The organism is Archangium violaceum (assembly GCF_016887565.1).
Taxonomy (GTDB): domain Bacteria; phylum Myxococcota; class Myxococcia; order Myxococcales; family Myxococcaceae; genus Archangium; species Archangium violaceum_B.
The window spans coordinates 13,154,779-13,210,954 of sequence record NZ_CP069396.1; the positions used below are offsets into that span (position 1 = coordinate 13,154,779).

General features: G+C 69.0%; 49 protein-coding genes and 1 pseudogene (2 of these 50 running past the window's edge). 23 read left to right on the forward strand and 27 right to left on the reverse strand.

All coding sequences use genetic code 11. From position 1 onward, the window contains the following. From JRI60_RS52550 to JRI60_RS52585, 8 genes are all read right to left on the reverse strand, one after another. Positions 1 to 1,066 carry the 5' portion of a glycosyl hydrolase family 18 protein gene (locus JRI60_RS52550; protein ID WP_204223697.1) on the reverse strand. The gene continues 350 nt to the left of window position 1, outside the view, so only the first 1,066 of its 1,416 coding nucleotides appear in the window; it begins with the start codon at positions 1,064 to 1,066; the stop codon falls past the left edge of the window. Between the two features lie 172 nt (positions 1,067 to 1,238). Next, positions 1,239 to 3,080, reverse strand: a complete 1,842-nt coding sequence (locus JRI60_RS52555) for a MopE-related protein (RefSeq protein WP_204223698.1) — start codon at positions 3,078 to 3,080, stop codon at positions 1,239 to 1,241. Then, positions 3,080 to 3,892 carry a hypothetical protein gene (locus JRI60_RS52560; RefSeq protein ID WP_204223699.1) on the reverse strand — a complete coding sequence of 271 codons (813 nt, stop codon included), beginning with the start codon at positions 3,890 to 3,892 and terminating at the stop codon, positions 3,080 to 3,082. Before JRI60_RS52560 ends, JRI60_RS52555 begins: the two co-directional genes overlap by 1 nt. Positions 3,893 to 3,974: 82 nt before the next feature. Beyond that, on the reverse strand, positions 3,975 to 5,360 hold the full coding sequence (locus JRI60_RS52565) for a sensor histidine kinase (RefSeq protein ID WP_239470248.1): 1,386 nt from the start codon (positions 5,358 to 5,360) through the stop codon (positions 3,975 to 3,977). An 11-nt stretch (positions 5,361 to 5,371) separates the two neighbouring features. Then, positions 5,372 to 6,094, reverse strand: coding sequence for a class I SAM-dependent methyltransferase (locus JRI60_RS52570; RefSeq protein WP_204223700.1), 723 nt, complete (start codon positions 6,092 to 6,094; stop codon positions 5,372 to 5,374). Positions 6,095 to 6,210: 116 nt separating this feature from the next. Beyond that, complete coding sequence (locus tag JRI60_RS52575) at positions 6,211 to 7,779, reverse strand: sensor histidine kinase (protein ID WP_204223701.1); 1,569 nt, start codon at positions 7,777 to 7,779, stop codon at positions 6,211 to 6,213. Between the two features lie 130 nt (positions 7,780 to 7,909). Beyond that, positions 7,910 to 8,128 carry a hypothetical protein gene (locus JRI60_RS52580; protein ID WP_204223702.1) on the reverse strand — a complete coding sequence of 73 codons (219 nt, stop codon included), beginning with the start codon at positions 8,126 to 8,128 and terminating at the stop codon, positions 7,910 to 7,912. A gap of 308 nt (positions 8,129 to 8,436) precedes the next feature. Continuing rightward, positions 8,437 to 9,258 carry a hypothetical protein gene (locus JRI60_RS52585; RefSeq protein WP_204223703.1) on the reverse strand — a complete coding sequence of 274 codons (822 nt, stop codon included), beginning with the start codon at positions 9,256 to 9,258 and terminating at the stop codon, positions 8,437 to 8,439. A gap of 205 nt (positions 9,259 to 9,463) precedes the next feature. Here JRI60_RS52585 and JRI60_RS52590 point away from each other — a divergent pair, with 205 nt between their 5' ends. Continuing rightward, complete coding sequence (locus JRI60_RS52590) at positions 9,464 to 9,976, forward strand: secretin and TonB N-terminal domain-containing protein (RefSeq protein ID WP_204223704.1); 513 nt, start codon at positions 9,464 to 9,466, stop codon at positions 9,974 to 9,976. Here JRI60_RS52590 and JRI60_RS52595 read toward each other — a convergent pair. The 5 genes from JRI60_RS52595 to dnaA form a co-directional block, all read right to left on the reverse strand. Then, the gene (locus JRI60_RS52595; protein ID WP_204223705.1) at positions 9,945 to 10,583 is read right to left on the reverse strand and encodes a hypothetical protein; all 639 of its coding nucleotides are present in this window, start codon (positions 10,581 to 10,583) and stop codon (positions 9,945 to 9,947) included. The genes JRI60_RS52590 and JRI60_RS52595 overlap by 32 nt on opposite strands. Next, entirely contained in the window at positions 10,580 to 11,458 is an 879-nt protein-coding gene (locus tag JRI60_RS52600) for an alpha/beta fold hydrolase (RefSeq protein WP_204223706.1), read from the reverse strand. Before JRI60_RS52600 ends, JRI60_RS52595 begins: the two co-directional genes overlap by 4 nt. Before the next feature lie 159 nt (positions 11,459 to 11,617). Continuing rightward, positions 11,618 to 12,244: an NAD(P)-dependent oxidoreductase gene (locus tag JRI60_RS52605; protein WP_204223707.1), complete on the reverse strand. Its 627-nt coding sequence runs from the start codon at positions 12,242 to 12,244 to the stop codon at positions 11,618 to 11,620. A 148-nt stretch (positions 12,245 to 12,392) separates the two neighbouring features. Continuing rightward, entirely contained in the window at positions 12,393 to 12,803 is a 411-nt protein-coding gene (locus JRI60_RS52610) for a hypothetical protein (protein WP_204223708.1), read from the reverse strand. Between the two features lie 180 nt (positions 12,804 to 12,983). After that, the gene (dnaA, locus tag JRI60_RS52615) at positions 12,984 to 14,339 is read right to left on the reverse strand and encodes a chromosomal replication initiator protein DnaA (protein WP_204223709.1); all 1,356 of its coding nucleotides are present in this window, start codon (positions 14,337 to 14,339) and stop codon (positions 12,984 to 12,986) included. A 372-nt stretch (positions 14,340 to 14,711) separates the two neighbouring features. Here dnaA and rpmH point away from each other — a divergent pair, with 372 nt between their 5' ends. The 8 genes from rpmH to JRI60_RS52655 all read left to right on the forward strand — a co-directional run bounded on the left by rpmH (position 14,712) and on the right by JRI60_RS52655 (position 20,632). After that, a complete protein-coding gene (gene rpmH, locus JRI60_RS52620; RefSeq protein WP_002621386.1) occupies positions 14,712 to 14,864 on the forward strand; it encodes a 50S ribosomal protein L34 in 153 nt (50 codons plus the stop codon). A gap of 13 nt (positions 14,865 to 14,877) precedes the next feature. Further along, on the forward strand, positions 14,878 to 15,279 hold the full coding sequence (gene rnpA, locus JRI60_RS52625; RefSeq protein WP_204229486.1) for a ribonuclease P protein component: 402 nt from the start codon (positions 14,878 to 14,880) through the stop codon (positions 15,277 to 15,279). Then, entirely contained in the window at positions 15,276 to 15,494 is a 219-nt protein-coding gene (gene yidD, locus JRI60_RS52630) for a membrane protein insertion efficiency factor YidD (RefSeq protein WP_204223710.1), read from the forward strand. Before rnpA ends, yidD begins: the two co-directional genes overlap by 4 nt. Positions 15,495 to 15,507: 13 nt before the next feature. After that, positions 15,508 to 17,358 carry a membrane protein insertase YidC gene (gene yidC / locus JRI60_RS52635; protein ID WP_204223711.1) on the forward strand — a complete coding sequence of 617 codons (1,851 nt, stop codon included), beginning with the start codon at positions 15,508 to 15,510 and terminating at the stop codon, positions 17,356 to 17,358. Further along, positions 17,355 to 18,152, forward strand: coding sequence for a hypothetical protein (locus tag JRI60_RS52640; protein ID WP_204223712.1), 798 nt, complete (start codon positions 17,355 to 17,357; stop codon positions 18,150 to 18,152). Before yidC ends, JRI60_RS52640 begins: the two co-directional genes overlap by 4 nt. Positions 18,153 to 18,186: 34 nt before the next feature. After that, positions 18,187 to 18,417 (forward strand): hypothetical protein, encoded by a 231-nt coding sequence (locus JRI60_RS52645; protein WP_204223713.1) that lies wholly within the window; start codon positions 18,187 to 18,189, stop codon positions 18,415 to 18,417. Between the two features lie 102 nt (positions 18,418 to 18,519). Further along, entirely contained in the window at positions 18,520 to 19,953 is a 1,434-nt protein-coding gene (locus tag JRI60_RS52650; protein WP_204223714.1) for a tRNA modification GTPase, read from the forward strand. A 94-nt stretch (positions 19,954 to 20,047) separates the two neighbouring features. Next, on the forward strand, positions 20,048 to 20,632 hold the full coding sequence (locus JRI60_RS52655; RefSeq protein WP_204229487.1) for a Uma2 family endonuclease: 585 nt from the start codon (positions 20,048 to 20,050) through the stop codon (positions 20,630 to 20,632). Here the strand turns inward: JRI60_RS52655 and JRI60_RS54930 are convergent. Next, on the reverse strand, positions 20,597 to 21,718 hold the full coding sequence (locus tag JRI60_RS54930) for a general secretion pathway protein GspE (RefSeq protein WP_204223715.1): 1,122 nt from the start codon (positions 21,716 to 21,718) through the stop codon (positions 20,597 to 20,599). The two genes, JRI60_RS52655 and JRI60_RS54930, sit on opposite strands and share 36 nt — an antisense overlap. Positions 21,719 to 22,087: 369 nt before the next feature. On the opposite strand from JRI60_RS54930, the gene JRI60_RS52665 reads away from it, so the two are divergent. The 3 genes from JRI60_RS52665 (at position 22,088) to JRI60_RS52675 (ending at position 24,626) form a co-directional block, all read left to right on the forward strand. Further along, entirely contained in the window at positions 22,088 to 23,143 is a 1,056-nt protein-coding gene (locus JRI60_RS52665) for a hypothetical protein (protein WP_204223716.1), read from the forward strand. A 218-nt stretch (positions 23,144 to 23,361) separates the two neighbouring features. Then, positions 23,362 to 23,964 (forward strand): short chain dehydrogenase, encoded by a 603-nt coding sequence (locus JRI60_RS52670; RefSeq protein WP_204223717.1) that lies wholly within the window; start codon positions 23,362 to 23,364, stop codon positions 23,962 to 23,964. A gap of 128 nt (positions 23,965 to 24,092) precedes the next feature. Further along, positions 24,093 to 24,626, forward strand: a complete 534-nt coding sequence (locus JRI60_RS52675) for a GNAT family N-acetyltransferase (RefSeq protein ID WP_204223718.1) — start codon at positions 24,093 to 24,095, stop codon at positions 24,624 to 24,626. Positions 24,627 to 24,636: 10 nt separating this feature from the next. Here the strand turns inward: JRI60_RS52675 and JRI60_RS52680 are convergent, their stop codons facing one another. From JRI60_RS52680 to JRI60_RS52690, 3 genes are read right to left on the reverse strand one after another with little or no spacing between them, the layout of a single operon-like run. Then, complete coding sequence (locus JRI60_RS52680; RefSeq protein ID WP_204223719.1) at positions 24,637 to 25,026, reverse strand: hypothetical protein; 390 nt, start codon at positions 25,024 to 25,026, stop codon at positions 24,637 to 24,639. A 29-nt stretch (positions 25,027 to 25,055) separates the two neighbouring features. Next, positions 25,056 to 25,298 (reverse strand): hypothetical protein, encoded by a 243-nt coding sequence (locus tag JRI60_RS52685; RefSeq protein WP_204223720.1) that lies wholly within the window; start codon positions 25,296 to 25,298, stop codon positions 25,056 to 25,058. Positions 25,299 to 25,335: 37 nt separating this feature from the next. After that, complete coding sequence (locus JRI60_RS52690) at positions 25,336 to 27,006, reverse strand: hypothetical protein (RefSeq protein WP_204223721.1); 1,671 nt, start codon at positions 27,004 to 27,006, stop codon at positions 25,336 to 25,338. 226 nt (positions 27,007 to 27,232) lie between these two features. On the opposite strand from JRI60_RS52690, the gene JRI60_RS52695 reads away from it, so the two are divergent. Further along, on the forward strand, positions 27,233 to 27,982 hold the full coding sequence (locus JRI60_RS52695) for a hypothetical protein (RefSeq protein ID WP_204223722.1): 750 nt from the start codon (positions 27,233 to 27,235) through the stop codon (positions 27,980 to 27,982). Positions 27,983 to 28,030: 48 nt separating this feature from the next. Here the strand turns inward: JRI60_RS52695 and JRI60_RS52700 are convergent, their stop codons facing one another. Beyond that, positions 28,031 to 30,667 carry a hypothetical protein gene (locus tag JRI60_RS52700; protein WP_204223723.1) on the reverse strand — a complete coding sequence of 879 codons (2,637 nt, stop codon included), beginning with the start codon at positions 30,665 to 30,667 and terminating at the stop codon, positions 28,031 to 28,033. A 12-nt stretch (positions 30,668 to 30,679) separates the two neighbouring features. Further along, entirely contained in the window at positions 30,680 to 34,072 is a 3,393-nt protein-coding gene (locus JRI60_RS52705) for a hypothetical protein (protein WP_204223724.1), read from the reverse strand. A gap of 243 nt (positions 34,073 to 34,315) precedes the next feature. Between JRI60_RS52705 and JRI60_RS52710 the strand changes: the two genes are divergently transcribed. After that, positions 34,316 to 34,963: a peptidoglycan-binding domain-containing protein gene (locus JRI60_RS52710; protein WP_239470249.1), complete on the forward strand. Its 648-nt coding sequence runs from the start codon at positions 34,316 to 34,318 to the stop codon at positions 34,961 to 34,963. A gap of 133 nt (positions 34,964 to 35,096) precedes the next feature. Here JRI60_RS52710 and sppA read toward each other — a convergent pair whose 3' ends face one another. Then, complete coding sequence (gene sppA / locus JRI60_RS52715; RefSeq protein ID WP_204223725.1) at positions 35,097 to 36,890, reverse strand: signal peptide peptidase SppA; 1,794 nt, start codon at positions 36,888 to 36,890, stop codon at positions 35,097 to 35,099. A 334-nt stretch (positions 36,891 to 37,224) separates the two neighbouring features. On the opposite strand from sppA, the gene JRI60_RS52720 reads away from it, so the two are divergent. Beyond that, positions 37,225 to 38,181, forward strand: a complete 957-nt coding sequence (locus JRI60_RS52720; RefSeq protein ID WP_204223726.1) for an alpha/beta fold hydrolase — start codon at positions 37,225 to 37,227, stop codon at positions 38,179 to 38,181. A 10-nt stretch (positions 38,182 to 38,191) separates the two neighbouring features. On the opposite strand, the gene JRI60_RS52725 is transcribed toward JRI60_RS52720, so the two are convergent. Next, the gene (locus tag JRI60_RS52725) at positions 38,192 to 38,755 is read right to left on the reverse strand and encodes an imm11 family protein (protein WP_204223727.1); all 564 of its coding nucleotides are present in this window, start codon (positions 38,753 to 38,755) and stop codon (positions 38,192 to 38,194) included. Positions 38,756 to 38,767: 12 nt separating this feature from the next. Continuing rightward, entirely contained in the window at positions 38,768 to 40,084 is a 1,317-nt protein-coding gene (locus tag JRI60_RS52730) for an AHH domain-containing protein (protein WP_204223728.1), read from the reverse strand. A 303-nt stretch (positions 40,085 to 40,387) separates the two neighbouring features. Between JRI60_RS52730 and JRI60_RS52735 the strand changes: the two genes are divergently transcribed. Continuing rightward, positions 40,388 to 43,198: a M16 family metallopeptidase gene (locus JRI60_RS52735; protein ID WP_204223729.1), complete on the forward strand. Its 2,811-nt coding sequence runs from the start codon at positions 40,388 to 40,390 to the stop codon at positions 43,196 to 43,198. A gap of 88 nt (positions 43,199 to 43,286) precedes the next feature. Here the strand turns inward: JRI60_RS52735 and JRI60_RS52740 are convergent, their stop codons facing one another. Together JRI60_RS52740 and JRI60_RS52745 are read right to left on the reverse strand one after the other, a co-directional pair. Next, positions 43,287 to 43,865 (reverse strand): class I SAM-dependent methyltransferase, encoded by a 579-nt coding sequence (locus JRI60_RS52740; RefSeq protein ID WP_204223730.1) that lies wholly within the window; start codon positions 43,863 to 43,865, stop codon positions 43,287 to 43,289. A 57-nt stretch (positions 43,866 to 43,922) separates the two neighbouring features. Then, positions 43,923 to 45,269, reverse strand: coding sequence for an IscS subfamily cysteine desulfurase (locus JRI60_RS52745; protein WP_204223731.1), 1,347 nt, complete (start codon positions 45,267 to 45,269; stop codon positions 43,923 to 43,925). Positions 45,270 to 45,440: 171 nt separating this feature from the next. Between JRI60_RS52745 and JRI60_RS52750 the strand changes: the two genes are divergently transcribed. The 4 genes from JRI60_RS52750 to JRI60_RS52765 all read left to right on the forward strand — a co-directional run bounded on the left by JRI60_RS52750 (position 45,441) and on the right by JRI60_RS52765 (position 49,000). Beyond that, positions 45,441 to 46,205 (forward strand): sulfite exporter TauE/SafE family protein, encoded by a 765-nt coding sequence (locus JRI60_RS52750; RefSeq protein WP_204223732.1) that lies wholly within the window; start codon positions 45,441 to 45,443, stop codon positions 46,203 to 46,205. A 349-nt stretch (positions 46,206 to 46,554) separates the two neighbouring features. After that, positions 46,555 to 47,574 (forward strand): hypothetical protein, encoded by a 1,020-nt coding sequence (locus JRI60_RS52755; protein WP_204223733.1) that lies wholly within the window; start codon positions 46,555 to 46,557, stop codon positions 47,572 to 47,574. Between the two features lie 10 nt (positions 47,575 to 47,584). After that, positions 47,585 to 48,586, forward strand: a complete 1,002-nt coding sequence (locus JRI60_RS52760) for an NAD(P)H-dependent glycerol-3-phosphate dehydrogenase (RefSeq protein WP_204223734.1) — start codon at positions 47,585 to 47,587, stop codon at positions 48,584 to 48,586. Positions 48,587 to 48,616: 30 nt separating this feature from the next. Continuing rightward, a complete protein-coding gene (locus JRI60_RS52765) occupies positions 48,617 to 49,000 on the forward strand; it encodes an HIT family protein (RefSeq protein WP_204223735.1) in 384 nt (127 codons plus the stop codon). Between the two features lie 6 nt (positions 49,001 to 49,006). Here the strand turns inward: JRI60_RS52765 and JRI60_RS52770 are convergent, their stop codons facing one another. The 3 genes and pseudogenes from JRI60_RS52770 to JRI60_RS52780 all read right to left on the reverse strand — a co-directional run bounded on the left by JRI60_RS52770 (position 49,007) and on the right by JRI60_RS52780 (position 52,033). After that, a complete protein-coding gene (locus JRI60_RS52770) occupies positions 49,007 to 49,567 on the reverse strand; it encodes a Uma2 family endonuclease (RefSeq protein WP_204229489.1) in 561 nt (186 codons plus the stop codon). A gap of 470 nt (positions 49,568 to 50,037) precedes the next feature. Next, positions 50,038 to 51,108 (reverse strand): annotated as a pseudogene (locus tag JRI60_RS52775) (serine/threonine protein kinase); the annotation flags it as partial. A 322-nt stretch (positions 51,109 to 51,430) separates the two neighbouring features. Further along, entirely contained in the window at positions 51,431 to 52,033 is a 603-nt protein-coding gene (locus JRI60_RS52780; protein WP_239470251.1) for a Uma2 family endonuclease, read from the reverse strand. A 416-nt stretch (positions 52,034 to 52,449) separates the two neighbouring features. Between JRI60_RS52780 and JRI60_RS52785 the strand changes: the two genes are divergently transcribed. The 3 genes from JRI60_RS52785 to JRI60_RS52795 form a co-directional block, all read left to right on the forward strand. Then, a complete protein-coding gene (locus JRI60_RS52785; RefSeq protein WP_204223738.1) occupies positions 52,450 to 53,289 on the forward strand; it encodes a DUF2381 family protein in 840 nt (279 codons plus the stop codon). Beyond that, on the forward strand, positions 53,286 to 55,091 hold the full coding sequence (locus tag JRI60_RS52790) for a serine/threonine protein kinase (RefSeq protein WP_204223739.1): 1,806 nt from the start codon (positions 53,286 to 53,288) through the stop codon (positions 55,089 to 55,091). The genes JRI60_RS52785 and JRI60_RS52790 overlap by 4 nt, the downstream gene beginning before the upstream one ends. Positions 55,092 to 55,407: 316 nt before the next feature. Continuing rightward, positions 55,408 to 56,176, forward strand: partial view of a tetratricopeptide repeat protein gene (locus JRI60_RS52795; RefSeq protein ID WP_204223740.1) — the 5' portion only. The gene runs 170 nt beyond the window's last position; the window shows 769 of its 939 coding nt (coding positions 1–769); it begins with the start codon at positions 55,408 to 55,410; the stop codon falls past the right edge of the window.

The following is a 56,176-nucleotide window of genomic DNA, read 5'->3' on the forward strand; positions in this document are numbered from 1 at the left end:
CGCCATCCGCGGTGCTCGGGCCGGCGATGTCCACGCACTTGCCCGAGGCCTTGTTGACGATGCGGTACGTGTTGCTTCCGGTGCCGCCGCTGGCCACCTGCGCGATGGCGTTGAGCAGCGAGGTGGAGCCCGAGGTGTCCTGGGACAGCTCCCAGATCATCACGCCGCCGCCCTGCTGCATGGCGAGCCGGGTCTTCGACTGGATGGTGGCGATGCCGTTGTAATAGACGTCGCCGACGTTGTCCTTGTAGGGGGCCTGCGGGTCGCGCGCGACGAGCTCGTTGTAGCCGACGTAGGACGACGGCGAGCGGCCGTAGAAGGGCACGCCGAGCACCGTCTTGTCCTTGGGCAGACCGCGACCGAGCCAGTAGTTCATCGACTGGACGGCGTAGTCATACGTCGAGTGGGGCTGGCCCCCGTCGTAGGCCATGAGGTTGAGGAAGTCGACGTCGGCGAAGGTCGCGGTGGGGACGCCGCCGCCCGTGTAGCCGTTGGCCACGACGGCCGCGGTGAGCAGCTTGCCGCGGCTGTGGAGCGCGGTGGACAGCTCGCGCATCAGCAGGCCGTAGTTGGTGGCCGAGGTCCCCGGATCCGGGTACTCCCAGTCGATGTCGGCGCCGTCCAGCCCCGCCGCCGTCACGAAGTTCACCACGTTGTTGACGAAGGTCGTCCGCGTGCCCGCGTTGGCCGCCAGCTTCTCGAAGCCCGAGTCATCTCCATTGTTCCAACCGCCAATCGAGATGAGCACCTTCACGCCGCGCGAGTGCGCCGTCTGGACCAGCGACTTCAGCCGGGCGTCCCCGCTGCTCGGCCCCGTGAGGCCGCCCTGCGCCGTGGGCAGGACGAAGGCGTAGTTGATGTGCGTGAGCTTGTCGTACGGGAGGGTGTTGATGTCGCCCGCCCACGTGGGGACGTAGCCGATCACCTTCGTCGCGAGCGCTCGCTCCTCGACCTTCGCCGTGGGCTCCTCGGAGGCAACGTCGGGCTCTCCGGAGCAGCCCGCCAGGGTGGAGAGAAACGCGGCTCCAAACGCCAGGGTCCTGAACTGGAATGCGTTACGCGGCACGGGTGACTCCTCTGGGGTTCTCCCCGGAGGGCGGCCACTGTGGGCGACCGCTCCCGGGATTGGACCTCATGAGGCTTCACCTGCTCGGATCGGGTCAAGGAATTGCTGGATTCCTGGATAAATATGGGGAACGTACTATTCCCGAGTCATGAGAATCGTGAGCCGCCTGGGCCTATTCCGGGAAGTGCACCACGCGGCCGTCGTCGCCCACGGCCCAGATGTCGCCCGGCGAGCTGAGCGCGATGTCTCGGAGGGGCCTGTTCACGGTGGTTGCGGTGAACCACGTGCCCGCCGCGTTCAACCGGCGGATGGAGCCGTTGGTACTCGCATCGGTGACGTAGATGGAGGAGGGGTCCAGCACCACGACGCTGGAGAAGGGGGCGGTGGTGTTATCCGGTGGCGGGCTCACTCGGGTCCAATTCGTGGCTCCGTCCCACTTCATCACCAGACCATTGTCTCCCACGGAGTAGGCGAGTCTGGAATCGCCCATCCACACGGCGCGCAGGACTCCGGTGAAACCGGAGGCTCCATTCAGGGTATGACGTACCACCGAGCCCTGGTTGCCACTGCCGGGATAGCTGGCGATGTAGGGCGCCGAATTGGCTTCACTCTGGCCTCCGACGGCGAGCAACTGCGTAGGGGCCAATCCGTGGATGCCAAAGTAGGTTGAAGTCTCGTTGTAACGCTCTTCCGGTTGGTAGCCAGGCGTCCACGCGTACATCCGTCCCAGGCTGCCCACGATGTAGACCTGGGAATTGGGTGAGTTGAACTCGACCATGCCAGTGAGGCTGTCGCCTGATGTCGTGGTTGTTTGATTGGAGCAGGCGTTGATGCCGTCATACTCGGCCAGACGCCCGCCCTCACCGGCCAGCAACACATGGCCGTTGGGGCGTACCCAGGCGGCGCGCCAGTCGTAGTTACCGCAAGCTCCATCGAGACTCTTGAAAGGTTGGCCTGCCGCGGTGCGGACCGCGAGTGCACCATTGTCTCCCGCGACCCACACTGGCAACCCGCCCGAGCCGATCGCCACCGTCTTCCACTGATGGGAAGTGCCGATGAGGGCGCCGTCCGCGACCACATTCCATCCCTTGCCCCCGCAGACGTTGCCCTCGTCCCGCTGCGTGTCGCAGTTGTTGTCCCGATCGTCACAGCTCTCGGCGATGCCACGCCGGTTGTACTTGTCCTGATCGGCGCAGTCGTCCGTGTTGGCGATGGCTCCCGTGGGCGGTGTCGCGCCAGGGCACACCTGGACCGGGGTGGATTTGTCGTCGCCCGCGCCATCCCCGTCCACATCTGGGTAATAGAGCATCGGGGCCGGAGCGTTGTTGCAACTCAGCCCGGTGTGACTGGCATTGCAGGCGTACTGTCCGCCGGGACAGGGGTCGCTGCATGCGGCGCCCTTGGCCTCGAAGCCTTCGTCCACCTTGCCATCGCAGTCATCGTCCACCTCGTCGCACCGCGCCTCGGAGACATCGTTGCGCGGGTAGACCGCGGGGTTCGAGTCATTGCAGTCCGTGGCGGTCTCTACGTAGCGGGTGGTGCTCGTGTCCGCGGGCCTGGTGCAACTCAGCAGCGGCGCGGTATCCGGGTCGCCGAAGCCGTCGCGATCCCGGTCGTAGTACCAAGGGCTGCCCACTCCCTGGTCGCTGGTGCCGTCGCAATCGTTGTCTCGTCCGTCGCACAGCTCGCTGGCGCCGGGTTTGATGCTCGTGTCACTGTCGTTGCAGTCTCCACTCTGGGAGGCATAACCGTCCGGCATGCTGCCGCAGAAGATGACGTAGGCCGCGTTCAGTCCGGCGTATCCATCACTGTCCTCATCCCGGTACCCCACGGTGGTCACGGAGTCACCGCAGGGGCTCGTGACGCAGGCCTGCTGGATGCACAGATACCCTTTGTCGCAGGGGTGCTCCGTGTTGCACTCGCGAGCCTTGTCCTTCAGCAAGTCCTCCAGGCTCGGCACCGTGCAACCCGCGAGGAGCCACAGCACTCCCATGCATCCCATCAGGCGGCTCATCACTGAGTCTCCTTCGCGGTCGAGGGCGCGCTGTCCTTCGGTGACAGCACCCAGGTGACGACTGCTCCCACGGCGGCCAGCCCCGCCGTGCCGAACAGCACGTTGGCCACGTTCGCGCTGCTCCGGGCATCCTCCCAGTGCGAGCGTGTCACATCCTGGAAGGGGGTGTTCTGCGCCTCGTTCACGCTGGAGCGCGACTGGAGACCGAACACCGTCCCCACCCCGAGCGCCGCTACCCCCACTCCCGCCAGCACCATGGATGTCGCGGGCATCCGCATGCGCGAAGGTTCCGCCACGCCGGCTACATACGGAGGGGGAGTCGCGGGGGCGGGTGCATTCAGGTCGGGCGTCGTGGCCTGCTGCTCGGGCCGGTCCTTGTTGGCGATGACTGGTGGTTTCGGCTCCTTGGGGGAGGGGGGCGGAGCGCGGCCCAGCTCCTTGTTCACGCGGGCCCTCATCTCCTCGAAGTCACGCTCGACCTTGGGCGAGACCGCGAGCGGCAGCTTCGCCTCCGGATCGAGCAGCAGCCCTGTCTTGAAGGCCGTCTGGGATTGCTCCCTCTTTCCCATGTCCGCGAGGATGATTCCCTCGTGCAACGCGATGGCCACGTCCTGCTTCATGTCTCGGGCCAATCCCTTGGCTCGCTGGAGCTGCTCCATCGCCCGCTCGTACTCCAGGCTCTCGTAGAGCCTCACCGCGGCAGTGAGATAGCGGTTGAAGGCATCCTGCGCGTGCGCGGCCCTCGGGGCGGCTGTCACGGCCAGGATGCACAGAGCGAGCACCAGTCGCACATGAAGCGGGGATCGCGGCATGGCGCGCGATGGTAGGTGCGGGATGTAGGTCTGTCCACACGGACCTGGATTGACTCAGTTGTCGTGAAGACAACCCCAGGGGTCAGATACCCTCACCCCGTCCCTCTCCCAGAGGGAGAGGGGTGGTGGTTGTCGTGGGCGCATGCACCGGCAATTCCAGACACAGCCGTGCGCCTCCCTCGGGGCGGTTCTCCGCTCTCAGTGTTCCCCCGAAGCGCTCCACCAGCTCTCGTGAGATCGACAGGCCCAGTCCTGTTCCCTTCTCCGGGCCCTTCGTCGTGAAGAAGGTGTCGAACACCCTCGGCAAGACCTCGGGTGGAATCCCTGGCCCATTGTCCTCCACCATCAGCGTCACCCTCCCCCCCTCCGCCACTCCCCTCACCGTCACCTCTCCCCCCTGCACCTTCGCCTCCTCCAGCGCGTCCCCCGCGTTCACCAGCAGGTTCAACAGCACCTGCGCCAGTCTCCTCCTCGTGGCGAACACCTCCGGCAGCTCCGCCGGTACCTCTACCTTCAGCTTCGCCACGTGCTTGAGCCTCACCCCCGCCAGCCTCGCCGCGTCCGTCACTACGTCCGCCAGCGCGCACTCGCTCGGCTCCTCCTGATCCATCCTCGAGAAGCCCTTCAGGTCCGACACAATCTGACGGATTCGCTCCACCCCCGTGCGCGTCTCGTCCATCACTTCCTGCAACTCCTGCCGCGTCTCGTCCGGCAACTGCTGCGCCAGCACCTCCGTGCGCAGGAAGTCCAGGTTGGAGCGCACGAAAGCCAGCGGGTTGTTGATTTCGTGCATCACGCTCGCCGCCAGCCGCCCCACCGTCGCCAGCTTCTCCGTCTGTGCCCGGTGGCGATCGGCCACCGCCAGCTTCTCCAGTGACTCGCGCCGCGCTCGCTCCAGCCGGGCCTCGCTCTCGGCCGCCTGCGCCTTGCGCAACTGCCCCGAGGCGTACGTCGCGAAGAACGTGGACGAGCCCACCATGCACGCCCACCCCAGCGCGTGCGGCACGCTGTCGCGCGTCGCCAGCATCAGGCCCAGCACCCCCAGCGTGCTGGTGATTCCACCGCCAATGGCCGGCCCCGCATGCCGTGGATGCACGAGCGCCATCATCAGCGGCACCGTCGGCACCAGGTTGATGTACGGGCTCCGCGCCTGCCCCGTGAAGTAGACGAGGCTCAGGAAGAACCCGCTCGTCAGCACGCTGTTGAGCGTGGCCACCGCCGGATACCAGCGCTCGTCCAGCTTCCGCACCGCCCAGCCGTAGGCCAACAACTCCGCGCACCAGGCCACCCGCGTCAGCAGCGTCTCGAGGCTCGGCTGCCCCAGGATGAGCACGTCCATGCCGTACAGCAGCAGCGTGCCCGCCGCGAACACCAGGCTCTTTCTCAGCCGTTGTGCCTTCTCCGTGCTCGCGGCTTGCTCGGGGGTCGGGGTCTCGATGGGGCGAACAGAGGGCAGAGGCAGCTGCACGGGGTATTTCCTCAGCGCCGGGTGGCGATCACCACGCGAAACCCGTACCGCTCATACGGTTCGGGCAGCGCTTCCGGGCGCACGTCCACGGTGAACCCGTGGGTCTCCAGCAGCTCGCGGGCGCGCGGCAGCAGGAAGGTCAGGTAGTACATGACGAAGGGCGGCCTCCAGAGCGCGTTGCGCACCCGCATGGCCGCGTTGAAGGCCCGCGCCACCCAGTACCCGGGGCGCAGCCTCGAGGGCTCCTCCCCCGTGACGAACACGAAGCGGCCTCCCGGTTTCAGCGCCCGGTGGATTCCCGCCACCAGCCGCGGCTCGTCCTCCTCCAGCACGTGTCCGAAGGCGCCGTAGCTCGTCACCAGGTCGAACTCCTCCCGCCACCCCATCTCCAATGCGTCGCCCCGCACCAGCTCCACCCGCGCTTCTCCCGGCGCTTGCGCCAGCAGCCGCCCCGCCTCGTCCAGCATCCCCTGGCTCAGGTCCAACCCCACCACCCGCTCGCGGCACAGCGGCCTCAGGTAGCGCATCGCCGCCCCCGTCCCGCAGCACACGTCCAGCGCGCTCCCCACGCTCCCCGGCTTGCCCGCCACCTCCAGGCTCGCCTTCAGCAGCGCGTCCGGTGTGCGGAACGGCGTGTACTCGAACTTGGGCGCCAGCAGGTCATACCCGCGCTCCACCGAGCTCAGGCCCTGCTGAAGGAGCTCCATGAGGCTCGGTCCCTTGGGGTGGAACATGCGGCCCCCTGGTCTACCCCAGGTCGTCCCGTCGGAGCGATCTATGTCCGCCAGGAGTGTAGAAATTCTGCGGGGGCGGATAATTCGGGGTGTCTGGAGCGTGCGGCAGCGGACTTTCAGCGGGCGCGGGGCAGCTCGAAGAAGAAGGTGATGCCCGGGCGGCCCGCGTGGTCCTGCACGCCCAGGGAGCCGCCGTGGCGCGCGATGATTTCGCGCGAGATGTAGAGGCCCAGGCCCAGGCCGGGCTGGTGCACGGAGGAGGACAGCCGGTTGAAGCGCTGGAAGAGCTGGGCCTGCTCCTCGGGGGAAATCCCCGGGCCCTCGTCGGAGACGGAGACGCGGAAGGTGCTGTCCCAGGAGGCCAGCAGCACGGCCACGCGGGCCTCGGGCGGCGTGTACTTCATCGCGTTGTCGAGGAAGTTGCCGAGCACCTGCTCGATGCGGTCCCGGTCCGCGCTCACCCACGCGACGCCCTCGAGCAGCCGCACCTCCAGCGGGCGCTGGGGGTGCTGCTGGCGGAAGTCCTCGGACACGTCGGCCACCAGGGCGCGCAGGTCCACCGGCCGCGTGCGGATGTGCAGCTGGCCCCGCTCCAGCCGCGAGGCGTCCAGCAGGTCATTGGCCAGCCGGGTGAGGCGCCCCGTGTAGCGCTCCATGCGCGAGATGAGCGTGACGTCCGAGACGGGCTGGTGGGCCTCCAGCTGGCGCCGCGCCTGGGTGAGCACCAGGTGCAGCGACGTGAGCGGCGTGCGCAGCTCGTGCGAGGCGATGTTGAGGAACTCGCTCTTGGTGCGATCGGCCGCCACGGCCGCGTCCTTGAGCTTCTGCAGCTCCGCGGTGCGCTCGCGCACGCGCACCTCCAGCTCGTCGTGGGCCCGGGCCAGGGCCGCCTCGGCGCGCTTGCGGTCGGTGATGTCCAGGACGATGCCCACCAGCCCCGCCGGCTGTCCGCGCGAGTCCGTGTACGTGGCCTTGTAGAAGATGACGTCGTGCACCTCGCCGGTGCCGAAGCGCACCTGGGACTCGTACGTCTGGATGCCCGGGTGGTCGAAGAGCTCCTGGTCCTTGGCGGCGTAGCGCGCGGCGAGCTCGGGCGGGGCCATCTCCCAGACGGACTTGCCGACGATGTCCTCGCGCTTCTTGCCGTGCATCTCCAGGAAGGCCCGGTTGCAGCCGCGGTAACGCCCATCCAGCGTCTTGTGGAAGATGGGGTTGGGGATGCTGTCGATGAGCGTCTGGAAGAAGTCCACCTGCTCGCGCAGCGCCTGGTCGCGCTCCGTCACCTCCACGCCGGTGAGGACGAGGTAGCCGGCCGCCTCCCCGGACTCGAGCCGCGACGTGCTCCACTCGAGCAGCCGGCGCTGGCCCCCGCGCGTGTGCCAGAGGCCGTCGTGACGGGCCGGGTGGGGACCCTCCACCAGCCGCGCGAGCGCCTGGCGCTCCCGCTCCTGCTCGTGCCCTGGCGTGACGAGCTCCTCCAGACGCAGGCCCCGCGCCTCGCTCGTGGAGCGGCCGAGCACCTGCTCTCCCAGGCGGTTGAGGTGGACGAGGCACCCCTTCGGGTCGAGCACCAGGACGAGCGCCTGGATGGCATCCAGGAGCACGATAGGGCCCAGTCCAACAGGCAGCGCCGTGTCCGCCAGGTCCTCGTGGTGCATCGGCGACAAGGCCATGTCGTGCAGCATACCTGTATCAATTGTTGGTGCTCCGAGGCTTTTTTCCCCGACCCGGCGCTCGTCTCGTGGACAGGCGGCCGGACCTCGGAGCGGGTGGCCCGCCCCTGCCCGCGGGCCGCGCGAGCGCTCCGCCCGAGGCTCAGTGCATCGTGGAAGCGGTGTCGGACTCCGCGTAGACGCCACCGGAGATGCCGGTGCGGGCCTCGAACTCGCTACAGCCGCTCATTCCGGAGACCTGGAGGTCGAATTTGCGCAGATCCGGCTCCATGCAGCGGGCCACCTCGGTGTCGTCCGGGTTGGCATGGTGGCTGTCGAAGTAACGGCAGCCCTTGCAGTTGCCCCAGTTCTTGTCGGCCATGGCTTCCTCTCGGGTGGAAGGGGGAATCGTCTCCCTTCGAGGGTGGGGCCGGGGCGCGGCGGCCACAAGCGACGCCAGCCCGCACGGCTGCCCCAGGCGGGGGCACGCGGCGGACGACAGGAGAGGGGGAGGTGCGAGGGCCCTGACCGGGGGCCGCGCTGTCCGCACAGCCCCCTCCGGGGTGGAGGTCCCGGAGGGGGCCGGGCCCGAGCCACGGTGGGAGGCAACCCCCGTGTGCGGGCCGGAAGGACCCGGGCGCGAGCTGCTGGGAGAAGAGGCTCGCGTCCCGGGTGGCTTGCCGGCTCGGGCTAATTCGTCGACTTGCGCAGGTCCCCGCTGTTCTTGATGTTGCGCTTCACGGTGTCCTCGGCGCCGCTGCAGTCGCCCTTGGCACTCGCGTCCATGAGCAGCACGTTGCTGCTCATCTCCAGGTCCCCCTTCTGGAGGCACGCGGCCACGGGCAGGCCCTCGAGCCACACCTGGGGCTTGAGCAGCGCGAGCAGCTCGTCATCGGCGCCCACCTCCACGCCGGTGGCGGACTCGAAGCGCGCGTCCTCGCTGAACTTGAGGTTGAGCTCCAGGCTGGAGGGCGTGGAGTCCTGGGTGAAGCTGGCCTTCACCCGGAGGCTGTAGCCCACGAGGGGCTCGGTGACGGCGACCTCGCCGGCCTTGGCCTCCTCGAGGCGGAAGTCGATGCGCTTGTAGGTGCCCGCGGGCAGGCGCATCGTGGACAGGTCCGGCAGGGTGGCGCCCGTCATCAGGTCCACGATGATGGGGCCGGGGACGACCACGGTGCCCGAGCCGCTGCCGGACTCACCGCCCTTGCAGGTGGCGCCCGCGAGCAGGCCGCGCACGTCCGCGCACTTCGTCCCCTGGGGCAGGTCCAGGCGGATGTCCTTGAGGTGGAGGCGCGCCTCGGTGAGCGTGAAGGTGACGCCGTCGCTGGAGCGGAACGTGGGCGCGGGTGGGATGAGGTAGTGGTCGGCCTGGACGTGGACGCTGGCGGCCTGGGCCTGGGACTCGTGGACGGAGAAGCGCAGCGAGGCCCCCTCTCCCCCGCAGGCGGCGAGGGCCACGGCGGCGGCGGTGGGCAGCAGCGTCTGGCGGAGCGAAAGGGCGCGGAGGTTCATGGTCGGGCGGGGAGCGGGAGGTTCTTCGGCCAGTTCTTCCCGTTCCAGTTCCCTGGACTCCCCGAGTTGGATATCGGCCACACCTGCCCGGCGCGGGCATGTGGGCGCGTGGCGGGCGGTGTCCTACCCGGGAGGGCGGGAGGCAGGGTGAGGCCGTGGGGACACGGGGTTACACTGGCTCGTCCGTTCCGCCGGAGGACCGCACATGAGGCATGTCCGAGTCGTGCTCCTGGCGCTGGCGCTCGCCGCCACGCCCACCCTGGCCGCGCCGAAGGAGGCCCGGCGCATCTCGTTGGACGTGACGCGGGCCAGCATTCACGACGTGCTGCGGATGCTCGCGGACGTGGGGCGCAAGAACCTGGTGGTGTCCGAGGACGTGAAGGGGACGGTGACGCTCACGCTGCGCAACGTGCCGTGGACGGAGGCGCTCGACGTGGTGCTGGCCTCGCACGGGCTGGGGATGGAGCAGCGGGGCAACATCCTGCGGGTGGCGCCGCTCAAGACGCTCCAGGAGGAGGCCGAGGCGCGCGTGAAGCTGAAGCAGGCCCGGGAGGAGTCGGCCCCGCTGCGCACCTTCCTCGTCCCCGTCAATTACGCGAGGGCGTCGGACCTGGTGCCGCACGTGAAGGCGGTGCTGTCACCGCGGGGCAGCGTGAGCGTGGACGCGCGGACGAACACGCTCATCATCACGGACGTGGAGGCGCCGAGGCTTCCGTAGCGTCCGGGGGGAAGCGGCCGTACCAGTCGAGGGAGAGCAGCACGTCGCCGCGCCAGGTGGCGTAGAGGTCGTGCTCCAGGTCCATGCCGGCGCGCGCGGTGAGGGTGAGGCCCACGGGTCCCAGCCGTCCGCGCCCGCCGAGCACCGTGCGCACGGGGAAGCGGGGGCCACCGGTGCGCAGGAAGGCCTCGGCTCCCGCCTGGACGCCGAGGAAGCCCTCGAGGCGCGGGCCGCCGAGGCCCACGAAGAGTCCCCCATGCGGCCCGAGGCCCACGTCGGCGGGGCCTCGCACGACGCCGAGGGCCGTGAGGCCGAGCTGGGCCGAGGCGGAGAAGGCGCCCTCGCCCGAGCCGAGCCGCCACTGCCCCGCGCCGCGCAGCTCGAGCACGCCGCTGCCCGGGTGGACGAAGAGCTCGCCGCCGAAGGCGGTGGGGCGGACGTCGGGCCCGGCGGGCCGGGCCAGGAGGAAGCCCACGCCGACACCCTGGGGCCCCGCGAACAGCGAGAGGCGCGAGTCATCCACCCGGCTCCGGGCGGTGAGGATGGGGGCCTCGGCGGCGGCCAGTGGGGCGAGCAGCAGCGCACCCGAGAAGACGAGGGCCCTCATGGGACGGTCACCTCCGTGCCGGGCACCTGGCGGATGTCATCGGCGCCGGTGCCCCGCCCCGCGAGGGCGGCGAGGAGGAAGCGCGAGAGCACCTCGGCGATGCGCTCGTGGGCGACGTCGAGCGGCGTCGCGGGGGTGCACCCGCCCGTCACGTCCTTCCGGTCGCTGACGGTGAACTGGTAGTGGGTGACGCCCTGGAGGACGGCGAACACCGAGGGGGGAGGGAGACGGGAGGCCTCGTCGCTGACTCGGGGGAGCGGGGCGGTGCAGTCGAGCTCCCCGGCCAGCGAGAGCGAGGGCACCGCGAGCGAGGGGACACGCCCGGCGTCGGCCGAATCGGGGTAGCTGGCGAGGAGGGCGAGCGCGGCGAAGTCCCCATCGAGCGCGAGCTTGCTGGCGACGACACCGCCGAGCGAGTGGCCGGCCACGGCGATGCGGGCGGGGTCCACGAGTCCCTGGAGGAGGGAGCCCTCGGGGGGTGAGGTGAGGAGCTCCCGGGCGAAGCGGCCATTGTCGGTGGCGGACAGGGCGAGGCCGAGCGGGTGGGAGGGGAGCGCGACGACGAAGCCGCGGGAGGCGAGGGCCTCGGCGAGCCAGAGGTAGTCCTCGGGGGCGACGAAGCCGCCGTGGAGGAAGACGAGCGCGGGGAGCCGCGAGCCCTCCGAGGGCCGGACGGGGCGGCCCTGGTCATCCGAGGGGAACACCACGCGCACGGGGACGAGGTCCGTGTGGCGGGCGCGCACCTGGAAGAGGGCCTCGGCGATGGGAGTGGGCTCGGAGCGCAGCAGCTGGCCGGACTCGGGCGCGGGGAGCGCGCAGCCGGAGAGGACGAGCCAGAGGGAGAGCAGGACGAGGGGCGCGGGGGCGGGCGTCATGCGGGGGACTCACGGGCAGGGCTCATGGTGGGCCCCTGTGTAAGAGCCGGGGGCGTGGTTCGCCAGGCCCGGCGCACGGGGACCTTCCGGGCTCGCTGCGCGCGAACTGGTCCGACTGTCGGACCAGTTGCCGGAAAACGCGCCCGGGAGGTCGCTGGCTCAGTCGCCCACGATGCCCACGCGGACGCGGTGGAGCTCGTTGCCGGTGGCCGCCTTGAGGGTGAAGTCGGCCACGTCCTCGGCGTAGACCTGACGGCCTCCCGTGGGGAGGGACTCGACGGCCGTGCGGTACTTGCCCGTCTTCACGCCGCTGGGCATGACGGGCGGGCACACCACCACCCAGTCCAGGCCGCTCTCCTGAAGAATCTGGAACGCGCCCCGGTGGTCCTCGAAGGCGTGACGCAGGAAGGGGGGCAGGCCGTGCTCCCCGGTGAGCCCTCCGGCCGGGTGTGGAAGCAGTCCGGCCGCGCCCACGGTGACGAGCCGTTGAACACCCTCGGTCTTCATGGCCGCGACGAGGGTGCGCGTGGCCTCGGTCACCACCGTCACCGCGTGCGTCACGTCCCGAGCCCCCAGCGCGCTCACCACCACCTCGGCGCCGCGCAGGGCCTCGGCCACGGCGGCCCCATCCTCCATGCTGCCCTTGCGCACGTGGAGCCGCCCGTGCTTGAGCCCCAGTCGTTGTGGGTCGCGGACGTACGCCGTCACCTCGTGCCCCTGCCCCAGCGCATCGTGCACCAGCGTGTGCCCGACGCGCCCCGTCGCTCCGAAGACCGTCAACCGCATGGGTGTCTCTCCTCCGTACGAACCGGGGCCCGGGTATATCCTCCTCGGTGCCAGGATGTCCGCACGCTGTGCGTCGTGAGGGGGGCTCACCGGGAGGACGGGCACCCCCGGGAGCGGCTTCCCAGGACTTGAGAGGACTGTGTCGGGCTCAGGTGGAGGGCCGCCTCAGTTCCTCCCGCAGCTCCTGGAGGGACTCACAGTTCCGCTCCACCGTGTGCTCCAGCATCGTCAGGCGCGTGCCGTGCTGGTCGAGACGCTCGCAGAGCTCTTTCCGGAGCGTGTTCACCTGTTCGTGCAGGGTCTCACGCAGTTGCACATCCCTCTTCTGGACCTCCTGCCGGAGATGCTGGATATCACTGGCCAGCTGGCGGTCGCGTACCTTGCTGTCGGCGGCCTCCTGCTCCACCTTGCGCGTCAGATCCTTGAGCTGCTGGTCCACGCGGTCCAGACGTTGGTCCACGCGGTCCAGACGTTGGTCCAATAGCGTCAGGATCCGCTGTTCTCCTGGCGTGAGGTTCTGCTCGTTCGTGCCCGTGAACACCGACGTGGAACTCTCCATCGACACACACCTCCTGTGCTGACTTCATGCGTAGGATGACCTTAGAGGTCACTACGAGTCAAGTCACTGGATGGGTCAGGTTCTCGGGGGCTCGACTTCTTCGGACAGACCCTCACCCCGTCCCTCTCCCGGAGGGAGAGGGGTTGGTGCTGGTGTTGGTGGGTGGGGTGGTTTGGGGCACTACTCGCCGACCAGCTTCGACTCCAGCTCGTCCAGCTCTCGCTTTACTCCCGCGTCCGTCTCGCGCAGCTTCTCCACCTTGCGCACCGCTGAAATCACCGTCGAGTGGTCCTTGTTGAACCTCGCCGCGATCTCCGGGAACGAACCCTTCGTCAGCTTCCGGCTCAGGTACATCGCCACCTGTCTCGCGTGCGCCAGCGCCTTGTGTCTCCGGTCCTCCTTCAGCGCCTCCACCGGCACCTTGTAGTACCTCGCCACCTCTCGCTGGATGCTCTCCACGTCCACCACCTGCCGCGTCGGCAGCACGTCCTTCAATACGTGCGACACGAAGTCCACCGTCACCGGTTGTCTCGACAGCGAGTGGATCGCGCTCACCTTCACCAGCGCCCCCTCCAGCTCCCTCACGTTCTTCTGGATCGCCCTCGCGATGAAGTGCGCCACCTCGTCCGGCAAATCCAACCCCTCCAGCGCCGCCTTCTTCTGCAGGATCGCCACCCGCGTCTCGAAGCTCGGCTCTTGAATATCCGTGATGAGCCCCATGCTGAACCGGCTCCTCAGCCGCTCCTCCAGCCCGGGCACCTCCGCCGGCACCATGTCGCTCGTCAGGATGATCGCCTTGCCCAGCTCGTGCAGCGTGTTGAACGTGTGGAAGAACTCCCGCTGCGTCTCTTCCTTCCGTCCCAGGAACTGCACGTCGTCGATCAGCAGCACGTCGCACTCGTCCCGGAACTTCCTCCGGAACTCCGGCATCCGCTGCTCTCGCACGCTCTCGATGTACTCGTTCGTGAACTGCTCGCTCGACAGGTACACCACCCGCTGCGTCGGATCCCTCTCCCAGATCTTGTTGCCAATGGCGTGCAGCAGGTGCGTCTTGCCCAGCCCCGTCCCTCCATACACGTAGAGCGGGTTGTAGGCCCGCCCCGGGCTCTCCGCCACCGCGTGCGCCGCCGCCGCCGCCAGCTGGTTGCTGTCCGCCACCACGAAGCTCTGGAACGTGAACCGCGCGTTCAACCGCGGCGGCCTCGCCCCTCCCGCCGACTTGACCTGCGGTGCGGGTTGCAGCGTCGGCGCCGGCGCCAGCCCCTCCACCACCTCGTACGCCAGTGACGTCGCCTCGTTCGTCACCTTCGCCAGCGTCGCCTCCATCAACGCCCGGTAATGGTCGTCCACCCAGTCCCGGTAGAACCGGTCCGGCACTCCCAGCACCAGCACGCCCTCGCGGACCTCCAAGGGCTGCATCCGGCCGATCCACCCCAGGGCATAGTCCCGCTTGTCCTGCCTCAGGCAGTCGAGCATCCGCTCCCAGAGATTCTCGGCACTTGGCGTGTGGGTCAGAGGTCGGGCGAGCGCGTTCACGAAGAGGCCTCCGGTGCGCTGGCGAACCGCCAGGCAGGGGGCCGTCCGTGCTAACAGCCCCCCCCAGGGCGATCAAGTTTGCCGCCCCAAACCCAGCGATTTCGCACCCCTACACCCACCCTCCTGATCGCAACCCCCGGCGCGGAATCCCCCACCCCCTCTCGTCGGTTCTCGCCCCCGTCACCCACCTCCACCCCGCTTCACCCCGGGTGTGGGGCGCAAAACCGGGACGGACCGTCAGGTCCGGACACCCCGGAGTGATCCGACATTGACTTGGGTGGGAGATCGGGTTACGAGCGCCGCCTTCCTCAGTCTCGTGGATAAGGGTGCCCGCCTCCCGGGCGAGCGCCACGTTGTCCCAGGAGTTCTGCCGTGTCCAAGCGCACCTACCAGCCGTCGAAGATCAAGCGCAACCGCACCCACGGGTTCCGCAAGCGCAACTCCACCCGGGCGGGCCAGGACGTGCTCAGCCGCCGCCGCGCCAAGGGCCGTAAGCGCCTCGTGGTGTCCGCGTACAAGAAGTAGCCGGGACTTGCTCGTGACGGCCGAGGGCCAGGCGCCTGCTCGCGATGAGCGCTTCCCCAAGGCTGTCCGCCTGCTCCGGCGGCGCGAGTTCCTCGAGGTCCAGGAGGGTGGTCAGAAGATTCCTTCCGACTGCCTCCTGGGGCTCGCCAGGCCCAACGGCAAGCCGTATTCCCGCGTGGGCCTCACCGTTTCCAGCAAGGTGGGCAATGCCGTGGTGCGTGCCCGCCTGCGTCGGCTCCTGCGCGAGCTCTTCCGCAAGCGTCGGGCGCAATGGCCTCCGGGTGTCGACGTAGTCCTGGTCGTGCGCCAGTCCGCCAAGGACGCTTCCTTCCCGGAGATGTCGCGGGCCTTCGATGGAGTCACCCGCAAGCTGCAGAGGCTGTTTCCGTCAGGCCCCCGGGAGTCCGCCCGATGAGCCCGCTCGCCTACCTGCTCGCGTTGCCCATCCGCTTCTACAAGCGGTTCCTCTCGCCGTTGCTTCCCCCGGCCTGCCGCTTCCACCCCACCTGCTCCGTGTACGCCCTGGAGGCGCTCCAGAAGCACGGCGCCCTTCGCGGCCTCCGCCTCACCCTCTGGCGCCTCCTGCGTTGCCAGCCCTTCCATCCGGGCGGCTTCGACCCGGTGCCTTGACCTCCCCCTCCCTATGAACGATCTCGATCCGCTCTCGCCCAACTCGGCCGACTCGCAGCGGCGACTCCTGACAGCCCTCGCGCTCGCGATGGTGCTCACCTTCGCCTACACCTTCTTCTTCGCGCCCAAGGGGACTCCCCCCGAGGCCGGCGCCCAGGACGGAGGGCAGGTCGCGGCCGTCTCGGATGGGGGCACTCCCGCTCCCTCGACGGGCACCGCCGCCGCGCCGCCGCCGCCGTCCGGGGGTGAGTCCGCCGGGGGCCCCGCGGTGGCCAATGCCGACGCCGCGCCGCCTCCGCCGGTGCGCACCCTGGATGCCAGGCGCGAGTCGGCGCACTACACCTTCTCCTCGCAGGGCGCGGGCCTGTCCTCGGCCGTGCTCCAGGGCGAGAAGATGCGCGAGCAGCAGCACCTCTCGCTCGCCGACGGCTACAAGCTGCTCTTCGGCGGCCAGGTGCCTCCGCCGCCGCAGATGAACCTGGCGCAGCCCATGGCCGGCCAGCCCCTGCCGCTCGCCGTCTCCATCGACGGCCCCTCCGCCCTGTCGGCCGACACCCGCTACGCGGTGAGCGAGGACAGTGGCGATGGCCGCGTCACCTTCACCGCTCGCCAGGGGCCGTGGGAGGTGACGAAGACGCTCGTGTGGCCCAAGGAGGGCTTCGAGCTGGCCTACACCGTCCAGGTGAAGAACACCTCGGCGCAGCCTCTCACCGGCGAGCTGTCGGTGCACTACAACCGCGCCATCAACCCCGAGTCCGAGCACGCCCCCTCCTTCTTCGGCGGCGTGGGCAACCTCAGCTACGCCTCGTGCCACGTGGGCGAGGAGAAGCACAAGCTGGGGCCGGACCAGAGTCAGCCCGACCCCGAGACGCTGCGCGGCCCGGTGCACTTCTTCGGCGTCGACCAGCAGTACTTCCTCTCGGCGCTCTACCCGCTGGATGGCGCCCAGCAGGGCCGCTGCTCGCTGGTGGGCACCCCCGAGGCGCGCGCCGTCGTCGCCAGTTTCCCCCTCACCGCCGGCCCCGGACAGACGGTGACGTACCGCTTCGGCGGGTACTTCGGGCCCAAAGAGCCGGAGCTGCTCGACGTGGTGCCCGGCCAGGCCCTGCGCCAGAGCGCGGGCCTCACCAGCGTCGCCGCCAACCCGCAGCTCGGTGAGACGGTCGACTACGGCTGGTGGGCCGCCATCGCCAAGCTGCTCGTCACGGTGATGAAGTTCTTCCACAACCTCACCGGCAACTGGGGCGTGGCCATCATCCTCCTCACCGTGCTGGTGAAGACGCTGCTGCTGCCCCTCACCCATCGCTCCATGGTCAGCATGGAGGCCATGAAGAAGCTCCAGCCGCGCGTCGAGGAGCTGCGCAAGAAGTACGCGGACGACCGCGAGCGCCAGAACATGGAGATGATGAAGCTCTATCAGGAGGCCAAGGTGAACCCGCTCGGCGGCTGCCTCCCGATGCTCATCCAGATGCCCGTCTGGTTCGCCCTCTTCACCGCCCTGCGCAACAGCTACGACATCTACCAGGAGCCCTTCTTCGGCCCCGTCTGGCGCGACCTCACCTACAAGGATCCCACCTACCTGCTGCCGCTCGCCCTGGGCGTCAGCATGATCATCACCCAGAAGCTCCAGCCGCAGATGGGCGACCCCACCCAGGCGAAGATCATGACCTGGTTCGTCCCCATCATCTTCAGCCTCACGCTGCTCAACTACCCGGCCGGTCTCGCGCTCTACATCTTCACCAACAACATCCTCTCCATCGCCCAGCAGTACGGCCTGCGGAAGTGGTTGGAGAAGCGCGGCGGCGGTGACGGCGGGCTTCCGGCGGGCACGGCCACGGCCACCGCGGGAGGCAAGCGCAAGTGAGCGACGCGCAGGCACCCGAGGCCCTCCCGGCCGGCAATGGCTCGGACTTCCGCGCCCGCGTGGAGCGGCTCCTCACCGACATCCTCGGGTTGATGGGCTTCCCCGCCCGCATCGACTTCAAGGACGCCAGCGATGGCAGCCTCTCCGTCGCCCTCCACTTCCAGGGCGAGCCGCCCCCGGGCGTGGAGCCCGGCAAGCGCAGCCAGGTGGTGGACTCGATGCAGTTCCTCCTCAACAAGATGCTCCACCGCCCCGGCACCGAGCGGCGCTTCGTGCTCGTGGGCGCGGGCATCCACCCGGAGCCTCGCAGCGAGCGGTTGAAGCGCGAGCAGGCCGCCGCCGCCACGCAGGCCCCGGCGGCTCCGGCTCCGCAGCCCCAGCCCGCCCCCCAGCCGAGGGCCCAGCCCCAGGCTCCCGCCCCCAGGCAGGAGAAGGCTCCCGCCCGCGCTCAGGCCCCGGCCCCCCGGCAGGAGAAGGCCCCGGCCGCCCCCGCCCGCCCGTCCGATTCCGACGAGCGCTCCCTCGAGGTGGCCGAGGACCCCGCTCTGCGCGAGGTGGCTCGCAAGCTCGCCGAGAAGTCGGCCTCGCTCGGTCGCTTCTACGCCCTCGTTAACGTGAAACAAGAAGACCGCGCGCGCGTCATGAAGGCGGTAGAGGGCGTTCCGGGTGTGAAGGTCTCTTGCGAGGGCGAGGGCCGCAACCGGCGCGTCGTGTTCACCCCGGCCAAGCCTGCCCCGCTCCCCAAGCGGAGCATGCTGCCGGAGGACGATGACGAGGATGACCTCGAGGGCTGAACCGCCTCGCGGTCCACCGACGAAAGGGCATGCAATGGGCAAGGCCAAGTCGCTCAAGGACAAGCTGTACGGCGCGGCCGTGCTGAAGATGAGCTTCCGGCTGCGCGGGGACGAGGACTCCCCTGCCTTCAAGTTCGTGTACCCCGGCGTTCTCAGGGACCTCGAGCTGGAGGACGCGTCCGTCGAGAAGTACATCGAGGAGAACCGCGAGGCCGTCGAGCGCGCCGCTCGGGGCTCCACTCCCGCTCAGGGCGCCCGGGAGTGACCTCCCTCCGGGGAGCCTTCGGGACGGCCGCCCCCGTGGCCGTCGTGCCGGAGGCTTCCTCGCCCCAGGGCTCGTCCCGTCCGTGTTCGTGACGTCCGACGCATGAGTTCCCCTCCCGCGACCCTCGCCGCGCTCGCCACCGCTCCCGCCGCCGGCGCCGTGGGCATCCTCCGCCTCTCCGGGCCCGCCGCGCTCGAGGCCGGACGGTTGCTCGCCCCCGGCGTCCCTCTCTCCCCCACCCCCCGCCACGCCTACCTGGCTTCCTTCGTCGATGCCTCCGGCTCCGTGCTCGACGAGGGCCTCTTCCTCTTCTTCCGCGCACCCCACTCGTTCACCGGCGAGGACGTCGTCGAGCTCCAGGCCCATGGCAGCCCCAGGCTCCTGCGCATGTTGCTCGCTCGGGCCCTCGAGCACCCCGCCGTGCGCCTCGCCGGGCCCGGTGAGTTCACCCGCCGCGCCTTCCTTAATGGCCGCATCGACCTCACCCGCGCCGAGGCCGTCGCCGACCTCGTCGCCGCCGACTCCGAGGCCGCCGTCCGTGCCGCCGCCTCTGGCCTCGTGGGCGCGCTGACCGCTCGCGTTCGCGCCCTCGAGGAGCCGCTGCGTTCCCTCCATGCCGACCTGGAGGGCGTGCTGAATTTCCCCGAGGAGGCCGAGGGCGCCGATGACGGCGCGGAGTCGCGTGTCGCCGAGCTGCGCGCCTCCGCCGATGCCTTGCTCGCCGAGGTGGGTCGTGGACGCCTTGTTCGCCGTGGCGCTCGCGTCGCCCTCTACGGGCCCGTCAATGCCGGCAAGTCCACCTTGTTCAACCGGCTCGTGGGCGAGGAGCGCGCCCTCGTCGATGACGAGCCCGGGACCACTCGCGATGTCCTGGAGGCCCGCGTCGAGTGGGACGGGCTCGCCGTGTCCCTGCTCGATACCGCGGGTCTTCGTGAGGCTCCCGGGCGCATCGAGGCCCTGGGCATTGCTCGCACCCGTGAGGTACTCGCCTCCGTCGACCTCGCCGTGCTCGTCCTTCCTCCCGGCTCCAGGGCGGCAGAGGCCCGACAGTGGCTCCTCGAGGCCGGGGCCACTCCGGTTCTTCGTGTCTCGGGCAAGTGTGACGTGGTCCTCGGGGGAGACCCTCACCCTGACCCTCTCCCAGAGGGAGAGGGGATTGACTCGGGCTCAACCCCGGGGACACGTACCCTCTCCCCGTCCCTCTCCCGGAGGGAGAGGGGTGATGGGGGCGATGGGTTGCTTGTGAGTGGACTCACAGGTCAGGGCGTCGAGGCTCTTCGCTCCTCTGTCCTCTCCCGCTTGTGGGGCGGTGGTGCCCCCTCCGCCGTCGCCCTCGTCTCCGAACGGCATGCCGATGCCCTCCGGCGCACCGCGGACGCCCTCTCCCGCGCCCAGCTCGCCTGCCGCTTCTCCTCCCTCGAGGTCGTCTCCGGTGAGCTCGGTCTCGCCCTCGAGGCCCTCGGCGAGGTCTCCGGTACCTCCGTCTTCGACGCCCTCCTCGACGCCATCTTCCAGCGCTTCTGCATCGGAAAGTAGACACCTCCTCCCAGCCCAGGGGGATGTCAGACCCCTCCCTAGAATGCGTCCCCTGCCCGGCTCACTCGAGCCGGAGGAGGACAGGGTGATTCCGATGTGCAACAGCCAGGCGGCGTACTCGGCTCTCGAGGCGCTGCCCATGGGATGGGTGGGAGAGATCCTCGACGAGGAGCTGGTGGCTTCGCCCCGGCCGGCGCCAGGTCAGGCCCGTGCCGCTTTCATGTTGGGTGTGGAGCTCGGTGAACGGCTCGATCCTCGGCGCGGTGGGTCCGGGCGCTGGTGCTTCCTCCGCGCTCCCGAGCTGCGGCTCGGCCGTGATGTGCTCGTGCCGGACCTCGCCGGCTGGCGCCGCGACAGGCTCTCCGAGGCCCCAGCTCCCGAGGAGCCGTTCCTCACCCTCGCGCCAGATTGGATCTGCGAGGTGCTCGCTCCCTCCACCGCCGCGCTCGACCGCACCCGCAAGCTGCCGGCCTACGCTCGCGCCGGCGTCTCTCACGTGTGGCTCGTCGATCCCTCCGCCCGCACGCTCGAGGTCTTCCAGCGCGTCAAGCGCGGCTGGCTCCTCGTCGACTCCTTCGAGGGCGACGCCATCGTCCGCGCCGAGCCCTTCTCCTCGCTCCCCCTGGAGCTCACCTCGCTGTGGCTACCCAGCGAGCCGCACCTGGAGGTGGTGCGCTGAGGGCATGAGGCCCGGGGCGCCCCCGCTCACCGCGAGCAGCCGGGGCGCCTCCTCCGCCGTGCTCACCAGCCGGCGCACCGCCCTCAGCATCAGGTCCGTGTCCAACGGCGCCGCCAGGAAGCCTCGCGCCCCCAGCGCCTGCGCCTTCAACACGTCCTGCTCCGGCACCTTGCCCGCCACCAGCAGCTGCGCCCTCGGCCGCCGCTCCAGCGCCTCCAGCGAGGGCAGCGGCGCCAGCACCACCGCGCTCTCGTGCGCCGCCAGCACCTCCTGCGTGCTCGCCATCCCCGCCGCGAAGCCCGCCTCCCCCAGCACCTTCACCAGCCCCGCCGCCGCCGCCGCTCCCCAGCCGTAGATGAGCACCGCGCCCTCCGTGTCCCGCGCCTCCGGCTCCACCTGCTCCGTCAGCTCCAGCAGCTCCGCCAGCTCCTCCACGTCCAACGGCTCCAGCAGCGGCAGCTCCAGCGCCTCCTGGTGCGGGTTCAGGTCCGGCAGCACGATGGTGCGCGCCGCGAAGAGCGGCTCCGCCTCCAAGTGTCCTCCCTCCGTCAGCGCCGCCATGCAGTCCTGGTTCAGCTGCATGTCCGCGTCCGCCTCCGGCAGCGAGATGGCCTCCTGCTCCGGCCGCCTCGCCGTCTCGCCCTCCTCCGGGTACAGCCGCGCGATGGCTCGCGAGATGGCCGCGTCCGTCGCCAGCCTCGGCACCACGCGCAGCTTGCGCGTCACGCTTCGCACCGCGTCCAGCGAGTGCATGCTCGCCGGCGCGGCGATCGCCACCACCAGCACCGTGTCCCTCGGGCCCTCCAGCTTCAGCGGCACCACCCGGTGCATCTCCGCCAGCCGCCGCGGCAACAGCTTCGCCAGGCTCGCATCCAACGGCTCCGCGTCCAGCGTCACCGCCGGCACCCCCGTCTGCTGCGCCAGCGCTCCCAGCACCTGCTCCACCGAGCAGAAGCGCAGGTCCACCACCACCTGCCCCAACGGCACGCCCCACTTGCGTTGGTAGGCCAGGGCCGACTGCAACTGCAGCTCGTCCACCGCCCCCATCTCCAACAGGATTTCCCCCAGGCGCTTCTTCGTCCTCATTGGCTGGCCCCCTCGCGTGCCGCTGCAACGCTCGGTCCCCCCCGGACCCGTTCCATCGGCGTCCATTCCTGTAGGACATTTTCACGTCCCATGTCTTCCGCCTTCGCGCCACGTGCTTTCTTGTTGGCGCCAGTTCCCGTCTGCCTTTGATGGGCTGTCTGGTTAATCCGGGGGTGGGACGCGGCCAGTGTCGGCTTCCGGACGGCCGGGGTCCGCGTGAGGGGGTGGGCTTCCGTTCGCCCGTCTCTCCCCGGCTCGTGCACGGCTGGTCACGTTTGATGCTGGGGCCACGGCTCGCTCATCCCGCATCGGGGACGGCTCGGGGGCCACCCGGGGGCGCTCATGGACACCACGGTGGGTGTAGCGAGAGTGGGTACCTATGCCCAGATGGGAACCTGGCCGTGGGGGCAGCGAGCGCTGACCCGCATCGCCGAGCAGAGGGCGCTCTGCCAGGAGATGGCGACGCGTCCCAACGCGGCCCCCAACGCGGCGGAGCTGGCCCGGGAGGCGCGCGGACACCTCGACCGGGCCACCCAGGCCGCCGACCAGAAGCGGCCTCCCTGGGGCCGCAGCGGCGTGTTCATCGACACCGTCGAGACGAACCTCCACGCGGCCCACTGCTTGATGCTGCGGTACATGCCCCTGGGGGACCTGGAGGCACGGCTGCCCGAGCTCATCTCCTCCATCCGGGAGCATCTCCCCGCGCAGGATCCGCGCCGGGTGGCGGTCGAGGAGCTGCTGCGCGCTGCCCAGGCCTCTCCCCTGTTGGCCGAGTCGAAGCGCGAGACCGTCATCACCGCCGTCCAGGCCGCCCTGGAGGCGCGGGAGCGCGAGTACCTGCGCGTGCGCAGCTTCCGCAACATCGTGTACGGCGTCACCGTCTGTCTCACGCTGCTCGCCGTCGGGCTCGGGAGCTTCATGGCCGTCAACCCGAGCGTCATGCCCATCTGCTTCCAGCCCGAGAACCGGATCGTCTGTCCCACGGCGAGCCAGCCCTATGCCGGGCGCGTGGAGGACCCCGACCCCATGTTCGCCGAGCTCGCGAAGCGCTCGGACTACTTCGTCATCGAGCTGGTGGGGCTCATCGCCGCCGCCGTGGCCGCCGCCGCGAGCCTGCGGCAGCTCCGGGGCACCGCCGTCCCCTACAGCGTCCCCCTGGCCCTCGCGCTCCTCAAGCTGCCCACCGGCGCCTTGACCGCTGTCCTCGGGCTGCTCCTCATGCGCGGCGAGTTCATCCCCGGCCTGTCCGCGCTCGATACGTCGGCGCAGATCATCTCCTGGGCCGTCGTCTTCGGCTACGCCCAGCAGCTGTTCACCCGGCTCGTCGACGAGCGCGGCCAGGCCCTCCTCAACGCCGTGGGCGGCGCGGAGAATGCCACGCTCATGGACCAGCGGATGTCCCCGACTCCGGGCATGAAGTCCTGAGGCCCGGTGACGCCCGCGTGCGTCTCTCCGGCCGACTACCTCGTTTCCGTTCCGGCGAACGGTGAGGTGGTCTTGAAAGCGGACCTGTTGGAGTAGGCACGCACGGCCTCCTCGCCCGCCCAGCGCACGGGAGGGAGGGGGCTGATTTGCGCCGCGAGGCGGGAGCACCCAGCGTGTCCCGGGGCAACGCAGTGGACGCACGCTCATGGAGGCGGCACATGCGAATCCTGGTGATTGGTGCGACGGGGACCATCGGGCAGGCCATCGTGCGGGCGCTCAAGGGGCGCCACGAGGTGCTGGAGGCGGCTCGCAGCCATGGCACCCATCGGGTGGACATCACCTCGAAGGACTCGTTGCTCCAACTCTTCCGGTCCGTCGGGCCCGTCGATGCGCTCATCTCCGCGACCGGCTCCGCCGCCTTCAAGCCCCTCACGCAGCTGGGGGACGAGGACTTCCAGCTCAGCCTCGGCAACAAGCTGATGGGCCAGGTGAATGTCGCGCGGCTCGGGCTCGAACACGTGCGCGATGGGGGCTCCATCACCCTCACCAGCGGCGTGCTCGCGCAGGAGCCGATGCCGGGCACCTCCGCCATCGCGCTCGTCAACGCGGCGCTCGAGGGCTTCACGCGCGCGGCGGCACTGGAGATGCCGCGCGGGGTGCGCATCAACGTCGTCAGCCCGCCCTGGGTGAACGAGACGCTCGCGGCGCTCGGGATGAAGGGCGTGCCGGGCATGCCCGCGGCCCAGGTGGCGCGTGCCTACGTGGAGAGCGTGGAGGGCAAGGGCAACGGGCAGGTGCTCGACGCTCGCAAGTTCGCCTGAGGCGGAGCCGGTGACGGCGGTGCCCCCGGTCGTGCTCGCCGTACGCCGACACCCCGAAAGAGGGCTTCTCTTCCTGCCTCGCTCCGGGTAGCTGAATAGCTCGACCTGCCTCGAGAGGGAGAGCCCGCGTGAACGTGGAGATTCGCTTCCTGGATGCCGCCGAAGCCGCGTCCCACCTGGACGCCCTGGTGGAACTGCTCAGGGACTCCGTCGACACCGGAGCCTCCGTGGGCTTCCTGCCGCCCCTGGATGCCGCCGAGGCTCGCGCCTACTGGGAGGATGTGGTGGCGGAGCTCGTCTCTCCCTCGCGCGGCCTCGCCCTGGCCTGGGTGGATGGCAAGGTCGCCGGCACCGCCCAACTGGTCGAGGCGGACAAGGCCAACGCCCGTCACCGCGCCGAGGTGTCCAAGGTACTGGTGCACTCCGCCTTCCGCCGCCGGGGCGTCGGAGCCGCGCTCATGCGCGCCGTGGAGGCGCGGGCCCGGCAGCGTGGGAAGACCACCCTGGTGCTCGACACCCGCGAAGGCGAGCCCTCCGAGCAGCTCTACCAGTCCCTGGGCTGGATTCGCGTCGGCTCGATTCCCCAGTACGCGGAGATCGCCGGTGGCGTCCTCGTCCCCACGGTCGTCTACTACAAGCTGCTCGGAGACTCGGGACGGTGACGCGTCCGCCCTACCGGGGCACGCGCTCGAGCCGGATGGAGTGACCCTCGGGGCGCGTCACCACGACGAGCGCCCCATCTCCGGCTCGGGTCAGGCACTTCTCCACCGAGTCCGGCGCCGGCTCCATGCACAGGCGCCCCTCCGGCCCCGGCTCCAGGCGGACCTCGCGGCGCTCCAGCTCCACCGGCGGCAGGTGCGCGGAGACCACGTTGAGGAACGTCGCCTTCCCGTCCTCCCCCACCTGCAACTGCAGCAGCCCCACGTAGCGCTCGGGCCGGCCGTTGTAGGTGCCCGGCTCGACCTCGGGCCCCTTCGCCGCGCGCGACCGCGCACACGCCGCGCCTCCGGAGGCCGCCAGCACCAGGCTCGCGAGCAGCACCCGGACCGGCGGCGGACACACGCGGCTCCTCCCTTCCAAGTCCAGGGCGCTCACCTCGACGGCGGCCGCACCTGCACCGTCGAGCGGAGGAACTGCCCCTCCGGGCCGTACTCGCGGATGATCCGCTGGTTTCCCTCCTGGAGCGCCACCACCTTCACCACGGGCACCAGGCCCTCGGGCGTCTCCGCGAAACGCAGGTTGGCGGGCACTTCCGCGATGTCGACGGTCTGCGTCACCTGCTGCGTCTTTCCGTCGATGTACTGGATGCTTCCGGGGTGCTTGGGCTCGCTCATGGGCTGGGCTCCTCTTCCTTCCACGCTCTCCACACTCTCACCGCTTCCCGGCGAGCAGCTCATCGATGATCTTGAATCGCTCCGGCATCATCGCCCGGAACTCGGCCTCGCGGGGTGTTCCCTTCGCCTGTTGGTAGATGAGTAGCGTCTCGGCGAAGTCCTCGCCCGGCGACGCCTTCGCGTACCCCGACGCCACCAGCCCGTCGCTCTTCGCCGCCGCCTTCCAGTCGTCCCAGCGCTTGTCGCTGTCCTGGCTCCCCCACTTCTGCATCGACAGCGTGTGACCCGTCTCGTGGATCATCGTCCCGTCGAGGTAGTCCTGCGTCATCTTCGTCTGGCTCGGGTAGACGGTGATGCTCCCCTCCGCGCCCGCCGTCATGTACGAGCGGAAGTTGGGGTCGTTGTACGTCTTGGCCCAGTAGGCGTCGTCCGGGTTCTGCTTGCCGTCCACCACCACCTGCTTCACCAGCGCGCGGCTGGAGGCCGGCAGCGCCGCGAGCCCCTTGGCCACCTCGTCGATGCTGTGAATCACCCCGGCAGACTTGTCCGGCGTCTTGGGCATGAAGACGGGGATCTTCTTCCCGTCCACCTCCACCTCGTACTTGATGGCGTCCGCCTTGCCCGAGCGGAACGCGAAGTCCTTCACGTCCGAGGGGCCGGTGAGCTTGTAGGGCAGGCGCTTGGTGTCGAAGGTGCCGGCCGGCGTGTCCACCAGGCCGGGCGTCGCGGGCTGGTCGGTGAGGAACTGCTGGAGCTGGGTCCGCTGCCCGGCCGCATCGGCCTTCTTGAAGGCGTCGGACTTCATCAGCGTGTCCAGCCCCTGGCGCGCGGGGGTGGAGATCTCCACGTTGGTGCCGCCCACGTAGCGCAGGAGCTTCTGCTTGTCGGCATCGGCCAGGCCCTGGAACCCGGGCGAGCCGGCCAGCTGCACGAGCGTGTCGCGGGCCGGGTCGTTCTTGGGGTGCAGGGCGAGCTGCTCGAGCGCCGTGGACTTCACCGCGTCGTTGAGGTTGCGGAACGAGGCGCTGCCCGTGAGGCCCTGGACATCCTGCAGCAGCTTCGCGTCGGCGGGCGCCCGGTCCAGCGCCGCGAGCGCCTGCTTCTGGTGCGCGGGGTTGAGCTGGCCGAAGCCCGGGCTCAGCGCGAGCGCGGTGAGGTTCTTCTGGGCGTTGATGTCATTGGGGTGGCTCCCCAGCGCGCCCAGCAGATGCGTGCTGGTGTCCGCGTTGAGCTTGCGGAAGTTGGCGTCCCCGGCGAGATCCTTCAGCCCGTGCGCCAGCTGGCGGTTGCTGGGCGCCTTGTCCAGCGTCTCGAGCATCTGCCGCTGGTGGGTGAGGCTCAGCTGGGAGAACCCATCGCTCTTCACCAGGTCGGACAGGTTGTCCTGGGCGATGGGGTTGCCCTTGAGCTTGTCCATCCGCGCGAGGATTTCCTTCTCCAGCCCGTCATCCAGCCGCTTGAACTTCGGATCCTTCTGGATGGCGGCCGACTCGTCCGGGCCCTGCGGCCTGGGCTTCGCGGGGGCCGTGCCCTCGAAGGTGCTCTGGGCCGCCCGGTTCTCGGTGCGGTTGCTCGCGCCGGAGGACTCCGTGCTCGTGGTGGGCGCGGGCTTCGTCGCGTCCTGCGTCTTCCGGGGCTGCTGCGGCCCCTCGTCGACTCCCGCGGGACGCTGCGGACCGTTGCCTGCTCCACCAATTCGGCTGACCATACGGGGCTCCAGGCTCGCCCGGGAGCGCGGGGATCCGGCGTCTCCGGGGTTCGAGCGGCCATCCATTCTAGAGCCCGCGCTGACTCGGAGTGAATCCCCGGGCCCCCCCGGGTGCGACCCCGTCATCCGAAGAATCGTTGAAAAGCCGACAAGCGCCGGTTACCTTGCGCGCCCCCCTTGTGGAGCGCCTGTCCCAGGCGTCGAGGGGGAAAGACAGACAATGTTCATGCGAAATCGGATTGCCTCCGCGGTACTGGCTGCTGGCTTGATGGCGGGAGTTGCGTGTGGTCCCTCGGACACGGAGCCCTCGCGGGACTCCGCCTCGTCCGGCGCCGAGACCGCCCTGGAGGAGCTCGCTCCCAAGCAGGCCACGGACGTCTTCGCCCAGTCCACGCTGCCCTACACCATCGTCTGGGATGACTTCTCCCGGACGGGCTCGGGCTACAACATCTGCTCCTCGTATTTCTACAGGACCTGCAGGGACTGTTACGTCTACAACCAGTCGTCCTATTACCAGTCCCTTTGCCCCTCTCCCACCGACATCAATCCGGTCGGGTGTCGGGTCTGCAATTACACGTACACCGATCGCGTCCTGCTCCCCGGTGGAGACCTGATCGACGTCTCCATCGAGCACAACGCCACCGCCCCGGACGGCATCGAGTTCCGTCTGGAGTCCGCCCCCAACGTGAAGTGGTGGAAGCAGGTGGCCCTCACCGGCGTGGTGGACTACTGGACCGTGTGGAACCAGAACGGTCAGTCCTGGTGCAACTGGCCCGACCCCCAGACCGCCGGCTGCAACACCAACTCGCAGTGGGCCGACGTCGCGCTCAACCCGGGCTCGCGCTTCGTCTTCTCCAAGACCCAATCCTCCGGCACGCGCGAGGATACCTACGTGCTCCACAACCTCGCCGAGCGCCTCACCGGTGGTGACCGCGTCACCTTCCGCTGGGTGGAAGACATCACCGACCCCAACTGAGCTCCGCTCGTGGCTCGGCCGCACTCCGTGGCTCGACGGGTCTCGTGACTACAGGACGCTCCTCCAGCGCGCGGCGAGGCGCTGGAGCAGCTGCCCATCCGCACTGGCCGGTAACGTGAACCGCGATCGCCACCCCGCGAGCCGGACCCGCTCGACCCACGCCAGTGCCTCCTGGGCCGTGTGGTTCTGGAGCAGGGTGAAGTAGAGATAGGCGTATTCGTCGGAGAGCCGGGTGGCGAAGGTGATGGGGTCGTCCGTGTTGATCGACACGAGCAGGGGCGTGTCCCCGGAGGGCCCCTGTGTCAGCCGCAACGCGGGATGCTCCCCGAGCACGCCCATGTCCGACGTCAGGAGGTTGCTCGAGGGATTGCTCTCGACCGTGACCTCCATGCGCCCGAGCAACCGGCGCAGCCACCGCTGGGCCTCCGTGAGCATGGCCATCTCGGAGTCGTCCAGGCGGACGTCGAGGGGCTGCTCGCCACGCCGGAACCACACCGTCGATGTCAGGTACCTCCGGAGCACCTCGAATGCATCCGAGGGATGGCGGCTGTCGGAGCCCGGGGCCACACGCCGGGGATAGCCCATCCGTTCCACGATGGCGGGGGAATGCCGCAGTCTCCTGGCTTCGAGGTACATGTCGAGGTCGGGCGTGGGGTCGAGATAGACGTCGCGCAGGAGCCGTCGAAGCTCCGCGCGGACCCGTTCCCGGCGGGCGGTTCCTCCATCGAGGTTCCCCCGTTGGTACCGCTCGAGCTCCCAGAGAAGGTCGTCGATCCGCTCCTCCGCGGGCTGGTGGATCATCCGCGCATGGCGAGCCCAGGCACCGACATCCACGCCCAGCGCGACGCCATGGCCGATCCGGTCCCCCTGCTGGAGGGCACCGAACTCGACCAGCTCGTGGATGCGGCGCAGCCCCTCGACGAGGCGCCGGAAATCCTCTCCCACGTGATAGGTGACACGCAGGGGTGGAATCGTCTCTCGCGAGGCGAGCACCCGTGACGCATGGACCGAGGCGCGCCGGGTCTCCGCCAGGATGCCCAGCGTCGGCCAGGAGGGGACGGACAACTCGGTGCTCGCGAAGTCCAGCCCGCGGATGAACAGGAGCATGCTCGGGAAGCGCTCGAGGGCTCCCGCGAGGGCCTGCGCGCGGCGCCGTTGTTCCGCGAACCAGTCTCCGAAGCGCACGCCCGTTCCATTCCCCTCGGGGTCGGCGTGGAGCCGCCGCTCCGGGTGCCGTGCGTTGATGCGCTCCTTCAGGAAGTGGTAGGTGAGGCCAATCTCCGGAGGGCGGAAGTCGGCGCCAGCATCGTGCCGGCGGTGGAAGCGAAGGCTCCCCTCCACCAGCTTCTGGACGTCGCCGCAGACCTGGATCCACGTCTCGGGGGGAGTCCGCCGCAACTCCAGCGCACCCAGGCGCAGATCGGCGCTCTCATGCTCCAGGGCCGCATCCAGCAGCGTGGAGTCCAGGTCCCCGCGCAGCGCCTTGAGTCGACCGAAGAAGCGCTGGAACCAGTCGAGGCCCGCGGTTCCGGACTCCAGGACGAGGAAGGCGTAGGCACGGCAACGGACGCGCTGGTACTGCCAGAAGAACCGCTGGAAGTCCGCGTCCGCCAGGCCGGAGCGGATGGCTCGCTGCGCGCGCGTGGCGAAGAGCGTCTCGGGCAGGAGCTTGCCCGGCACTCCGGGCATCCACGGCGCGATGGGGTCCGCGGCGTAGATCTGCTCGAGGCTCCCGGGGCGCGGATGGTCGTACCGGCCCACCAGCAGCCGGTAGACGTGACCGAGCTCGGCCAGTCCAGGGCCGCCCGAGCCCTTCAGGAGCATCCGCAGGGCGGCACCACACCAGTGCTGGCGCTCGACCTGACCCACCGGATGCCCGTGACGGGAGATGGCGCGCTCGATGGCCTCACGGCAGAAAGCGGCGAAAGACTGTCCCCGGCCCGCCTCGAGGCGCAGCAGGTAGCCCGCCATGAGGGTGCGAGTGATCGCCGCGGCCAGCAACAGGGAGAAGAAGGTCGTCTGGCCTCCAAAGGGCCATGCCTCGTCCGGGGCCGGGGGCGTCCGGCCCGGTCGAGGTCCCTCGCGAAGGAACCATCCCATCCACGAGGTCCAGAGCTGGGAGAACGAGAAGGCGGCCTTCTCGTGAAGGTGCGTCTCGGCGACGGGCTCGTTCAGCACCTGGGCGAGCTGGGGGCTGACGAGACTCACGCGATTGGCCGGTGGCTCCTGCCCACCGAGCGAGTAGAGGGAGGAGATCATCAGGTCCGGCGGGAGGAGGAGGGAGATCCACCGCCAGAGAGCGATGAGGGCCACGGCGTCCGTGCGTGAGGGATGGGCCGCTTCGCGCAGGCGCACCGAGGCTCCGGCTGGTTCGAGGTAGAAGGACGCCAGACGGTACAGGTACGCCTCCAGGGAGACGTTCGGACCCCCGGTGCCGTCCCCCGGGCCCCCCGCGCCGAACCACGCATGGTCCCGGACTCCGTTGAGCACCTCGAGCGAGAGCCCGCGCGCACGAAGCCTCAGGTGCTCCTCCAGCTCGCGAGCCATGGCGCTCGTCGCCGGGTCGAGCACCCCGGGCGCCACCCGTCCCAGTACGACCGAGCCCCGCTGGAATCCCCGCTGCGACAGGAACGGCCAGGCCTCGGCTTCCGCGATCAACCGCTCGTAGACGATCTCCCCCGCCATGGCGCCCTCCCGTCAGGAGTGAGGCTTCTTCCGCGAGGGTTCGTCACCGTCAGCCGGGCCACGGGCCTCGATCCTCTTGACCCAGGGATGCTCGGGGAAGGGCTCATCGATGTTCTCGAGGACTGTCTCGAGCAGGTCATGGGGCACGCCGTCCGCGCGCATGCGCTCGCGACGCATCCGACGAAGCCGGGAGGGATCCATGCCGGCGGAGAGGGCGTACTCGATGAAGACCTGTGCAATGGAGTTCGACAGCGCGGCTTCCGGCGTCCCCATCAGCGGGAGACTTTCGACCCACCTGGCGAACAACTTGTCGCGACGCCCCACCGGCGCCTTCGACTGCTCCGTGAGGTTTCTCAGCAGGGGATCGAACTGCATTTTCGTGGCGACACCTTCGATGTAGGGGCTCCCTCCAGACCTCCAACGCGAAGCCGCACAGTTCCTGAGATAGCTGAGCGCCAATGAATCAGCGACGTAGGGCTTGTGCGTCGCGCTATCCAGCGTGAGCCATCCGCTGAGGTTCTGCACTGTTTCCGCCCAGATGCCGACGAAGTCCTCGTATTCCTTCAAGGACGGCCAGCTCACGGCGGGCCAGGAATGAAACGGTTGCTTGTAATCTGAAAGCGACTGAGTGAAGACGACAGGCCACAGCAACAGCTCCGGGTGCTCGGCTGGAAGGTCGGACGCGTCATCCTGGTCCTGGACATAGTCGAAGATGAGCCTGAACAAGGCATCGAGGGGGGCGGGCAGCTCCGGCGCGCGTCGTACCGGAGCGAATCGCTCGATGTGGAGGGTTCGCTGCGCATCGATCGTGATTTCTCGTGCGTCCCCTTCACGTCCGTTCCAGATGAGGTCGCGCAAATGCTTTCCGAACTCGCTCGCCGCCTTGCTGATGATGATCTTCGTCTGGTAGAGCGAGAACCACTCCATCACGTCAGGGCGTGCCAGCTTCTCCGCGAACACTCGCCACAGACCCACGAGGACGACGGGGGTCCGCGCGTTTTCGGAGATTCGCTGATGGCGCTCGACCTCCAGCCGGGCCGCGGAGGCGAGCACCTTGGGGAGGTTGCCCAGCGCTCTCTGGCGCGACGTGGTGCTGTAGTGTGAGAGCTCGTGCTCATCCCTCATGATGGGCTTGAGTTGGGGCACCTCCAGGCGGTTGATGCTGTTCCAGAGGTCCGCGACGTCGCCCCGGCTGCTCGTCTGCTCGCTCAGGCCTTTCATGGCCTCGACGAATGGATGGGATGGAATGGTCGCGTCGATGTCCTCGAGGGCGAACTGGCGGTCTGGAGTGGCGCGATTCGGGGGCACCGGGGGCACCATTCGCGCGAAGCGTCTCGCTTGAATCGCCCTGGCTGACCACAAGGGGCCCAGTCGCTTCATCAGCACCTCGAGGAAGCTGCGCGCCTCCTCGAGGGGAAGACCGGATTCGGGAGCCGCGATGAGCACGGCTTCCTCGAGCGCCCATCGGGCGTTGACCTGTTGTCGAGGCGAGGCGCCCTCCGAAGGTTCCGCCAGCCTGGCGAGCTCTTCCGCGAGCGCGGGCCAGTCCGATACGCCTTCCCACCAGGCCTCTTTCGGAAGGGTGACACCTCGGCTCCTGGCGATCTGGAGGGCGAGCCACAGGAACTGACGCGCCAGGAGGCTGACATCCCATGTCCCGTGTGGTTGGGCCAGCAGCTGGCGCCAGTAGCGAGCGAACAACACGTGGTCCACGGGGGCCTTCCACGCTGGAAGCACCCAGGGCACGACCACGGCGGTGTTCAGCTGGGAGTTCTTCCAGGAAGCCACCACGAATTGCAGTGTTCCCTTGTCGAACGGTGCGGCCAGCTCGTCCAGACGGCTGCCCTGGACGACATCGGCCGCCACGTCCGCGGCCAGCAACCAACAGGCCGTCAACGGTCCGTCCAACTCTTGATTGCCGAGCTTCTTTCCAAGCTGAGGGGCGGGGATATTGGAGACCAGGTACGCACGGAAACGGAGCAGATCCTGGAGCGAGAGGGTGCTCCCACTGCTACCCGCTGGAATCCCCGCCACGGGCTCGAACTCGCTCATCAACCGGACCTTCTGCGTGTTGAGCTGGAGTCGTCCATCCATCCGGGAGCTCTTCACCATCTCGGTGAGCTCCCGGTGTTGGGGGGCCCACTCCTTCACGGTCTGGTCCCAGAGCCACTTGATGATTCGAAGCGACGCGGAAGAGGGGGGGCCCTTTCGTTTGACGTCGTTCTCCTTGCGGAGTCTCGCCGTCAACTCGTCGATCTGCCGCAATCGCTCCGGGAGCAGCTCCGCGCTCTGCTCGTTCTCCAGGAGATAGTCACGAAGGGTGGGCGGATTCGCCGGGTATTCGCGGGGAATCTCCGGAGGCCGGACCTCGACCGTGTACTGCTTGAGGAGCTTGCGGATCTCCCGGATTCGCTTCACCCGCTCCCTGTGCGTCAGCGTGTCCAGCCGGAAGCGCGCCGAGCTGGGGATGTCCTTCGCGTAGATGTCCTCCGCCAGCCTGCGGGAGTCCTCCTGATCCTTTGGCCCCTTGCCTGCCTGGTTCTGCAGGGATTCCTGCAACCTCGAGAGGAAGAGCTTGCTGTCTCCCGCCACCAGGAACGCCAGCCGCGGATGCCACAGCTTCCGCAGCAGCTCGAGCAGCTTCACCGAGAGTCGCGGATTCATGTCCGCGTCGTCGATGGCCAGCAGGAACAGCGGCTTCTTCCGGTACTTTCTCGCGTAGTCTTCGACCAGCGCATCGAGCGCCTCGCGGAACCGCTGCGGCAGCTGTCCGCGTTCGAGCTCCTCATCGATGGTCTCGATCACGTAGGCGCTCATGTCCCGCCGCCCCACCCTCCCCTCCAGGCTCTCGTCCCAGGTGACCAGCAGCTTCATCAGTCGCAGCCACTTCTCTCGAAGCTGACTGAGGGCCGGGCCCTCCCAGGGCAGTGATGGATTCTCCGGCGCGACCGGTGTCGGGGGCTCCACCGCCTCGACGACGCGCTTGAGATGCCCCGCGATGTGCAGCGGCAGGTTCGTCTGTGGCGGCAGCGGTTGGAGGTCGATGAGCCCGATCGGGATGATCCGATCGTCCATCTTCTCGAACTTCTCCGGAGGCTCCTCCCCCAACACCTGCTGCCCGTACGCATGGAGCAGCGTCACCACGAGCGTGGATTTACCCGTGCCCCGGTCTCCGTCGATCAGCAGCACCCGGTTCGACCGCTTCCCCTCGATGTGCGGCAGGTAGGAATGTTCCCGCGCCGGCACGGGCGCGGAGGGCCCCCGCTCGTTGGCCATGTCCTGCAGCGCCTCGGCAATCGCCTTGCCCGCGTTCCACTGCGCCCTCGTGAGCCGCTTCAATGGCAATGGCGCCGCTTCGGGCCGGGGGGCCGGTGCCTCCTGCCTCTTCTTCTTCGACTTGCTCATGGGCCTCGGTCTCAGAGGCCCTCCCCGTTAGTCGAATGCCCCTGGCCTGCAAAGGGTGTCGCGCCGCGTCAGCCTCGAAGCTCACTCCCGGGTGACTCCCGGGTGACAGTCAGCACCCGCCCTCCTCTCGCGCGGTGTTCACCTTCTCCTGTTGCCTGCCCGGGCTGCCGCCTTGGGAGTGGCGGGCGTGCGTCACATTCGCGCCCCCGCTTCTCCACCCGGGAGAACCCATAGGAGGCTTCCATGGCTACTCCCGCACCCGCGGCTCGACAGGCCCTCAAGGATGCCAACGCGCGTTGGCCCAAGCGCAAGACGGCTTCCGACGGCATCATGGGCGACGCTCGCCACCAGAAGACCAAGTCCGATCACAACGACGGCAACGCCGTCGACATCACCCATGATCCGGCTTCGGGCGCCACAGGTGATGAGATCGCCAAACACGCGCTCAACGACAGCCGCGTCACCTACGTCATCTGGAACCGACGCATCCACTCCAGGGACGGGCGCGGATGGCGTCCCTACCGGGGCTCCAATCCACATACCCATCATTGTCATATCAGCATCCGTGCCTCGGCTCGCGGTGACACCCGGCACTGGGGCTGGTTCACTGGAGGGGCTTCTCCTCCTCCTCCCCCCTCGCGCCGCCCTCCCCCCAAATCCCTACCCGCGAGGAACCTCAAGCGCGGCTCCAAGGGCCCCGAGGTCCAGCAGCTCCAGGCCGCTCTGGTCAAGCTGGGGTTCATGACCCAGTCCCAGTTGAACACCGGCCCCGGCGTCTTCGGCCCTCAGACCGAGCTGTCCCTCAAGAAGTTCCAGGCCCGTCACGGTGTCCCCTCCACTGGCTTCTACGGACCCCTGACTCGCGCCGCCTTCTCCAAGCTGGGCTTTTGATGGGCGGCCCTGGCTCTCTCTTCTTCCCTCACCCCAGCCCTCTCCCAGAGGGAGAGGGGGCTTCTCGCGGATTCAACCCGGGGGACTCGATACCCTCACCCCGTCCCTCTCCCGGTGGGAGAGGGGTTGGGTGTTACCAGGTGGTGTCCGGGACCGGCGCCGACAACACCTGACGCCTCTCGCTCACCACCCCCAGCTTCACTCCCAACTGGTACAGCGCTCGCGTCTGCTCGAACACCGGCTCCCACGGCGCCGTCACCTTTACCCCCGTCCCCTCGTCGTCGCTGCTCTCGCCCTTCTGCTGGCCCAGCAGCTCCGACAGCACCTCCGCCGCGCTCTTCTTGCGCGGGAACGTCTCCACCCTCACCCCTCCCTCCAGCTTCGCCGCCTCCTTCGCCAGCTTCAGCGCCACCGCGTACCCTCCCAGCTCGTCCACCAATCCCTTCTCCTTCGCGTCCTCCCCCGTCCACACCCTCCCCTTCGCCACCTCCCGCAGCTTCTCCACCGGCATCTTCCTCCCCTCCGCCGCCTTCGCCGTGAAGTCCTCGTACACCCGGTCCAGGAACGCGTCGTTCCTCGCCAGCTGCTCCGGCGTGAACTCCAGGTCCGAGCTGTACATCGTCGCGTTCTTCCCCACCCCCAACGGCTCCCAGTTCACCCCCAGCTTCTCCCACAGGTCCGCCGTCACCATCTTCCCCCCGAACACCCCGATGCTCCCCGTCAGCGTCCCCGGCTGCGCCACAATCTTGTCCGCGTCCATCGCCACGAAATACCCACCGCTCGCCGCGTACGTCCCCATCGTCACGATCACCGGCTTGCCCTTCTCCCTCGCCCTCCGCACCTCCCTCCTCACCGTGTCGCTCGCCACGTAGCTCCCTCCCGGGCTGTCCACCCGGAAGATGATCGCCTTCACCTTGTCGTCCTCCGCCGCCTTCCTCAACGCCGCCGCCACCGACTCGCTCCCCATCGTCACCTCTCCCGACATCGGGTTCGTCGAGCTCTTCCCTCGCGCGATTCCCCCCGCCCCGAAGATGAGCGCCACCGTCGGCCCCGTCGTGTTCGGCCTCCCCGCCCTCTCCAGGTACTTCTCCAGGTACAGCAGCTTCGCGTCCTTCCCCGCCTCCTCCTTCACCTTCGCGTACACCTCGTCGCGGTACAGCAGCCCGTCCACCAGCTTCGCCTCCACCGCCTCCTTCCCCAACAGCGGCGCCGCGTCGATCGCCGCCTTCACCTGCTCCTCGCTCAGCTTCCTCCCCTCCGCCACCCCCTTCACCATCTGCCCGAACATGCTCGTCAGGAACCGCTCCGTCGCCTCGCGGTGCTCCGGCGTGTACGTCTGCTCCGTGTACGTGTTCACCGCGTTCTTGTACTCGTACCGCTTTCCAATCCGCGGCTTCACCCCCAGCTTCGCGAACGCCTCGCGCGCGAACGGCGTTTCGATCGCCGCCCCCACCACCGACACGTCCCCCGACGGCTGGATGTAGATTTCGTCGAACGCCGACGCCAGGTAGTACGCCCCCGTCCCGCTTCCCCCCTCACCGAAGGTGTCCGCGTACGCCACCGCCTTCTTCCCCTTCGCCCGGAACGCCTTCACCGCGTCCCTCAGCTCCTGCACCACCGCCGTGCTCCCCGGCGCCCCGTTGAGCCTCACCACCAGCGCCTTCACCCGCTCGTCCCCCCCCGCCTTCTCCAGCGCGTCCACCGCGTCCCGCACCGTCAGCTTCTCCGACCCGAAGGCGCTCGCCAGCGAGTCCTCCGGCAGGTACTCCACCAGCGGCTCGTCCAGCTCCAGCTCCAACACCACGTTGCCCGACGGCACCCCCGGTTTGCTCGCCGCCCCCAGGATGGCGAGCCCCACCATGGCTCCGAAGATGAGAAGGCTCAGCGCGCCCACTGCGGCGAGCGAACCGATGATGAAGCGTTTCATGCGCGAGGCTCCTGACACCTGCGTGTATGCCGAAGGCTTACTACCAACCGCCTCCCAACACGAACCCCGCGTCTTTATTCGCCCGCGCCTCCCGGTGCGGCGAGCAGCCGTTCTCCCTCCCCACTCCGCCCCTTCCACGCGCCTGGCATGCGGGCGGGCGTCCCTCCACTGTCCTCCAGAAGCCCTACTGTCCGCCCGTGAATGGGTTGACGGTTTAGGCCCGTCTTCCCGGAAACGTCCGGAGGGCCTGGAATGAAGTGAGGGGTCTCCCCGCGTTGTGGCGATGCCTATTTCTTTCGAGGAGACGACACGCATCCCCGGCAGGACCCCCCTCATGGACGACATCTTCTCACTTCCAGTGCAGACGCCTTCTCCGGCCGCGCGGCCCCTCCACGGCTCCACCCTGAGCTTGCTGGAGTCCCCCTCGGCCCTGCGTGACCCGGAGGTGCCCTTCTCCGAGCCCGTTCCGGTCCGCGTCCATTCCGTCCGGGGCGCCGGGGGCGTCTCGCTCCGTGTGTACGACGGGGGCGATCTGTACGGGCCTCCCCTGCTCTTCATCCACGGCTTCTCCCAGTGCCACCTGGCCTGGCGCCGGCAGTTCCAGAGCGCCCTCGGGCTGGGCTTCCGTCTGGTCGCCGTGGACCTGCGCGGCCATGGCCACTCGGACAAGCCTCGCGATGCCTATGGTGACGGGCGGCTGTGGGCCGAGGACCTCCGGGCCGTCATCTCCGAGCTCTCGCTGGAGCGTCCCCTGCTCGTCGCCTGGTCCTACGGCGGCCTGGTCGTCTCCGACTACCTGCGCCACTACGGCCAGGAGGGGATTTCCGGCGTGAACTTCGTGTCCTCCATGGTGAAGTGCGGCTCCGAGGAGGGCTTCGCCCTGCTCGCGCCCGAGATGCTCGGGCTCATCCCCGGCCTCTTCGCCCAGGACGAGGCCATCAGCCTCCCCACCCTCGAGCGCTTCGTCTCGCTGCTCCACCACCAGCCCGTGTCGCCGGAGACCCGCGACGCCGTGCTCGCCTACACCCGGCACGTGCCCCCGCATGTGCGCGAGGCGCTCGGCTCGCGCGTGGTGGACCACGATGACGTGCTGCACCGCCTCACCGTCCCCGTGCTCGTCTCGCACGGCCTGGAGGACCGTGTCGTGCGCCCCGAGTCCAGCCGCCACATCGCCTCCGTGGTGCCCGGCGCCCTCGTGTCGCTCTACTCCGGCATCGGCCACTCCCCCTTCTGGGAGGACGCCCGCAGGTTCAACCGCGAGCTGGCCGCCTTCGCCGCCCGGTGCTGGTAGGGCCGGCGCTTCAGGCCTCGGTGAAATTCGTGCCGGTGAGGCCCTCGCGCTCCAGGGCCTCCTTGAGGTCCTCGGAGATGATGAGGGCCACCGTCCAGCCCCAGGGGCGGAAGATGCGCGCGTCCCCCACCTTCGCGGGGTCGATGCGCATGCCCGAGACGACCCGGTACTGACCCACCTTCTCCGGTTGGCCATCTTCGGGCTTCCAGTAGTGCACTTCCCTGCACCGGGCGTCGTCGATGCAGCGGATGATTCGCAGGGGGTTGAGAATGAACCAGGGTCCCTCGTGGCCGTCCACCTGGACGGGGAGGAACTGGACTTCCTGGATGCCCAGACGCTCGAAGAGCTGAACGACGCGGCCGTGGACCACGGGGATGGAGAACGCGGCCATGGTGAAGTCCAGTTCCCGCCCATCGGGCCTCACGGGGAACCGGGTCGTTCCCCAGGGCTCGATCCGTCTGCCTTCGTCGAACTGCCAGGGGTCGATCTTCTGCCCGTGCTCGTCGACGGGGCTTCTCAAGTGCCATCGATCGAGGGATCGCCTGTCGTCATCCAGGTCGAAGAACCGGTTCATGCACTCGCCCTTTCAATCCACCGTCTTCGTTGCCAGCTGGTGCAGCTGAGCGCCGGGAGTGCATATCTCTTTCGCCAGCTTTCTCAATGCCTCCACCAGCATGCTGCGACAATGCTCGGTCGATCGGCATTGTAGGACCGCGATCCTCAGCCTGCGGTACACTTCCAAGTGGTACGCCTCTGGATGGGGGCCTTTGTGCCCCTTGAGGTAGACGAGGTTTTCGGCAGCATCCAGACTCATTCCCGCCATCTGGAAGAGTTCATCGAACTGCGGTGTCCACGGACCGCCCCGGTACGTCGAAATTTCATTCTTGTTGGTGGCGAGGTGGTGCCACTGGTAGCCGTCCTTCTTCTCGGCGCCATCGGTGCAGGCGCTGCCCGCCGCGCCCGCCGCACTGGCCGCCGTGCCGGTCGCCACTCTGGTGATGATGACGGTGCCGTCGGCCACCATCCGCACCTCCGACGCGCTCACCAGCGTCGCTCCTCCCTCCCATGCGAACCGGGGCGGCAGTAGCGACCCGAGGCCGCCCTCGGGCACCCGGGGCAGGCCCTTGGCTACTCCCACGCTCGCCACCAGCATCAGCACCCGCAGCGCCGTGCCTCCCATGGCCCTGCCGAAGTGTTCCGCCGCCGCCTCGAGTTGCTGCACCGTCCTGGCTGAGTCCGTCTCCTGGTACAGCCGCACGCAGGCCCGTGCCAGCTGGGTGAGCTCCAGCACGCCCACCGTCAGCGCCAACACCACCGTCAGCGTCGCGGCGAAGGCCTTGGTGAAGACGGGCTCGGGCGCCAGCCACGCCGCGAAGTACACCAGCACCGAGAGGGCCACGCTCGCCAGGAAGACGGGCGAGCGGAACAGTTCCCCCGCCGCCTCGCGCACGCCCTCGCCCATGTAGCGGGGCGAGAGCTTCAGGGCCAGGACGAGGGGACTGTTCTCCAGGGACTGGGGCAGCGGCAGCAGCGGTGGGCCGTACCTGGACAGGTACTCCTCTCTCAAGCGCACTTCCCATTCCGCGGGCTGGTTCTGGCTCGTCCCCGCTGATGCCAGGACGAGCCGCAGCCGGGACTTCTCTTTCAGGGGCAAGGAGTCGTACAGCGCCACGAGCGCCTTCCTCGCCTCCTCCACGCTCAGGTGCTCCAGTGCACGGTCGCGCGCCACCGGCTCGAAGGAGAGCCGCAGCTTGCCTCCGGGCAGCTCGCTCGTTCTCACCACCTGAGGCTCCGCCCGCGGGCCTACGCCCTCAGGGATTCCAGCCGGTGACGTGACGCACGAGAGGGGTAGAAGGAGCAACAGGACCACGGCGACGCGCGGCAATGCGAGCGGTCTCCTCATGGCCCGACAGCATGCACGACACGCGGGATGCCGCGCGTTGGTTCGTCATGGCGCGCGTGTTGGTCTTCTCTCGTGGCTCGTGCGTGCTCCAGGGACGGAACCCGGGGCGGATATACCCTCACCCCAGCCCTCTCCCAGAGGGAGAGGGGGCTTTCACGGCTCCGCTCGTTTGCTCCCCCGGGTCACTTACCCTCCCCTCTCTTTCTCCCCTTTACCCTCGTCGGGAACATGGACGGAGCATGCCCGGTTGGTAGCTTCCGCACGCTGTCCCGGAACCTCCTCGCGAAAAGCAGGCCTTCCCGCATGCTCCTCTCCCCTCGCCTCCGACTCCTCGTCGCGGCCCTCCTCCTCTCCTCCGCCCCAGCTCTCGCCAAGGCGCCTACTCCCGCTCAGGTCGCTCCCTCTCCCCAGAGCAGGTCCAAGGCCGGCTCCCTCGCCCCCTTCACCAGCGTCGAGGGCATCACCGAGTACCGTCTCGACAACGGGCTCCGCGTCCTCCTCTTCCCAGACCCCACCAAGTCCACCGTCACCGTCAACGTCACCTACTTCGTCGGCTCCCGCCACGAAGGTTACGGTGAGACCGGGATGGCCCACCTCCTCGAACACCTCTTGTTCAAGGGCACCCCCACCACCCCCAACGTGCCCCAGGCCCTCACCCAGCGCGGCGCTCGCCCCAATGGCACCACGTGGTTGGATCGCACCAACTACTTCGAGACCCTCCCCGCCTCCGACTCCAACCTCGCCTGGGCCCTCTCCTTCGAAGCCGACCGCATGGTCAACAGCTTCATCGCCAAGAAGGACCTCGACAGCGAGATGACCGTCGTCCGCAATGAGCTCGAGCGCGGTGAGAACAGCCCCTCCCGCATCCTCTCCGAGCGCGTCATGAGCGCCGCCTTCATCTGGCACAACTACGGCAAGTCCACCATCGGCTCCCGCGCCGACCTCGAGAACGTCCCCATCGACCGCCTCCAGGCCTTCTATCGGAAGTACTACCGCCCCGATAACGCCATGCTCGTCGTCGCCGGTAACTTCGAGCCCCAGAAGGCCCTCGCCGAGGTCCAGAAGACCTTCGGCCGTCTCCGCAAGCCCTCCGAGCCCGTCCCCGTCACCTACACCGAGGAGCCCACCCAGGACGGCGAGCGGCTCGTCACCCTCCGCCGCGTCGGTGACGTCAGTGCCCTCGCCGCCGTCTACCACGTCCCCGAGGGCGCTCACCCCGACTTCGCCGCCATCGACGTCCTCACCCACGTCCTCGGCAACGAGCCCTCCGGCCGCCTCTACAAGGCCCTCGTCGAGACCAAGAAGGCCGCCTCCGCCGACGCCGACAACTTCCAGCTCCATGACCCCGGTGTGCTCTCCTTCTCCGCCGAGGTCCGCGAGGGTCAGTCCCTCGACGCCGCCCGCGATGCCCTCCTGAAGACCGTCGAGGAGTCCTCCCGCACTCCCTTCACCCCCGACGAGGTCAACCGCGCCAAGACGGCCCTGCTCAAGTCCGTCGAGCTCATGCTCAACAACTCCGAGCGCGCCGCCATCCAGCTCTCCGAGTGGGCCGCCATCGGCGACTGGCGTCTCCTCTTCCTCCACCGCGACCGCGTCGAGGCCGTCACCCCCGCCGACGTCACCCGCGTCGCCGAGCAGTACCTCAAGCCCTCCAATCGCACCCTCGGTCTGTTCTTCCCCACCGCCAGGCCCGACCGCTCCGAGCTGCCTCCGCGCGTCGACGTCGCCGCCATGCTCCAGGGCTACAAGGGTCGCGGTGAAATCGCCCAGGGCGAGGCCTTCGACCCCTCCCCCTCCAACATCGAGAAGCGCGTGCAGCGCTCGCAGGCCGCCGGTCTCAAGCTCGCCCTGCTCCCCAAGAAGACCCGCGGCGAGATGGCCACCGTCGTCTTCTCCCTCCGCTGGGGCACCGAGAAGGCCCTCTGGGGCCGCGCCGATGCCGCCGAGTACGCCGGCGCCATGCTCATGCGCGGCACCAAGAAGCACTCCCGCCAGGAGCTCAAGGATGCCTTCGACCAGCTCAAGGCCCGCGTCAGCGTGAGCGGCCGCGCCGATAGCGCCAACGTCTATGTCGAGGCCCCTCGTCAGCACCTCCCCAAGGTGCTCGAGCTGGTCGCCGAGGTGCTCCGCGAGCCCTCCTTCGACGCCAAGGAGTTCGCCCTCCTCAAGGAGGAGCGTCTGGCCGCCCTCGAGGCCCAGCGCAGCGAGCCCAGCACCCAGGCCTCCATCGCCTACTCCCGCGCCCTCTCCCCCTACGCCAAGGGACACCCCTACTACGCCGATACCCTCGAGGAGGCGCTCGCCGGTCTCAAGGACACCACCCTCGAGCAGGCCCAGTCCTTCTTCCGCGACTTCTACGGCGCCTCCCAGGGTGAGCTCGCCGCCGTGGGCGACTTCGACGCCGACGCTCTCAAGAAGCAGGTCGCCGAGCTGTTCGGCGGCTGGAAGAGCCCCGCTCCCTACGAGCGCATCGTCTCGCAGCCCTACAAGCCGGTCGCCCAGGCGCTCTCGCTCGAGACGCCCGACAAGGCCAACGCCTTCTTCCTCGCCGGCCAGGGCCTGTCCCTGCGCGATGACAACGCCGACTACCCCGCGCTCGTGCTCGGCAACTTCATGATGGGCGGTGGCTTCCTCAACTCCCGTCTGGCCACGCGCGTGCGCCAGCAGGAGGGTCTGTCCTACAGCGTCAGCAGCTCGCTCACCGCGGGCTCGTTGGATCCGGTGGGCAGCTTCTCCTCCTATGCCATCTACGCTCCGCAGAACGCGGGCAAGCTGGAGAAGGCCATGCGCGAGGAGCTCGAGAAGGCCCTCCAGAAGGGCTTCACCCCCGAGGAGCTGGAGAAGGCCCGGGCGGGTCTGCTCGAGTACCGCCGCACCGGCCGCGCCAACGACGGCGGCCTGGCCAGCACGCTCGTCTCCTACCTGTTCATCGGCCGCACGCTGGAGTTCGACGCCGCCTTCGAGAAGCGCATGAGCGAGCTCAAGCCCGAGGACGTGCGCGCCGCCATGGCCAGGTACCTCGACTGGAAGAAGGTGACGGTGGTCAAGGCCGGTGACTTCGCGGGCGCCGAGAAGAAGGCCAAGGCCCCCGTCGTCAATCCTCCGGCTCCGTAGTCCCTCTCCGTCACTTCCCCTCTCCCTCCGGGAGAGGGTCGGGGTGAGGGTCGTGCGGCCCCCGGGTCGCCACTGCCCTCACCCCGTTTCATTTCGTGGCGATGGCACAGGCGATGGGCACCGACCCCGCGGGCCTGAGCTCCGTGGTGACGTCCTGGAACCCGCTGGCGTTCAGCAGCGCGGCGAGCTCCACCGCCGTCTCCCGCGACGTCCGCGCATTGGCGCCGCTCGAGCGGGGTTGCACCGCGAGCACCAGTCGCCCACCCGGCCGGAGCACGCGGTACAGCTCCCGGGTGACGGCGAGGGGCTCGGGCCAGAACTGCGCGGAGTTGATGGAAAAGGCCTTGTCGAAGGAGCCATCCGGAAAGGCGAGGGAACCGGCGTCTCCGGCGTGGAGCTCCACCCTGCCGGCGCGAATGGCGTCGGCGTTGCGGCGCCGGGCCTGCTCCACCATGACGCCCGACTGATCCACTCCGGCGACGAAGGCGGCGATGCGGCTGACGCGGTGGATGTCGACCCCCGGGCCGAAGCCGACCTCCAGGATGCGCTCACCGGGGCGCGGGTCCACCCGCGTGAGCACCGACAGGCTGCGCCCCCGGTTCTTCCAGGCCATGAGCCGGCCGGCGAGCGCGCCCAGCAGTCCCTCCGGCCTGCCGAAATGACGCATCCACCCGGGCATCCGGGAGCTCGCGACGAGCCGTGGAGGGGCGCCCGGGTGCACGCCTCACCCCACCGCGGAGACCTGGCTCCGGCTCACCGCCTGGTACCGGGGGCTCATCGCGCGCAGCTTCTGGACGGACTCCACCACCAGCCTGCTCACGTGGTCCACCTCCTCCTCGGTGTTGAAGCGGCCCAGTCCGAAGCGGATGGACGAGTGCGCCAGGTCATCCTCCACGCCGCACGCCTTCAACACGTACGAGGGCTCCAGCGCCGCCGTGGAGCAGGCCGAGCCCGAGGAGAGGGCCACGTCCTTGAGCGCCATCATCAACGCCTCGCCCTCCACGAAGGCGAACGAGACGTTGATGTTGCCCGGCAGCCGGTGCTCGAGCGACCCGTTCAACGTGAGCAGCTCCAAGTGCGAGAACAGGCCCTGGCGCAGCCGCTCCCGGAGCCGGAGCACGTGGGTGGACTCCTGCTCGAGCTCCTCCAGGGCCAGCTGCGCCGCCTTCCCGAATCCCACGATGGCCGGGACGTTCAGCGTGCCGGAGCGCACCCCCTTCTCCTGGTCCCCGCCTTCGATCATCGGCGTGAGCCGCACCCGGGGATTGCTCCGCACGTACAGCGCCCCCACTCCCTTGGGGCCATACATCTTGTGCGAGGAGAGCGACACCAGGTCCACCTTCGCCTCCTCCACGTCGAAGGGCACCCGCCCCAATCCCTGCACCGCGTCACAGTGGAAGAGGATGCCCTTGCGTCGACAAAGCTCCCCGATGGCGTTGACCGGCTGGATCGTCCCAATCTCATTGTTGGCGAGCATGACGCTGACCAGCAGCGTCTTGTCCGTCATGGCCGCCTCGAGCCGCTTCAGGTCCACCCGCCCATCCTTCTCCACCTCCAGATAGGTCACCCGCGCGCCCGGCATCGGCATCCGTAGCCAGCGCTGGAAGACCTCGTCCCGCTCGAAGTCGTGTCGGGCGGCCAGCGCGGCTTGGTTTTCCGGGGTGACTTCCTGTCCGCTGACCTCCGACAGCCGAAGCCTCTTCAACCCCTCGATGTGCTCGGCTCGCGTCCGCTCCAGACGCTTGCAGGCCTCGAGCACCGCCTTGTGCTCGGTTTTCAAGGTAATGAGATGATCTCCCCTTGCCTTGTAGGCCTCCACCACGCCCTTGATGGCGAGGTTGTCGGACTCGGTGGCGCCGGAGGTGAAGATGATCTCCCGCTTCTCCGCGCCAATCAGCTCCGCCACCTGTGCGCGCGCCCTCTCGACGGCCGCCTCCGCCTTGCGGCCATGGGAGTGATTGCGCGACGCGGCATTTCCGAACTCTTCCTTCAGATACGGCAGCATCGCCTCCAGCACCCGCGGGTCCACGGGCGTGGTGGCATGGTTGTCCATGTAGATGGGGAGTTTCACGGGAGCCTTTCGGGTGTCCGGCCGGCGGCGCGGATGTCTCCGTCACCCGCGCATCATGGCCGCGCTGTCTGACATCTGACAAAAAGAATTGTTTTCGTCCCGCTGTCAATAGTATTCACATCCATGAAGTGATTCCGACAGTTGCAACCGGGTTTTGAATCCCGAGGCACAATGACATTCGTCCAGGGTTTCGTCCTGCTGCTGGCCTCGTTCGGGGCGGGAGCATTGAAGGCAGTGGCGGGGGGCGGGACGTTCTTGATCTTCCCCGCGTTGATGTTCACCGGGGTGGACCCCATCCGCGCCAATGCCACCAGCACCGTCGCCCTGTGGCCGGGTGACGTCGCCAGCGCGCTCGCCTACCGCCGCGAGATGCAAGGACTGGGACGGCTCACCGCGTTATTGAGTGTGGCGAGCCTGCTCGGCGCCGCCATTGGCGCCATCCTGCTGCTCAACAGCTCGCGCGCCACCTTCGGCGCGCTCGTCCCCATCATGCTCCTGGCGGCCACCCTGCTCTTCAATTTCGGGAGTCCGTTGCTCGCCAGGCTCCGCGGAGTGTCAGAGGCCGATGCTCCTCCGCTCCCCCTGGGCCTCTCCCTGGTGTTGCAGTTCCTCGTCTCCATCTATGGAGGCTATTTCGGCGCGGGACTCGGCATCCTGATGCTCTCCCTCTTCTCCCTCATGGGGTTGAAGAACATCCACCAGGCCAATGCGCTCAAGTCCGTGCTGGGCGTCATCCTCAATGGGCTCGTCACCGCCATCTTCGTGGGCGCCGATGCCATCGCCTGGGAGCACGGCGTGCTCGTGACGATGGGCACCACCTCCGGCAGCTTCCTCGGCGCCGTCCTGGCCCAGCGCGTCGAGCCCGCGCGCGTCCGCTCCTTCGTGGGCGCCACCGCCTGGGCCATGACGGGTTATTACTTCTGGCGCGGTGCCTGAATCCTGGCGCGTGTCTGAATCCCTACCTGCCTACCGACTGGTCGGGTTTCTCCCGGCTGTCGCGGTGCGTTATGGGAATTCGAGAGGATTCCCAATGTCACGGTGCGGCAAAGAAATCGTCACGGAGCGTATGTCAGACCGTTGACAGATGATGAGCCATTACCTCATAAACACTGACCCGCAAATCAAAGGGAGGTCGGGCTTGTCTTCTTCTTCGGGAAATACCGGGGGACGTCTCTATCAATTTGGAATCCTGAGCGACGTTTCCCAGAGGGAAGTTCGCAACCAGTTCGATGGATGTCGACTGTGTTGGGCTATCTCGGAGGAGGGCCAAAGACATCCGGCGAACATGATCGTCCATTCCACGGACGAGCACGTCATCCTGCCGGCGCTGGGCTCCATCATCGAGGGGTATGTGATGCTCGTCTCCAAGCGGCATCGCAGCTCGGTGGCCACGCTGAAGGCTCCCCAGGCGGACCAGGTGCAGAGGGAAATCGAGTCCGTGCTCGCCCTGGTCCAAAAGCAGACGCCCGCCACCCGCTGGGTGGTGTTCGAGCATGGCACCACGCTCGACTGTGGTCTCAAGGCCTGCTGTGTGGATCATCTCCACCTGCACCTGCTGCCGGTGGACATGGACCTGGCGGCGGATCTCGCCACCCGGCTGTCGTGCGAGGCGCGGCGCATCGAGGCCATGCACGAGCTGCGGCAGGTGCGTGAGTCCGGCGCCGACAATTACATCTACGTCCGCAACCCGGACGGCGCGCACTACGTCCTCACCCCGCCCGCCTATTCCTCCCAGTTCGTCCGCCAGGTGCTCGCCGAGCGCAGCGGCAAGGGCGACCGCTGGAACTGGCAGCACCACCCCATGGAGGATGACTCGGTCAAGACCGTGCGCATGTTCCGCGACGCGGGCATCACCCCTCGCGGCATCTACTACGCCCACGCCATCGAGGACCTCTCCACCGCCGAGGTGAAGGAGAACATCCAGCAGGCGCGCGCCACCCTGGCCCGCCACTGCCCCCAGGCCACCCTGTTCTCCATGTACGAGCTCCTGGAGAAGTCCCTCAAGGAGATCGACCTGCCCGAGGACCGGCTCAATGCCTATCTCGTCGAGACCGAGCGCAGGTTCATCGAGGCGTCGGATCTGCTCATCGTCGACCTGTCGCGCCCCAACTGGCAGTACGTCGGCTCGCTGATGGAGATCGTCTACGCCGCCGAGGTGGGTATCCCCGTGGTCGCCATCGTGGGGGATTCCACCATCCAGGGCCGCCGCTGGCTCAAGGCCCACGTCACCCGCTTCGTGAAGACCGCCGACGAGGCCTTCGCCCTCGCTCCGAGCCTCCTCCAGAAGCCCGCGCAGGCCCGGTAGTCTCCCGTTCATGCGTGTCTGCGTTCTCGGCTCCGGCCCCTTCGGCACCTCCCTGGCCAATGTGTTGGCCGTGCATTGCGACCAGGTCTGGCTCTGGGGCCGCAACGAGCAGGTGGTCTCCAGCGTCAACTCGCGGCACGAGAATGGCGTCTACCTGGCTGGTATTCCGCTCTCACCGAGAATCCGCGCCACGTTGTCCATGGAGGAGGCGCTGGAGGGGGCGCGGCTCGTGGTGTCCGCCGTCCCCTCGCACGTCACCCGCGAGGTGATGCGCGCCGCCCTCCCCCATCTGCCGTCCGGCGTTCCCATCCTCACCGTGTCCAAGGCACTCGAGAATGGGACGCTCTTCACGATGACGCAGCTGTTGGAGGACTGTCTCCCCAAGGCCTTCCACCCCTTCATCGCCCTGCTGTCCGGCCCCTCCTTCGCCCAGGAGCTGGCCCAGCGGCGGCCCACCACGGTGACCATCGCCGCCCGCGACGAGCAGGTGGCGCGCGACTGCCAACGGCTGTTCCAGACCGAGACGCTCCGCACCTACACCACCACGGATGTCATCGGGGTCGAGATTGGCGGGGCGTTGAAGAACGTCATCGCCCTGGCCGTGGGGATGACCGAGGGGCTGGGCTTCGGTTTCAACACGCGGGCCTCCCTCATCACCTGGGGGCTGCAGGAGATTTCCCGGCTGGCCGTGCACCTGGGCGCGGACCCGCGCACCCTCAGCGGACTGTCCGGCATGGGGGACCTGGTGCTCACCTGCACCGGCGAGCTGTCCCGGAGCTGGCAGGTGGGCTTCGAGCTGGCCCGGGACCGCGCCCTGGAGGACATCCTCCGCTCCATCAAGAAGCCCTCCATCGAGGGCGTGAAGACGGCCCTGAGCGCGCATGCGCTCTCGCAGCGCACCGGGGTGGAGCTTCCCATCTGCCACCAGGTGTACCTCGTCACCCACCAGGGCAAGCGCGCTCGTGACGCGATGACGGAGGTCGTCGAGCGGCAGTTCCGGCAAGCCGCGTAAGGTAGGGCTCTCCCAGCCCCGAGGCCCTCCATGTCGTCCTCCTCTTTCTCGCAGGTCCCCCGGGAACGGTGGGTCGCCTCCAACCGGCTGGCCTTCGCCATCCGGGACGCCAACCCGGTGAGCCCGGGGCATACCCTGGTGATTCCCCACCGGCTGGTGGCCACCTGGTTCGAGGCCTCGCTGGAGGAGCAGCACGCCCTCCTCGCGCTGGTGGACGAGGTGCGGCGCGCGCTGGACGCGAGCCACCGGCCGGATGGGTACAACGTGGGCTTCAACGTGGGAGAGGCCGCGGGACAGACGGTGTTCCACCTGCACGTGCACGTCATCCCGCGCTACCGCGGAGACATGGAGGACCCGCGCGGCGGCGTGCGCCATGTCATCCCCAGCAAGGGGAACTACCTGCTGCCCAGGTAGGTCGCCTCAGCGCGCCCAGAGCAGGCCCAGCTCCAGGCGCAGGGGCGTGAAGGGCTCGGCGTGCACCTGCTCCTGTCCCGCGTGCGTGCCCAGCCGCCTCCAGCGGCCTTCCTCCAGCCCGTACACCTCCAGCTCCCGCCGCAGCGGGTCCACCAGCCACAGGTGGCGCACGCCCTCCCGGGCGTAGACCCGCGTCTTCTTCTCCCGGTCCAGCACCGCCGTGGATGGGGAGAGCACCTCGCACACCCAGTCCGGCGCCAGGGTGACGCCCACCACCTGGGGCATCTCCGGCATGCGCTCGCGCCGCCAGCCGGCCAGGTCCGGCACCAGCACGTCCTCGCCCAGGTGCAGCTCGGGCTCGAACAAGAGCAGCCAGCCTCCCGGGCCACCGTGCCCCTGATCGAACGGACCATCGAGCTGGGAGTTCAGCCTCCCCGCCGCGCGTGCGTGCGGCAAGGCGGGCCGGGGACTCACGTGCAGCTCGCCGTCCACCAGCTCCGCCACGAGGTGGGGCGGCACTGCCTCCAGGTCCGCATAGGTCGCCTTGCGCTTCTGCCCTCCGCCCATGTCCCGAGCATGGGCAGCCGGGCGGGCCTCTTCAAGTGGGCTCCAGGACTCACTGCTGGCTTCGGTACTCATACGGGCAGACTACACCCGACTTGAAACGTTGTGTAGCCCTGGGTGACTGTAAAGGTGACCTTCCTCCGGCGCTTCGGCGGGCCGCTGCCTCCCCGGCGAGCGTGCGAGCGCGGAAGAAGGCTCCCGCGTCATCTCCCGCTGGTCACCTGGGCCGTCAGGGGCTCCACCTGGACGGGCTCCTCGCTCCACAGGAACGCGCAGGCCGCCAGCGCGAGCAGGAGCATGATTCCCGCTCCCGCCTTCCTCACCTGCGAGCGGCGCTGGGCGCTCTCCGTGGGCTTCTCTTCCCTGGGGCTCGCGGACGGCCTCGGCTCCTGGAGCTGGGGCGGTTTCTCCAACCGGATGGTGGGCGCCTCCGAGCGCTGCGGCGCGCGCTCGCGGATCGTCATCGCGTCCGCCGGCTCGGGTCTGGGTCCTTCCGCCGTCCGCCGCGGGACGGGTATCGCCGCCGCGGGCGGTGGTGTGGGCACGCGCTGCATGGGCTTCGGCGTCGGGGCCCGCGCCTGTCTCACCGGCCCGGGCACTCCGCTCTCGACGACCGTCTTCTCGTCCCCGGGCCTCTCCGTCACCCGCGCCAGCAGCCTCGCCAGCTGCCAGGCTCCCACCGGCTCCCCCGTGCTCAGGATGAAGTGCTCGAGGTCCGATTGCAGCGCCCGGCAGTCCGCATAGCGCTGCTCGCGCTCCTTCGCCATCGCCCGCTCCAGGATGCGCCGCAGCGCCGGCGGAAGCTCCGGCCTCCACTTCACCGCCGGCACCGGCTGCTCGTACAGGATGGCCCTCACCAGCTGACCCTCCGAGCCCGCCTCGTACGGCTTGTGCCCGGTCAGCAGCTCGTAGAGCACCACCCCCAGCGCGTACACGTCCATCCGGCGATCCATCTCCACTTCCCTGAATCGCTCCGGGGGCATGTACGCCAGCTTCCCCTTCACCACCCCCGTCTGCGTCCTGAGCTCCTGGCCCGCCATCTTCGCGATGCCGAAGTCCACCACCTTCACCGCGCCCTCGCGCGACAGCAGGATGTTGTCCGGGCTGATGTCCCGGTGGATGATTCCCAGCGGCTCGCCCGTGGTGGGGTCCGTCCGCTCGTGCGCGTACGCCAGGCCCTCGCACACCGAGGCGATGATGCGCGCGCAGCTCGCCGGCGGCAGCTCCATCCCCGCCTCCCGCGCCCGCTTCGACAGCACCCTCAGGTTCAGCCCGTCGATGTATTCCATCGCCAGGTACCAGGTGCCGTCCGCCTCTCCGAAATCGAAGATCTGAACGATGTGCGGATGGTTGAGCCGCGCCGCCAGCCGCGCCTCCGCCAGGAACATCTCCACGAACCGACCATCCGCCGCCAGATGCGGAAGGATGCGCTTGACCACCAGCTCCTTCTCGAAGCCCATCGGCCCCGTGGCGCGCGCGAGGTACACCTCGGCCATGCCTCCGGTCGCGAGCTTGTCGAGCAACTGATACCTGCCCAGCTTCATCGGTCCTGCCCCCAGGTGGCACCCCACTGTGCTCACCCCAACCCCCGCCGGGAAGTGCCGGATTTCCGGTTCATCCTCTACCCGCCAGACATTTCGTCCGCAGTGTCCACCTGTTCACTGCTCGCCTCGGGGCAACGGGGGCCGCCCCCCCGTGCAGTCCGCTCAGCGGAGCACGGAGAGTAGGACCTCGTAGGGCCGGTAGCATGTAGTGGTGGTCCAGCCGGCACGGGCCCGCGGTGTTGAACCAGCGGGGCATGGTGGCACCGTATTCAGGAAGGGCGATTCCCGATTCCATCGACGTGTGCCACGCTCCCCGGTCCGCTCACTCGTCCCAGATGAGGCCCAGGTCCAGCTCGTGGGCCTCGAAGGGCTCGGCGTGCACCCGGCTCTCGCCCTGGTGGCTGGCGAGCAGCTGGTAGTCCGTCCCCTCCAGGCGTAGCACCTCCAACGTGCGCGTCTCCGGGTCCGCCCGCCAGACGTGCCGTACCCCCGCGCGTGCGTAGAGCCGCAGCTTCGTCTCCCAGCTCAACGCCCGCGACGTGGCCGTGCGCACCTCGCACAGCCAGTCCGGCGCGAGCCGCAGCGTCTCCCCTCCCTGTGGCTGCGGCATGCGCTCGCGCAGCCAGCCCCCCAGGTCCGGTACCAGCACGTCCTCCCCCAGGTGCAGCTCCGGCTCGAACATCAGCCTCCACCCTCCCGGCCCTCCCCGGCCCTTGCTGAACGGGCCTCCCAGCTCTCCGAACAGCTCCGTCGCCGTCACCATGTGCGCGGCGCCCGGGTGCGGACTCACGTACAGCTCGCCCTCCACCAGCTCCGCCACGTGGTCAAAAGGCACCGTCTCCAGGTCCGCGTACGTCGCCTTGCGCTTCTCGCCACCGCCGCCCGCGTCCGCTGCCCCGGTCTCCGGGCTCGCCTCCTGGGGCACGGCTTCCGGTGCTCCGCTGGGTTCGCGGGTCTCTGGCCGTGCGGGTTCCGTCTCTCCGCTGGACTCGCTGTTCTCCTGCCGTGCGGGTTCCGGTGCCCCGCTGGGCTCATGGGTCTCTTGCTGCGCGGGTCCCGGCGCTCCGCTGGATTCACTGGTCTCTTGCTGCGCGGGTGCCGACGCTCCGCTGGATTCCGTGTTCATGCCCGCAGGCTATACACTACTTCTCGTATCCTGTAGCCCAAGATGCCTGGAAAGGTTACGTGCTCGACGTGATTCCGGGTCTCGAACCCGGTTGGACGCGGACCTGGCTCTCATCCATCAGGTCATTTCCACTCAGGTGACGGGAAAAGTGGTTTCCCGCTTGCCCTCGTGCTCGGCCTTCCCCTACCGTGCGCCCCTTTTCGTGGAGGCCTCGCGTGCGCTTCGGGTCCTGGCTCCTCCTCCTGTGCCTCCTGTCTTCCCTTCCGGCCGCCGCACGCGAGGGGCTCGGTGCGCCCGTGCTCCGCAGGCGCACGCTCGTGCTCTCCTCCCGTCCCGGTGACGTCCCTCCCCTGCTTCTGCACGTGGCCCCGGGTCTGGCCACGCTCGTCCAGCTCGCGGCGCCGTTGAACCGTGGCACCCCGCGCCTCCCGGAGGGCGAGACGCGCATGGAGCTCCTCCCCGTGGGCGAGGACTCGTGGGTGCTCGTGCCCACCTCTCCCCTCGCCGAGGGCGAGCAGGTGCTCCTCTCCTTGGAGGGTGCATCCGGCTCCGAGCCTCTGCGCTTCCTTCTCGTCTCCCGGCGTGGCGAGGTGGATGCGCGGGTGCGCGTGGTGCCCGCCCCGGACTCCGCATCAGATGGGGACGCCGCGGAGGCCCTGGCGCTCCAACTCCTGGACGCGCCGGAGGCTCGCCCCACGCTCGCGTTGCCCCAGGAGGTGATGGACCTCCATCCGGGGCGCTCGCGTGCTCAGGTCGATTCCGTGCTCTGGATGGGCCGGCGCCTCTTCGCCACCGTGTCCGTGAGGGGCAGCGGAAAAGGTTCCCGACCCTGGCGGTTGGTACAGGTCCGGCTGCGGACGGTGCTCGCGGATGACTCCTCATGGGAGTGGTCCGCTCGTCTCGTTTCTGGACGGGTGGGCGTGGGTCGCCAGTTCCACGTGTTCACCAGCCTCCTTCCAGAGGAGGCCTCGCGCCTGGAGCTGTCATTGGATGGAGAGGACGCCTCGGGTGAGTTCCAGCCACTCCCTGGGAGCGCGGGGCCGGTGCCCCCGTGAGGCGTCCACTGCACCCGAACCAGCTCCGCGCCGGGGATTGCGTGCGGGACTTCCGCATCGTCCGCCGACTGGGAGTGGGAGGCTTCGCCTTCGTGTTCCTCGTGGAGCGAGCGGGTCAGCACTACACCCTGAAAATGGCTGCTCAGCCTGCCTCGGAGGCGGATGAGGACCGGGTGGATGCCTGGATGCGCCGCGAGGTGCTCTCGCTGGAGTGCCTGGCGCACCCGCACCTGCTGCCGGTGCTCGAGTGGGGGCGGTGGCCCGTACCGGAGACGGGCTACGCGTGGTTCGTCACTCCCTACGTCGCCGGGAGCACTTTTCACGCGTGGCGCTGGCGTGAACAGGCCTCGCTGCACAGGTCGGTGGGTGTTCTGTGCGGTGTGCTGGAGACGCTGGAGTCCCTGCACGAGCGCGGCGTGTGCCACCGGGACATCAAGGCGGACAACCTGCTGGTGCGGAACGGAGACGACCGGCCATTCCTCATCGACTTCGGTGCGGTGCATCTGCCCTGGGCCCGCGCGCTGACGGAGGGGCTCGCGCCCGGCACGCTCCATTGTCAGCCACCCGAGGCCATCGCCTTCCTGGTCTCCGAGGCCGCACGTCAGGGTTCGCGTCTGGAGGCCCTGCCCGCCGCCGACCTGTATGCCTTTGGTGTGTTGCTCTACGAGACCCTCACCAACTGCCACCCCTTCAACCCCCGGTTGCCGCTGGAGCAGTTGTTGGTCGCCATCGCGTCCTCGCCTCCCCCCGAGCCCCAACGACTTGCTCCCGAGGCACCTGTCTCGCTTTGCGCCCTGGCCTTGCGGTTGTTGTCGAAGGAACCCGGACAGCGCCCTCCGAGCGCTCGGGCCGTGCGCGAGGAACTGGAACGGCTTCGCGAGCAGGAGGGACACACCGCGCCCTGGCAGGCTCCAGCCCGGCTTCCCACTGAGTCCGCGCGGGGGCCGGAGCCTTTTCCAGACATGGACATGCAGGAGGAGACACCGGAGCCGGAGTCATCGCCTTCCGATGCAACTCATCTCCTCGCGCGTGTCTGGAGGGCGCTCCGGTGGCCCGTGCGCGTCGTGGCGTTGGTCTTCGTCCTGGGATGGCTCGGCATAGGGTGGACGCTTCTCCGCGCGCCGGCTCCTCCGGCGCCTTCCGTGAAAGGAACGCAGCCCGTGCCCTCCGCTCCCCTTCCCGAGTCCTCCTCTTCCCCGGCGCAGCCATCCGCTCGCCTGTGCGCGCTGCTCACCCATCTGCTGGGCGCGACCGTCGCGCCACTCGTGGGGTGTGCCACCGTTCCCTCTCGGCCCGACCCCATCGCCTACCTCGCGAGCTGCTCCCCCGAGGCCCGCGCCACCCCCGTCAAGCTGGGCTTCGCTCCCCAGGAGAATGCCTCCTTCCTGGAGACCGGAACTCCGGCCTCGGACGATTCCATCGAGGAGGGCGGCTCCATCAACGTCAAACCGGGTCCCGTCACCGCCACCATGCTCGCCGAGGTGAAGGGGCAGGAAATGCGCGTGATGATCTCCGGCCAGGCGACGGCACTGCCCCATCGCCTCTACATGCAGTTCGACCAGCTCCTCCTGCCGGATGGCACCGCGCTGCCCATCTGCGGCGTGGCCGTGGATGGTCTGCACCAGTACGGCATCCCGACGTACGCGAAGTTGCCCATGCGTGGCGCCCGGGTGGACCCGGCCAAGGTGGACAAGAGTCCCGGTAGCGTGGTGCTCAACGACCCGCGCTTCGAGACCGTGCTGCAGGGCCCCGAGGGCTATCCGCTCCCCCGCGTCGGCTGGGCCCCGCCGGACTGGCGGTGACGCTTCGCGCGAACTGGTCTGACTGTCGGACCAGTTGGTCGAGAGCGCGCCCGGAAGCCTCCTCTCCACCACCGCGCGGCACTACGCCCCGGGGTGGCGTGGCCTCCAGCGTGTCGAGCACCGCCCGGCGCGTCTCGGGCCTCGCGTCCTTCAGCCGGCATGATGTTCGGCACCGCGGGCGTCGCTCTCGTGGGCGCCGCGGTGTCGTGGCTCATCATCCAGGCGGACGCGTCAGCCGAGCCCGTCGCCGCGGACTCGGTCCCCCGAGGCGCTCGCCATAGGGACGGCGGGGGAGCGGCCTCGTAGTATCGGACCCATGTCCCTGCCTCGCCTCCGAACGCCCCACGCGCTCGTCCTCGGGCTGCTCCTCGTGGGCGGCCCCTCGCGCCCGGCCCTCGCGGCCGACGATGACTTCGAGCGCTACGTCGCCGCCGCCCGGCGCCTCTACGACAATCTCTCCTATGAGCGCGCGCTCGATCAGATCCAGCGCGCCCGCCGCATCTCCAAGGGCGTCGAGCAGGACGTCACCCTCGGCCTCTATGAGGGCATCATCCTCGCCGACCTCGGCCGCTGGGAGGAGGCGCGCGAGTCCTTCCTCACCGCCCTCCTCCTTCAGCCCGACGCCTCCCTCCCCGTCCGCGTCTCGCCCAAGGTGGAGAAGGAGTTCGAGGCCCAGCGCGTCCGCGCTCGCCAGGAGCTCGCCCGGCTTCAGTCTCCTCCCGTGACGCCCGGACCCGCGCCGTCCAGCTCCGCGAAGCCCGGCACTGCTCAGTCCAACGCGGCGAAGCCCGGCACTGCGTCCGGCCCCGCGAAGTCTGGCACTGCGTCCGCCCCCGCTCCGTCCGCCTCCGCGAAGACTCCGCCTCCGGTGGTTTCCTCGGATCGTCCCGAGCAGCCTCCTCCCAGCCGTCTCTCCCCCTCCGAGCCCTCCCCCGCCGTGACTCCCTCCGTGGTGGAGACCGCGCCGCGCCGCGCTCCCGTGGTGCCGCTCGCGCTGCTCGGCGCGGGCGTGGTGGCCGGCGGCCTGGGCGCCTACTTCGGCGTGAGCGCCAACGGCCAGCTCGCCGATGCGCGCGTGGCCCCCC

What these genes read in the sequence shown, in the direction of transcription:
- JRI60_RS52710 (WP_239470249.1), top strand. Translation starts at nt 34,316, where the DNA reads ATGGCTACTCCCGCACCCGCGGCTCGACAGGCCCTCAAGGATGCCAAC.
- JRI60_RS52685 (WP_204223720.1), bottom strand. Translation starts at nt 25,298, where the DNA reads ATGAGCGAGCCCAAGCACCCCGGAAGCATCCAGTACATCGACGGAAAG.
- JRI60_RS52610 (WP_204223708.1), bottom strand. Translation starts at nt 12,803, where the DNA reads ATGGAGAGTTCCACGTCGGTGTTCACGGGCACGAACGAGCAGAACCTC.
- JRI60_RS52770 (WP_204229489.1), bottom strand. Translation starts at nt 49,567, where the DNA reads ATGGGCGGAGGGCAGAAGCGCAAGGCGACCTATGCGGACCTGGAGGCA.
- JRI60_RS52765 (WP_204223735.1), top strand. Translation starts at nt 48,617, where the DNA reads ATGTCGTCCTCCTCTTTCTCGCAGGTCCCCCGGGAACGGTGGGTCGCC.
- JRI60_RS52735 (WP_204223729.1), top strand. Translation starts at nt 40,388, where the DNA reads ATGCTCCTCTCCCCTCGCCTCCGACTCCTCGTCGCGGCCCTCCTCCTC.
- JRI60_RS52585 (WP_204223703.1), bottom strand. Translation starts at nt 9,258, where the DNA reads ATGAACCTCCGCGCCCTTTCGCTCCGCCAGACGCTGCTGCCCACCGCC.
- JRI60_RS52755 (WP_204223733.1), top strand. Translation starts at nt 46,555, where the DNA reads ATGATCGTCCATTCCACGGACGAGCACGTCATCCTGCCGGCGCTGGGC.
- JRI60_RS52740 (WP_204223730.1), bottom strand. Translation starts at nt 43,865, where the DNA reads ATGCGTCATTTCGGCAGGCCGGAGGGACTGCTGGGCGCGCTCGCCGGC.
- JRI60_RS52605 (WP_204223707.1), bottom strand. Translation starts at nt 12,244, where the DNA reads ATGCGGTTGACGGTCTTCGGAGCGACGGGGCGCGTCGGGCACACGCTG.
- yidC (WP_204223711.1), top strand. Translation starts at nt 15,508, where the DNA reads ATGAACGATCTCGATCCGCTCTCGCCCAACTCGGCCGACTCGCAGCGG.
- JRI60_RS52690 (WP_204223721.1), bottom strand. Translation starts at nt 27,006, where the DNA reads ATGGTCAGCCGAATTGGTGGAGCAGGCAACGGTCCGCAGCGTCCCGCG.
- JRI60_RS54930 (WP_204223715.1), bottom strand. Translation starts at nt 21,718, where the DNA reads ATGAGGACGAAGAAGCGCCTGGGGGAAATCCTGTTGGAGATGGGGGCG.
- JRI60_RS52595 (WP_204223705.1), bottom strand. Translation starts at nt 10,583, where the DNA reads ATGAGGGCCCTCGTCTTCTCGGGTGCGCTGCTGCTCGCCCCACTGGCC.
- JRI60_RS52720 (WP_204223726.1), top strand. Translation starts at nt 37,225, where the DNA reads ATGGACGACATCTTCTCACTTCCAGTGCAGACGCCTTCTCCGGCCGCG.
- JRI60_RS52750 (WP_204223732.1), top strand. Translation starts at nt 45,441, where the DNA reads ATGACATTCGTCCAGGGTTTCGTCCTGCTGCTGGCCTCGTTCGGGGCG.
- JRI60_RS52655 (WP_204229487.1), top strand. Translation starts at nt 20,048, where the DNA reads ATGTGCAACAGCCAGGCGGCGTACTCGGCTCTCGAGGCGCTGCCCATG.
- JRI60_RS52560 (WP_204223699.1), bottom strand. Translation starts at nt 3,892, where the DNA reads ATGCCGCGATCCCCGCTTCATGTGCGACTGGTGCTCGCTCTGTGCATC.
- JRI60_RS52700 (WP_204223723.1), bottom strand. Translation starts at nt 30,667, where the DNA reads ATGGCGGGGGAGATCGTCTACGAGCGGTTGATCGCGGAAGCCGAGGCC.
- JRI60_RS52590 (WP_204223704.1), top strand. Translation starts at nt 9,464, where the DNA reads ATGAGGCATGTCCGAGTCGTGCTCCTGGCGCTGGCGCTCGCCGCCACG.
- JRI60_RS52555 (WP_204223698.1), bottom strand. Translation starts at nt 3,080, where the DNA reads ATGAGCCGCCTGATGGGATGCATGGGAGTGCTGTGGCTCCTCGCGGGT.
- JRI60_RS52580 (WP_204223702.1), bottom strand. Translation starts at nt 8,128, where the DNA reads ATGGCCGACAAGAACTGGGGCAACTGCAAGGGCTGCCGTTACTTCGAC.
- JRI60_RS52760 (WP_204223734.1), top strand. Translation starts at nt 47,585, where the DNA reads ATGCGTGTCTGCGTTCTCGGCTCCGGCCCCTTCGGCACCTCCCTGGCC.
- JRI60_RS52730 (WP_204223728.1), bottom strand. Translation starts at nt 40,084, where the DNA reads ATGAGGAGACCGCTCGCATTGCCGCGCGTCGCCGTGGTCCTGTTGCTC.
- JRI60_RS52725 (WP_204223727.1), bottom strand. Translation starts at nt 38,755, where the DNA reads ATGAACCGGTTCTTCGACCTGGATGACGACAGGCGATCCCTCGATCGA.
- sppA (WP_204223725.1), bottom strand. Translation starts at nt 36,890, where the DNA reads ATGAAACGCTTCATCATCGGTTCGCTCGCCGCAGTGGGCGCGCTGAGC.
- JRI60_RS52695 (WP_204223722.1), top strand. Translation starts at nt 27,233, where the DNA reads ATGCGAAATCGGATTGCCTCCGCGGTACTGGCTGCTGGCTTGATGGCG.
- JRI60_RS52650 (WP_204223714.1), top strand. Translation starts at nt 18,520, where the DNA reads ATGAGTTCCCCTCCCGCGACCCTCGCCGCGCTCGCCACCGCTCCCGCC.
- JRI60_RS52575 (WP_204223701.1), bottom strand. Translation starts at nt 7,779, where the DNA reads ATGCTGCACGACATGGCCTTGTCGCCGATGCACCACGAGGACCTGGCG.
- JRI60_RS52705 (WP_204223724.1), bottom strand. Translation starts at nt 34,072, where the DNA reads ATGAGCAAGTCGAAGAAGAAGAGGCAGGAGGCACCGGCCCCCCGGCCC.
- JRI60_RS52600 (WP_204223706.1), bottom strand. Translation starts at nt 11,458, where the DNA reads ATGACGCCCGCCCCCGCGCCCCTCGTCCTGCTCTCCCTCTGGCTCGTC.
- JRI60_RS52645 (WP_204223713.1), top strand. Translation starts at nt 18,187, where the DNA reads ATGGGCAAGGCCAAGTCGCTCAAGGACAAGCTGTACGGCGCGGCCGTG.
- JRI60_RS52570 (WP_204223700.1), bottom strand. Translation starts at nt 6,094, where the DNA reads ATGTTCCACCCCAAGGGACCGAGCCTCATGGAGCTCCTTCAGCAGGGC.
- JRI60_RS52670 (WP_204223717.1), top strand. Translation starts at nt 23,362, where the DNA reads ATGCGAATCCTGGTGATTGGTGCGACGGGGACCATCGGGCAGGCCATC.
- yidD (WP_204223710.1), top strand. Translation starts at nt 15,276, where the DNA reads ATGAGCCCGCTCGCCTACCTGCTCGCGTTGCCCATCCGCTTCTACAAG.